Raw genomic sequence first — 57,671 nt, forward strand, 5'->3', positions numbered from 1 at the left:
TGCCGTTTTTTCAGTCTTGCCAAATATTAAGGCTCAGATGAAGCAACCAGATATCAATCTTAAAGTCGAGATACGAGATGAGGCTGCTTATATTTCATATGAGAATATTAGGGGTGCAGGAGGATTACCGGTAGGAACATCTGGAAAAGGGATGCTGATGTTGTCTGGTGGGATTGATTCTCCGGTGGCAGGTTACCTAGCGTTAAAACGTGGTGTAGATATAGAAGCAGTCCATTTTGCAAGTCCTCCTTATACTAGCCCAGGTGCATTGAAAAAAGCACATGATTTAACACGTAAATTGACAAAATTTGGTGGTAATATTCAATTTATTGAAGTTCCATTCACAGAAATTCAAGAGGAAATTAAGGAAAAAGCTCCTGAAGCTTACTTGATGACGTTAACACGTAGGTTTATGATGCGTATTACAGATCGTATTCGTGAGAACCGAAATGGTCTTGTTATTATTAACGGTGAAAGTTTAGGGCAGGTGGCAAGCCAAACGCTAGAAAGTATGCAAGCCATTAATGCTGTCACTGCAACACCGATTATTCGTCCTGTGGTCACGATGGATAAGCTAGAAATTATTGATATTGCTCAAAAAATAGATACTTTTGATATTTCAATTCAACCATTTGAGGATTGCTGTACGATTTTTGCACCAGATCGCCCAAAAACTAACCCTAAAATTAAGAATACAGAACAGTATGAGAAACGTATGGATGTAGAAGGTCTGGTAGAGAGAGCAGTTGCAGGGATTATGGTAACTACTATTCAACCTCAAGCAGATAGTGATGATGTTGATGACTTGATTGACGATTTATTATAATGAATTTTTAAACTACAGATTTATTCTGTAGTTTTTTATTAAAATGATTGCGCTGTCATAAGGTTATAAAAAATGCTATAATACGAATAAAGGAGGCAAGTATGGCAAGAATCCCTTATCAGAAAACACTTATTTTTTGTGTAGCCGTTATTATTGCTATTTTTATTTTGGGATTATCTAGGGATTTAGCACAATCTAAAGGGCAAAAGGTTGCAAATAACAATACTGTAAAAACAGCACGTGTGGTTGCAAACGGAGATATTTTACTACACGATGTACTATATGCCAGTGCGCGCCAACCCGACGGCACTTATAATTTTACTCCTTATTTTAAAGAGGTAAAATCTTGGATTGAGAGCGCTGATTTAGCGATTGGTGATTATGAAGGGACGATTAGTTCAGAATATCCTTTAGCGGGCTATCCTTTATTTAATGCTCCTAATGAGATTGCAACTACTATGAAAGAAACTGGATATGATGTCGTTGACTTAGCACATAATCATATTCTGGATTCACAACTGGCAGGTGCTATCAATACTGTCAAGACTTTTAATCGTCTGGGATTGGATACTATTGGGGTTTATTTAAAGGATAGAAATAAAGAAGATATCTTAATTAAGCATGTAAATGGTATTAAAATTGCTATTTTAGGTTATTCGTATGGCTACAATGGTATGGAAGCTAATGTTTCAAAGAGTGACTATGAAAAACATATGTCTGATTTAGATACTAAAAAGATTAAGCAAGATATTAAAAAGGCTGAAAAAGAAGCAGATATCACCATTGTCATGCCACAGATGGGGATAGAATATCAAAAAAAACCTACTACAGAACAAGTAATGCTTTATCACAGTATGATTAAATGGGGGGCAGACATTATATTCGGAGGACACCCTCACGTTGTTGAACCGTCTGAAGTGATAAAAAAAGATGGCCAGAAAAAATTTATTATTTACTCTATGGGAAATTTTATTTCAAATCAGCGTTTAGAAACAGTTGATGATATCTGGACAGAAAGAGGATTATTAATGGATGTAACAATAGAGAAAAAAGGTCAAAAAACAGTAATTAAAAAAGTTAAGGCGCATCCAACACTAGTAGAAGCAAAAGCAAATGGCCGTTATGTTGAAGAAGGCTTTCCAGCTTATGATTATAGGACGCTAGTTTTAGAGGATTATATTGAAGGTGGTAAGAAACGTTCTACGATTGATCAGACTATGAAAGATAAAGTTGATAAAGCATATAAGGAGATGAATGAGTTAGTTAATTTGAAGTGGTAAAGTTGATAATTTTATTTTGTTTTATCTTGCATAAAAAAAGAGTTTATGATAAAATTTGAATGTTGACTAAATGCACATCCTGTGCAACCGCGCGAAAATCGTTAGATTAAGTAGGGCAAGGCTCTCACGATTTATAGGCGAGTCTTCACAGAGGGAAACCTCACAAGAAATTTTTATAGGAGGTGCATCATGAGCACATACGCAATCATCAAAACTGGTGGTAAACAAGTTAAAGTTGAAGTAGGACAAGCTATCTACGTTGAAAAACTTGACGTTGAAGCAGGAGCAGAAGTTACATTTAACGAAGTTGTTCTTGTTGGTGGTGAAACAACTAAAGTTGGTACTCCAGTTGTTGAAGGAGCTACTGTTGTTGGTACTGTTGAAAAACAAGGCAAACAAAAGAAAGTTGTTTCTTACAAATACAAACCTAAAAAAGGTAGCCACCGTAAACAAGGTCACCGTCAACCTTATACAAAAGTTGTTATCAACGCAATCAACGCTTAATTTTTCATGATTAAAGCAACTTTTACTCGTAATCAATCAGGCTATCTTTATAGTGCTGAAATCAGCGGTCATGCTGGTAGTGGCGAGTACGGCTTTGATGTGATTTGTGCAGCTGTTAGTACTTTATCAATTAATTTTATTAATTCATTAGAGGCTTTAACGACCTGCCAAGCGCAATTGATTATCAATGACGTTGAAGGTGGTTATATGAAGATAGATTTATCTTCTATACCACAACATAAAGAGGATAAGGTTCAATTATTATTTGAGTCTTACCTTCTTGGAATGACTAATCTGTCTAAAGATTCTTCTGAATTTGTTAGTACAATAGTCATGACACACTAATTTAAGAGAGGACACAACATTATGTTAAAAATGAATCTTGCTAACTTGCAACTTTTCGCCCACAAAAAAGGTGGAGGTTCTACATCAAACGGACGTGATTCACAAGCAAAACGTCTTGGAGCTAAAGCAGCTGACGGACAAACAGTATCAGGTGGATCAATTCTTTACCGTCAACGCGGTACACACATCTATCCAGGTGCTAACGTTGGACGTGGTGGGGACGATACACTTTTTGCTAAAGTTGAAGGTGTTGTTCGTTTCGAACGTAAAGGACGCGATAAAAAACAAGTGTCTGTTTACCCAATCGCAAAATAATGCCTAGTTAAGACTTTATGACTATTCATAAGGTCTTTTATTATTGTCAGAGCTTTCATTTTGTAACAAAAGACAATATGTTAAGAGATTTATCATTAATACTCATAAACTTTGTTGTTCTTTTACAGTGAAATAGTCCTAATTCATGAAGAATTTTCCGCAAGGATAGTTATTTTTTGGTATAATGAAGGGTACTAAAATGAGGAAGTGATAAAATGAATATTCAACAACTGCGTTATGTTGTTGCTATCGCAAATAGTGGTACTTTTCGTGAAGCAGCTGCAAAACTATTTGTTAGTCAGCCAAGTTTATCTGTTGCCGTTCGTGATTTGGAAACAGAATTAGGGTTTCAGATTTTTACGCGTACAACTACTGGTGCAGTGTTGACCAATCAAGGCATGACTTTTTATGAGAATGCTTTAGAAGTTGTGAAAAGCTTTGATTCATTCGAAAAACAGTTTTCGCAATCTGAAGCTACAGAGCAAGAATTCTCAATAGCAAGTCAACATTATGATTTTCTACCTCCTTTAATCACAGCGTTTTCAAAATGTAATGATAATTTTAGCTATTTCCGTATTTTCGAATCAACAACAATACGTATCTTAGATGAAGTTGCTCAAGGGAATAGCGAAATAGGTATCATTTATATCAATAGTCAAAATAAAAAAGGTTTACTTCAGCGGTTGGACAAATTGGGGTTAGAGTTTGTAGAGCTTATTCCTTTTAAAACTCATATTTATCTTGGGAAAGACCATCCCTTGGCTAGTAAAACATCTCTGATAATGACAGATTTAGAAGGATTACCAACCGTACGTTTTACACAGGATAGAGATGATTATCGGTATTACTCGGAGAATTTTGTGGAAGTACTTGATAGTTCTGTTACCTATAATGTTACTGATAGAGCAACATTAAATGGTATTTTAGAAAGAACCCAAGCTTATGCGACGGGCTCAGGATTCTTGGATAGCCGCAGTGTGAATGGTATCACTGTTATTCCATTAGAAGATCATCTAGATAACCAAATGATTTATATCAAACGAAAAGATCGTAATTTATCTCAGATGGCTTTAAAATTTGTTGCTGTTATGGAAGAGTATTTTAAGGGATTTAATTCATAGGAGAAGTAATGAGAAAGATTATTATACCAATAATAACTATTTTGTTGATTGCTTTAGATCAACTATCTAAGTTATGGATTGTTAAACATATTGAACTAAACCAAATTAAGGAATTCATTCCAAATATCGTTAGTCTAACTTATCTGAGAAATTATGGTGCTGCATTTTCTATTTTGCAAAATCAACAATGGCTTTTTACCTTAATTACAATCTTTGTTGTTTGTGTTGCTATTATTTATTTGATGAAACATATTAATGGAAGTTATTGGTTATTAATTTCTCTAACCTTAATCATCTCTGGTGGATTAGGAAACTTTATAGATCGCTTAAGATTGGGTTATGTCGTTGATATGGTGCATTTAGATTTTATTAATTTTGCTATCTTTAATGTAGCAGACTCATATCTGACAATTGGTATTATTTGCTTAATGATTGCACTTTGGAAAGAGGAAAGTAATGGAAATCACAATTAAAATAGCAGGAGTTAGGCTAGATAAAGCTTTAGCTGATAATTCTGAACTGTCGCGTAGTCAAGCTAATGAAGAAATTAAAAAAGGGATTGTGTTAGTAAATGGACAAGTAAAAAAAGCGAAATATACTGTTCAAGAAGGAGATCGGATTACTTTTGATATTCCTAAAGAGGAAGTACTAGATTATCAAGCTGAGAATATCCCTTTAGATATTATCTATCAAGATGATGACGTTGCTGTGGTTAATAAGCCGCAAGGAATGGTTGTTCACCCTTCTGCAGGCCACAGTTCGGGCACCTTAGTTAACGCCTTGATGTATCATATTAAGGATTTATCATCAATTAATGGCGTTGTTCGCCCAGGGATCGTTCATCGTATTGATAAAGATACTTCTGGTTTATTGATGGTTGCAAAAAATGATAGAGCTCACCAAGTGTTGGCTGAAGAGTTAAAAGATAAAAAATCGCTTCGTAAATATTTAGCAATTGTGCATGGTAATTTACCAAATGATCGAGGTGTGATTGAGGCTCCGATTGGTAGAAGCGATAAAGATCGTAAGAAGCAAGCAGTGACTGCTAAAGGTAAGCCAGCAATAACTCGTTTTCATGTTTTAGAACGTTTTGGTGATTATACCTTAGTTGAATTGTCATTGGAGACAGGTCGAACACACCAAATTCGGGTTCATATGGCTTATATTGGCCATCCTCTAGCCGGTGATCCTGTCTACGGTCCCCGTAAGACTTTAGGGGGTAAAGGACAGTTTTTGCATGCACAAACACTAGGTTTTACGCACCCAAGTAACGGAGAGAATTTGATTTTTTCAGTAGAGGTTCCGGAAATTTTTCAGACAACCTTAGACAAGTTGAGAAAAAATTAAGTTTTTCTTGAAAAATACTTTTACCATTTGCTATAATATAAGCAAATCATTCCTTTAACCTTATCCAGTGAGATAGTTAAGGAGAAACTTCAGACTAAATCAATGCCTGAGCGGCTTTGTCATTCTAGAGAGTCTCCTTTTGAAGGGGCTCTTTTATCTTAGAGAGGATACTGCAATGAAAAGAAAAGAAATTATTGATGATGTGACCATGAAACGTGCTATTACACGTATTACCTACGAAATTATAGAACGTAACAAAAATTTAGATAATATTGTCTTAGCAGGCATTAAAACAAGAGGTGTTTTTTTAGCCAAACGCATTCAAGAACGCTTGAAGCAATTAGAAAATTTAGATATTCCCGTTGGAGAATTGGATACTAAACCTTTCCGTGATGATATGAAAGTTGAAGTTGACACCACAACTATGCCAGTTGACATCACTGATAAAGATATTATATTAATTGATGATGTTCTCTATACAGGTCGCACTATTCGAGCTGCTATTGATAATCTTGTTAGTTTGGGGCGTCCGAGTCGTGTCAGTTTAGCTGTATTAATTGACCGTGGGCATCGTGAACTACCCATTCGTGCAGATTATGTGGGGAAAAATATTCCAACAAGTCAATTTGAAGAAATTCTAGTTGAAGTGATGGAACATGATGGTTACGATCGTGTGAGTATTATTGATCCGAGTTAAGTAGACGACTATTATTTACGATGATTTTATAGAAGGGGAAGAACCACAATGGCAAAAAAATTGTTAATTCTAGAGGATGGTACGGTTTTTGAAGGACTATCCTTTGGTTCATCTCTTGATGTAACTGGCGAATTAGTTTTTTGTACGGGGAATACCGGCTATCAGGAAATAATAACGAATCCTTCACATAATGGAAAAATTTTAGTTTTTACCTCACCGCTAATAGGAAATTATGGTATTCATCGCAGTTACTCTGAAGCCATTATTCCCACTTGTTTAGGAGTTGTTGTTGCAGAGTATTCCAGATGTGTAAGTAGCGATACTAGCAAGATGAATCTAGATGAATTTTTGAAAATGAAAAAGGTTCCTGCAATGTCGGGGGTCGATACAAGGTATTTGATGCAAGTTATTAAAGAAAAAGGATTTGTAAAAGCTACTTTAGCAGAAGCAGGTGATGTTTTATCACATTTACAAGATCAATTAATAGCGACAGTATTACCGACAAATAATGTGGAACAAGTTTCGACAAAAACAGCTTATCCGTCGCCTGCTAGCGGCCGAAATATTGTTGTACTTGATTTTGGCCTTAAACATTCTATTTTGAGAGAATTGTCTAAACGTCAGTGTGACGTGACTGTCATTCCCTACAATACGTCTTTAGAAGGTATTAAAAATCTATACCCAGAAGGTATCATATTATCTAATGGTCCGGGGAATCCAGAAAAGCTTCAGGAAGTCTTAAACACTATTAAAGAATTACAAAAATCTGTTCCTATGTTAGGCATTGGTTTGGGGCATCAATTAATTGCCATGGCAAATGGTGCAGAAATTATGAGACTCCCAGTTGCTAAGAAGGGGCCAAATTATCCCATGAGAGATATTGCTACGGGTCGTTTAGAAACAGTTAGTCAGTTTAATCATTTTACCGTTAACCGGCTAAATCTTCCGCATGATTTACTGGTAACACACGAAGGTTTGAATGATCAAGAGATTGTTGCTCTAAGGCACCGCTCATTTCCAGTGATGTCTGTGCAATTTTACCCAGAGGCTGCTCCAGGCCCTCATGATGTGACCTATTTTTTTGATGAATTTTTAGAAATGATTGGATCACGCGCTTAAACATAAGATATTATTTAAAGTCAGTCGGTGAGCTGATTAATAAGGAGGTGCGTATATGCTAAATACAAAGGATAAACAGCCTATTTTGCTTATTATTTTCGGACAGAAAATGAAAGAATATGACGATTTAATTAGATCAACTGTTGAGAGGTTATCTAAAAGGGATAGACCTGTTAGTATTCTTATCTCGAAGGAGCTAAACCATGTGATTCACCATTATGATGCACAATTTGAAAATCTTGAGACGCTTGTGGGGTATATAAATACACATGAAGATAGTTTGATTTACCCCCTTTGCTTAGATAAAAATCATGAGCTATTTCAAGAGTTTTTAGTGTGGCAGAGTCATTATTCAAGGCAGTATATCAGTGATAATTTATCAGAAAAAAGTGTTCAGGCAATAGACAATAATCAAGACTTCGTGCAAGTAGATTGTTTAGTAATGAGAGACTCTTTGAATAATTGTTTATATGTTTCTGATTTAGAATATATTGAATCTAATAAAACAACTGGGAAGTCTCTAGCGATTGTACCAAGTCAAACTTTATCCGATGCTGCTAGGCAAACAATTCGAGATGTTGCATTTGATGTGTGTCGAAAAGCAAACATTATTGGAGTATGTTACTTTAGTTTCTTAATAGATTTGAACAGTTTGGATTATCATATAATTAGCTTATCATCTGGTTTGTCTTATCAAAGCATTTTATTTGAGACTATTACGACCTATCCTGTTTTAGAGATAGCAACTAAATTGACAGTGGGATATACTTTTAGTCAACTGAAGCATTCTTATTACCCAAATACCTCTGCCTTTTTAGAGCCACAATTAGACTATGTAGCTGCCGTATCTTTTAGTTTTGAAAAAGTTGATTATATCTTTTTTGCTCGTAATATAGAGCAATTATTTTTAAATTTACTCGAGGCTAGCAGTTATGATCATTTTCCATTTCTGAGTGATATTAGCGAGGAAGATTTGATGTTTGCTTTGATTCAGAAAAAAGAAAATCGTCTAGCTTATCTTTTAGAGGCTTTTAGACGTGGCTTTGATTTGTATGATTTATCCTCAGTTACTAAAATCAACCCTTTTTACTTAGATAAATGTTTACATATTGTAGAGTTGTATGAAAACCTGAATAAAAGCCAATATAATGTAGATATTTACAAGGAAGCTAAAAGGTATGGTTTTTCGGATGACTATATTGCTAATAGTTGGCAAATCTCTTTGATAGACATGTTAGAATATCGAAAAAAACATAGTGTTGCACCTGTTCTAAAGCAAGTCGAACAAAGTTCTGGTGTTCTAACTGGCCATCAAATTCAGTATTTTCGAAGCTATGATTGGCATTCAGACTACATTTCTAGCGGTTGTCAAAAGGCTTTGATAATGGTAGACAAGGGTTATTCCCTAGTAAAATTAAATGAGTTAATTAAGCAAATCAAACAAACTCGTTTAGAATTATTAATTGTTACCAATCAACCTCTCCTCATAGAACAATTAAATGATACATCTATAATTTTTGACACTATAGGTATTGAGACCATATTAACAATTATGGGTATAGAAGAGGTGGAAGAAGTGTATTTATTGGGAGAAAGTCAAGCAGACATGTTTTCAAAAATGAAAAATTTTTCTATCTCTTGTCAGTCTATTTAGCAATTCTTAATAAAAAATAAAAGCTGAGATATAGATCTCAGCTTTTATTTGTGGTAAAAAGTAAAGTACTTTCAATTTTGTAAGTTCTTTCTATGAGCAAAATAGTATACTTAATGAGTAAAAATATTATTTTTAAAGAATTTTCTTGACAATATTATTTAAAAATAATACACTTGTTCTATATTAATAATACAAACAGGAGATGGACATGAGTAAACGACAAAATTTAGGAATTAGTAAAAAAGGAGCAATTATATCAGGGCTCTCAGTGGCACTAATTGTAGCAGTAGGTGGCTTTTTATGGGTACAATCTCAACCTAATAAGAGTGCAGTAAAAACTAACTACAAAGTTTTTAATGTTAGAGAAGGAAGTGTTTCGTCCTCAACTCTTTTGACAGGAAAAGCTAAGGCTAATCAAGAACAGTATGTGTATTTTGATGCTAATAAAGGTAATCGAGCAACTGTTACAGTTAAAGTGGGTGATAAAATCACAGCTGGTCAGCAGTTAGTTCAATATGATACAACAACTGCACAAGCAGCCTACGACACTGCTAATCGTCAATTAAATAAAGTAGCGCGTCAGATTAATAATCTAAAGACAACAGGAAGTCTTCCAGCTATGGAATCAAGTGATCAATCTTCATCATCATCACAAGGACAAGGGGCTCAATCGACTAGTGGTGCGACGAATCGTCTACAGCAAAATTATCAAAGTCAAGCTAATGCTTCATACAACCAACAACTTCAAGATTTGAATGATGCTTATGCAGATGCACAGGCAGAAGTAAATAAAGCACAAAAAGCATTGAATGATACTGTTATTACAAGTGACGTATCAGGGACAGTTGTTGAAGTTAATAGTGATATTGATCCAGCTTCAAAAACTAGTCAAGTACTTGTCCATGTAGCAACTGAGGGTAAACTCCAAGTACAAGGAACGATGAGTGAGTATGATTTGGCTAATGTTAAAAAAGACCAGTCTGTTAAAATAAAATCTAAGGTCTATCCTGACAAGGAATGGGAAGGTAAAATTTCATATATCTCAAATTATCCAGAAGCAGAAGCAAACAACAATGACTCTAATAACGGCTCTAGTGCTGTAAATTATAAATATAAAGTAGATATTACTAGCCCTCTCGATGCATTAAAACAAGGTTTTACTGTATCAGTTGAAGTAGTTAATGGAGATAAGCACCTTATTGTTCCTACAAGTTCTGTGACAAACAAAGATAATAAACACTTTGTTTGGGTATACAATGATTCTAATCGTAAAATTTCCAAAGTTGAAGTCAAAATTGGTAAAGCTGATGCTAAGACACAAGAAATTTTATCAGGTTTGAAAGCAGGACAAATCGTGGTTACTAATCCAAGCAAAACTTTCAAGGATGGGCAAAAAATTGATAATATTGAATCAATAGATCTTAAGTCTAATAAGAAATCAGAGGTGAAATAATCGTGACAACTAATCGAAAAGAACTGATTAGATTGCATCAGATTGTTAAAAGTTATCAAAATGGGGATCAAAAACTTCAAGTCTTAAAGAACATTGATTTGACGGTTTATGAAGGTGAATTTCTTGCAATCATGGGGCCATCTGGTTCGGGGAAATCCACACTAATGAATATTATTGGCTTGTTGGATTCCCCAACTTCAGGAGATTATAGTTTAAATGGTAAACGTGTCGAAGAACTAAGTCAAACAAAATTAGCTCAAGTTCGAAATAAGGAAATCGGTTTTGTCTTTCAACAATTTTTCTTGTTATCTAAACTAACGGCTTTGCAAAATGTTGAATTACCCTTAATTTATGCGGGTGTAGCTCCTAAAAAGCGTAAAAATTTAGCAAAACAATTTTTAGATAAAGTTGAATTAAGAGAGCGTATGAACCATCTGCCAACAGAATTATCTGGGGGACAGAAGCAACGTGTAGCAATCGCGCGTGCTTTGGTGAATAGCCCATCTATTATTCTAGCAGATGAGCCGACTGGTGCCTTGGATACAAAGACGGGTGAGCAAATTATGCAGTTCCTAACGGAATTAAATCAAGAAGGTAAAACCATTATCATGGTAACTCATGAACCAGAAATCGCCGATTATGCGACACGTAAAATTGTTATTCGTGATGGCGAAATTACAGCAGATACTACTGATAGTATTAGAATTGATTAAGGGGAGATTCGATTATGGAAAATTGGAAATTTGCCCTATCATCGATTCTAGGGCACAAGATGCGTGCTTTTCTGACCATGTTAGGGATTATCATTGGGGTTGCATCAGTTGTGTTAATTATGGCCTTAGGTAAGGGCATGAAAGATTCGGTTACAAATGAGATTACAAAGTCTCAGAAGAACCTTCAGATTTATTATAAAACAAAAGAAGACCAAAAAAATGAGGATAACTTTGGAGCTCAAGGGGCTTTCATGCAAAGTAGTGATACCAACCGTAAGGAACCAATTATTCAAGAATCATGGTTAAAAAAGATTGCTAAGGAAGTAGATGGTGTTAGTGGCTACTATGTAACTAATCAAACAAATGCTCCAGTAGCTTACCTTGAAAAAAAGGCAAAGACGGTTAATATAACAGGAATTAACCGCACTTACCTTGGTATCAAAAAGTTCAAAATTAAAAGTGGTCGTCAATTCCAAGAGGAGGATTATAACCAATTCTCGAGAGTTATTTTACTAGAAGAAAAATTAGCTCAGAGATTATTTCAGACAAATGAAGCAGCGTTAAATAAAGTGGTGACTGTAAAAAATAAATCTTACTTAGTAGTGGGGGTTTATTCGGATCCAGAAGCTGGTTCAGGTTTATATGGAAGTAATTCTGATGGGAATGCTATTTTAACCAATACACAGTTAGCTTCGGAGTTTGGTGCTAAAGAAGCAGAAAACATATATTTTCATCTTAATGATGTATCGCAATCCAATCGCATTGGTAAAGAAATAGGCAAACGTTTAACAGACATTAGTCATGCTAAGGATGGGTACTATGATAATTTTGACATGACATCTATAGTTAAATCTATCAATACCCAAGTTGGTATTATGACAGGTGTTATTGGAGCGATTGCAGCAATTTCTCTCCTAGTTGGTGGTATCGGAGTGATGAATATTATGTTAGTCTCTGTAACTGAGCGCACGAGAGAAATTGGCCTTCGTAAAGCCCTTGGGGCAACTCGACGTAAAATTTTAGCTCAATTTTTAATTGAATCAATGGTCTTAACGATTTTGGGTGGGTTAATTGGGTTATTACTAGCCTATGGAGGTACGATGTTAATTGCTAATGCGCAAGATAAGATTACTCCTTCTGTGTCACTTAACGTGGCTATAGGCAGTTTAATTTTCTCAGCATTTATTGGAATTATATTTGGTTTATTACCTGCTAATAAAGCTAGCAAATTAAACCCAATTGATGCTTTACGATATGAATAAAAAAACATATGCTCTGTCAAGATTTTTTCTTGACAGAGTTTGTATTTATGTTATACTTAGTAAGGTAAAGTTGTTAGTTAAGCTATCAACGACCAAATATAAAGAAAAAGAAAAGAGACTATTTAAAAATGGCAGTAAAAATCCGTTTAACTCGTATGGGTTCTAAGAAGAAACCTTTCTACCGTATCAATGTTGCAGATTCACGTGCACCACGTGACGGACGTTTTATTGAAACTGTTGGAACATACAACCCATTAGTTGCAGAAAACCAAGTTACAATCAAAGAAGAACGTGTTCTTGAATGGTTATCAAAAGGTGCACAACCTTCAGATACAGTTCGTAACCTTCTTTCAAAAGCTGGAGTTATGACTAAATTCCACGATCAAAAATTCTCAAAATAATAAAAGCCTATGGATACCATTGAAAATCTCATTATTGCTATTGTGAAACCTTTGATTTCACAACCAGATCAGTTAACCATAAAAATTCAGGATGGCCCAGAATTTTTAGAGTACCATCTTGATTTAGATACCCAAGACATCGGTCGTGTTATCGGCAAAAAGGGTCGTACAATTACAGCGATAAGGTCGATTGTCTATTCGGTACCAACACAAGGGAAAAAAGTAAGACTCATCATTGATGAGAAAGAATAATTTATTCTAAAAGATAGGAACTTCCTGTCTTTTTTGTTATATCTACACAAAAATTGTGAGTTTTTTAGTCTTTTAGAATATAATGGATGTGAAAGGGAATTTTCTGATTTTTTATTAAGGAGGATAAGATATTGCTATTTGATTTTCTCGAAGAAAAAATAAAACTGAAAGCATACCTGATGACCGCCTTACTTGATGATGGAGAAATTAACCTTGATCACTTTAAAACAGAATATGCTTTGAGTGAAAAGATTTTACAAGGTCTTATTTCGGAACTACAAATACTTTATTCTGATTTCTACCTTGTTGTCAAAAGTAGAACAATGGTATTGTTCCATTACGAAACACTTTCTAAGCTAGAGACTTTGCATACCATTTATCGAGAGTCTAATATGTTACAGTTTTTGGCATATTTTATTGCTCCTCAAAATGTCAGTTTTTCTGAATTCACGGCTAAGAAATTCATATCCGTCGCAAGTGCCTACCGAATAAAGAAAAACTGTAAACTTTATTTGGAGAGTGTTAAGTTATCAATACAAAAAAATAAAGTGACAGGTCCAGAATATCAGATTAGACTGCTGATTGCTTTGTTACAGTATCATTTTGGTTTTATTATTTATCCTTTTGATGCTACAAGTGAGGTAATGATAAGGGATTTTATTGAATACTCGAATTTTAAAGGGTGTGACTACGACCTTAAAGACTTATCTGAAGAATATTACTATTTTTATATTTTGGTGAATTTAGTTTGGAAAAGAAAAGAATATAAAGTAGAAATTCCTCAAACAGAATCCTTTAATCAACTAAAAAAATCTATTCTCTACATGGAGTTATCCAAAGCAGCTCAAAAGAGTATTGCTATACATCTTGATATAGAGTTGAATGAAGGTTTACTTGATTATCTATATTTAGTGTTTTGTATTAGTGATGGTCCTCTATTTAGCAATCGAGATGATATCAATGTCAACGAAGAATTTATTTTTGCTTCTTATAAGATATCAAAGTCAAAAGCCTTTAAGAATTTTTGTGGTCGATTATTGGGTAGAGAATTTATTGACTCGCAGCATTTTAAAGATATTAATGCCTATTTTTTGAGACATTTTATTTGTTATTGTTATTATTTTATTCCTGATTTTTATTTTTTAAATACATCAAGGCTGAGCTATTCTAAGGATTTATATCACCTATTAGATAAAGGTCTGGCTGATATTTTTAACCTGAAGGGAGGGAATTTAACTTTTTCCAAACATGAGACAGTGCTACTAACAATGCAATTATCTAACTTAATAGAGACTTTCTTAGCTCCTCTTTCTGTATATGTAATTTCATCTAGTAATATTAGATTACAAACCTATCAAGTAATGTTAAACCAATATTTTACATCTAAGATAGCGGAATTCTTTTTTGTAAACTATCAAACGACTCAGATAGATGAAAAATTACTAAAAAAAGCAGATATCATTATTGCTGAGAGACGCTATATATCTTCTTTAAAAAATGACTCAGGTGTGGCTATACAAGATATATTAGAAATTGGGATGAATAATAAGCAGTACCATGAACTACTTTTACAAGCTATTATCGAAAAAAGGGACCAAAAAGTTTTTGAATATATTTCCAAAATGAAACATAAAATACTTTGATAGACTCTATATGAGCTTTATTAAAAGGGATAAAATCGAAATTTAAAATTTAATTCGAAAAGATATTGACAGTAATCTAGAATTTCGATATACTAGATTTTGTCTTTTGGGGTATAGCCAAGCGGTAAGGCAAGGGACTTTGACTCCCTCATGCGTTGGTTCGAATCCAGCTACCCCAGTTTCACATGGTCCGTTGGTCAAGGGGTTAAGACACCGCCTTTTCACGGCGGTAACACGGGTTCGAATCCCGTACGGACTATCGTGGCCAGTTGCATTTTAGCGGCTGGTTTTTCTTTTATTTTCAAAAATATCGGAGTTACTATGGAATACTTTAACGTTGGAAAAATTGTCAATACACAAGGATTACAAGGCGAAATGCGTGTATTAAGCGTGACTGACTTTGTAGAAGAACGCTTTAAAAAAGGTCAAGTGTTAGCTTTATTCGATGAAAAGAATCAGTTTGTTATGGATATTGAAATTGCTAGTCATTGTAAGCAGAAGAATTTTGACATTATAAAATTCAAAGGAATGTATCATATTAATGATATTGAAAAATATAAAGGTTTCACACTGAAGGTGGCAGAGGATCAACTGAGCGACCTTAAAGATGGTGAATTTTATTATCATGAAATTATTGGCTTAGATGTCTATGAAGGGGAAGAGCTGATTGGAAAAATCAAAGAAATTTTACAACCAGGAGCAAATGACGTTTGGGTTGTGGAACGTCATGGAAAACGTGATCTTTTATTACCCTATATCCCGCCAGTAGTATTAGAAGTGGACCTTTCTAATCAGCGTGTTCAAGTTGAATTGATGGAAGGTTTAGATGATGAAGATTGATATTTTAACTTTATTTCCTGAAATGTTTGCCCCTCTGGAACATTCTATAGTTGGTAAGGCAAAAGAAAGAGGACTTCTTGAAATTAATTATCACAATTTCAGAGAAAATGCTGAGAAGTCTCGACATGTTGATGATGAGCCTTACGGTGGGGGGCAAGGGATGCTTTTACGTGCTCAACCTATTTTTGATACAATTGATAAAATAGATGCTCAAAAAGCACGTGTTATTTTGCTAGACCCAGCGGGCAGAACATTTGATCAGGATTTTGCAGAAGAACTATCCAAAGAAGATGAATTAATTTTTATTTGTGGTCACTATGAAGGTTATGATGAACGTATAAAATCATTAGTAACAGACGAAGTATCTTTGGGAGATTTTGTTCTTACGGGAGGAGAATTGGCGGCTATGACAATGGTCGATGCTACCGTTCGTCTGATTCCAGAAGTTATAGGTAAAGAAACAAGTCATCAGGATGATTCATTTTCATCGGGCCTATTAGAATATCCTCAGTATACGCGCCCATATGATTATTTAGGCATGACAGTTCCTGATGTTCTCATGAGTGGTCATCATGAAAATATCCGAAAATGGCGTTTAGAACAAAGTTTGCGAAAAACACTAGAACGTCGACCAGATTTGTTAGAAAATTATGCAATGACGGATGAAGAGAGACTTATCTTAGAGAAAATTAAAACAGAAATAGAAAGAACAGATACAGTAAATGAACAAAACAATTTATGATATCACTATTGTAGGAGGCGGACCAGTAGGTCTCTTTGCTGCTTTTTATGCTGGACTACGCGGAGTATCCGTTAAAATTATTGAAAGCCTTTCGGAATTAGGAGGCCAGCCAGCTATCCTTTATCCTGAGAAAAAAATCTATGATATTCCTGGTTATCCGGTGATTACTGGACGTGAATTAATTGATAAACATATTGAACAATTAGAGAGATTTAAAGATTCTATTAAAATCTGTTTAAAAGAAGAAGTTTTATCATTTGAAAAAGTAGATGATGTTTTCACAATTCAAACAGATAAAGATCAACATTTGTCACGTGCTATTGTTTTTGCTTGTGGCAACGGTGCTTTTGCTCCGCGTTTACTAGGTTTGGAAAATGAAGAAAATTATGCAGATAATAATTTATTCTATAACGTTACAAAGTTAGAACAGTTTGCAGGTAAACATGTTGTTATTTGTGGTGGAGGCGACTCAGCTGTTGATTGGGCCAATGAATTAGATAAGATTGCAGCTAGTGTAGCGATTGTTCATCGTAGAGATGCTTTTAGAGCGCATGAGCATAGTGTGGATATACTAAAGGCATCAGGTGTTAGAATTTTAACCCCTTATGTCCCAATTTGTTTAAATGGAGATAGTCAGAGAGTTAGCAGCTTGGTCGTTCAAAAAGTTAAAGGTGATGAAGTAATTGAATTACCTTTAGACAACTTGATTGTTAGTTTTGGCTTTTCTACTTCTAATAAAAATTTACGTTATTGGAATTTGGATTATAAACGGTCTAGTATCAATGTTTCTTCACTTTTTGAGACGACTCAAGAAGGCGTGTATGCTATTGGAGATGCTGCTAATTATCCAGGAAAGGTAGAATTGATTGCAACAGGATATGGGGAAGCACCAGTCGCTATAAACCAAGCTATCAATTATATTTATCCTGATCGAGATAACCGTGTAGTCCATTCAACATCATTGATAAAATAACTATAAATAAAACTGATAAGTTTATAAAAAAGGATTATATATATTGTTAAAAAAATAACAAAGCTTCCTATTTATTTTGTGATATAATTAACTTTGTCGTTATGAATGATATTAAATAAATGAAGCGAGGTATTTTATGACAAATACGGTAACACCAAAAGAGACGGCTGGTTCTTTTATCAATAAAGTGTTAGGTGGGACAGCAACTGCAATCGTTGTAGCACTCATCCCAAATGCTATCCTAGCCACTTTTTTGAAACCATTTTTATCTTACGGACTTGCTGCAGAGTTCTTACACATCGTGCAGGTATTCCAATTTTTCACACCAATTATGGCAGGATTTTTGATTGGTCAACAGTTTAAATTCACCCCAATGCAACAGCTTGCTGTTGGAGGTGCTGCATATATTGGTTCTGGTGCGTGGGCTTACACAGAAGTTATTCAAAAAGGAGTTGCTACTGGTAGTTTCCAATTGCGTGGGATTGGTGATCTCATCAATATGATGCTAACAGCAGCTTTAGCAGTTTTAGCAGTTAAGTGGTTTGGTAATAAATTTGGTTCCCTAACCATTATCTTGTTACCTATTATCATAGGTACAGGCGTAGGCTATTTAGGATGGAAATTACTCCCTTACGTTTCATATGTGACAACACTTATTGGTCAAGGAATTAATTCTTTTACTACTTTACAACCAATTGCGATGTCAATTCTAATTGCGATGGCTTTTTCAATGCTTATTGTAAGTCCTATTTCAACAGTAGCGATTGGTCTAGCGATTGGTCTTAATGGTATGTCAGCAAGTGCAGCTTCAATGGGAGTTGCTTCAACAACAGCAGTGCTAGTTTGGGCAACGATGAAGGCTAATAAGTCTGGAGTTCCAATTGCTATTGCTTTAGGTGCAATGAAGATGATGATGCCAAATTTCCTAAAGCATCCAGTAATGGCGATTCCAATGCTTATGACTGCTACAGTAAGTTCTCTAACAGTCCCATTGTTTAAATTGGTGGGGACACCAGCTTCGTCTGGTTTTGGGCTTGTTGGTGCAGTAGGTCCGATTGCTTCATTTGAAGCAGGAGCAAGTATGTTGATTGTTATCTTATCTTGGCTCGTTATTCCTTTTGCAGTAGGTTTTGTATCACACAAAATTTGTAAAGACATTCTGAAACTTTATAAAGACGATATTTTCGTTTTTGAAGGTCAAAATTAATTTGGAGGTTGTATGTTAGTTTATATTGCTGGTTCAGGCGCTATGGGATGTCGTTTTGGATATCAAATTTCTAAAACAAATCATGATGTTATTTTACTTGATAATTGGGCAGACCATATTATGGCTATTAAAGAAAATGGCTTGAAGGTAACAGGTGATACAGAGGACCTTGTTAAACTTCCTATCATGAAGCCAACTGATGCGACAGAAGAAGCAGATTTAATTATTTTGTTTACTAAAGCAATGCAGTTGCCAAATATGCTTCAAGATATTAAAAAAATTATTGGTAAGAAAACAAAGGTCTTATGTCTTTTAAATGGATTAGGACATGAAGATGTCATTCGTCAATATATCCCTGAACACAATATTTTGATGGGAGTAACAGTTTGGACTGCAGGGTTGAAAGGACCAGGGCATGCTCATCTGGAAGGAGTTGGTTCTGTAAATCTTCAAAGTATCGATCCTAACAATCAAGAAGCAGGTCATCGCGTTACTGAATTGCTTAATGAAGCAAAATTACAGGCTACTTATGACGAAAATGTTTTGCCAAATATTTGGAGAAAAGCTTGTGTTAACGGAACGATGAATTCAACTTGCGCCTTGCTAGATTGTACAATTGGTCAACTCTTTGCTAGTGAAGACGGCGTAAATATGGTACATGAAATTATCCATGAATTTGTTACTGTTGGAAAAGCAGAAGGTGTAGAGCTTGATGAAGAAGAAATAACAAAGTACGTTATGGATACATCTGTTAAAGCAGCCCATCATTACCCTTCAATGCATCAAGACTTAGTTCAAAATCAGCGCTTAACTGAAATTGATTTCTTAAATGGCGCAGTGAATAAAAAAGGTGAAAACCTAGGCATTGATACACCTTACTGTCGATTAATCACACAATTAATTCACACTAAAGAAAATGTACTTAGCATAAAATAATAATCAACCGGGAGAATAGTGCCCGGTTTTTTGATATGCTTAATGATAATGATTTTGTTATACTAAGAATAATAAGAGTTGGGTATTTTTTTCGAGAAGTATTTACAGCATAAAATATTACATTTGTATTACAAATATTTCTAAAATATGTTGACATGTTACAAAAAGGATATTATAATAGTAGTGTAAATAAATAAGGAAGTAGGTGTTTATGATGAAAAAAGGACAAGTAAATGATACTAAGCAATCTTACTCTCTACGTAAATATAAATTTGGTTTAGCATCAGTAATTTTAGGGTCATTCATAATGGTCACAAGTCCTGTTTTTGCGGATCAAACTACATCGGTTCAAGTTAATAATCAGACAGGCACTAGTGTGGATGCTAATAATTCTTCCAATGAGACAAGTGCGTCAAGTGTGATTACTTCCAATAATGATAGTGTTCAAGCGTCTGATAAAGTTGTAAATAGTCAAAATACGGCAACAAAGGACATTACTACTCCTTTAGTAGAGACAAAGCCAATGGTGGAAAAAACATTACCTGAACAAGGGAATTATGTTTATAGCAAAGAAACCGAGGTGAAAAATACACCTTCAAAATCAGCCCCAGTAGCTTTCTATGCAAAGAAAGGTGATAAAGTTTTCTATGACCAAGTATTTAATAAAGATAATGTGAAATGGATTTCATATAAGTCTTTTTGTGGCGTACGTCGATACGCAGCTATTGAGTCACTAGATCCATCAGGAGGTTCAGAGACTAAAGCACCTACTCCTGTAACAAATTCAGGAAGCAATAATCAAGAGAAAATAGCAACGCAAGGAAATTATACATTTTCACATAAAGTAGAAGTAAAAAATGAAGCTAAGGTAGCGAGTCCAACTCAATTTACATTGGACAAAGGAGACAGAATTTTTTACGACCAAATACTAACTATTGAAGGAAATCAGTGGTTATCTTATAAATCATTCAATGGTGTTCGTCGTTTTGTTTTGCTAGGTAAAGCATCTTCAGTAGAAAAAACTGAAGATAAAGAAAAAGTGTCTCCTCAACCACAAGCCCGTATTACTAAAACTGGTAGACTGACTATTTCTAACGAAACAACTACAGGTTTTGATATTTTAATTACGAATATTAAAGATGATAACGGTATCGCTGCTGTTAAGGTACCGGTTTGGACTGAACAAGGAGGGCAAGATGATATTAAATGGTATACAGCTGTAACTACTGGGGATGGCAACTACAAAGTAGCTGTATCATTTGCTGACCATAAGAATGAGAAGGGTCTTTATAATATTCATTTATACTACCAAGAAGCTAGTGGGACACTTGTAGGTGTAACAGGAACTAAAGTGACAGTAGCTGGAACTAATTCTTCTCAAGAACCTATTGAAAATGGTTTAGCAAAGACTGGTGTTTATAATATTATCGGAAGTACTGAAGTAAAAAATGAAGCTAAAATATCAAGTCAGACCCAATTTACTTTAGAAAAAGGTGACAAAATAAATTATGATCAAGTATTGACAGCAGATGGTTACCAGTGGATTTCTTACAAATCTTATAGTGGTGTTCGTCGCTATATTCCTGTGAAAAAGCTAACTACAAGTAGTGAAAAAGCGAAAGATGAGGCGACTAAACCGACTAGTTATCCCAACTTACCTAAAACAGGTACCTATACATTTACTAAAACTGTAGATGTGAAAAGTCAACCTAAAGTATCAAGTCCAGTGGAATTTAATTTTCAAAAGGGTGAAAAAATACATTATGATCAAGTGTTAGTAGTAGATGGTCATCAGTGGATTTCATACAAGAGTTATTCCGGTATTCGTCGCTATATTGAAATTTAAAGCTAAATCTTTTTAGATTTAGCTTTACTAATATTATGTGTGTTGGAAAAAACAGTGGAGATTTACGTCAAAATTATATTATTTGGATAGTATCGAATAGATAGAATGTGGAGAAAAGTAGGAAATAGTTAAGAAAGGTATTTATGACGCTTCGAGAATTAACAATAGAAGAATTTAAAGAACATTCAGGAAATTATGATTCACAATCATTTTTACAAACACCTGAGATGGCTAAACTTTTAGAAAAACGCGGCTATGATGTTAGGTATTTGGGATATCAAGTAGAAAATAAACTAGAGATAATCAGTTTATCTTATATTATGCCAGTCACTGGTGGTTTTCAAATGAAAATTGATTCAGGACCAGTTCATTCAAATTCTAAGTATCTAAAACAATTTTATAAAGCATTGCAAGGCTATGCCAAATCCAACGGTGTTCTAGAATTAATAGTTGAGCCTTATGATGATTACCAATTATTCACTAGTTCGGGAGTTCCTAGTAATCAGGGAAATGATAATCTGATTGAAGATTTTACCAGTTCAGGTTATCACCATGATGGTTTAACAACTGGTTTTACTGGTAAATATTTATCTTGGCACTATGTTAAAAATTTAGAAGGTGTCACTTCTGAAACGTTACTATCTTCATTCTCTAAGACAGGACGAGCTTTGGTTAAGAAAGCAATGTCTTTTGGAATCAAGGTTCGCGTTCTTAAACGTGATGAGCTACATTTATTTAAAGAGATAACAACTTCTACGTCAAATAGACGTGATTATATGGATAAGTCCTTAGATTATTATCAAGATTTTTACGATAGCTTTGAAGGCAAGGCTGAATTTGTGATTGCCACTTTAAATTTTAGAGAATACGACCATAACTTGCAAATAAAAGCTGAAGCATTGGAAAATAAGCTTAAATTGCTTGATGAACGTTTTAGGGAAAATGCAGACTCTCCTAAGTATCATAGGCAACGCTCTGAAATAATTAATCAACTGGCTAGTTTTGAAACACGACGACAAGAAGTTCAGTCATTTATTCAAAAGTATGATAACCAAGACGTTGTTTTAGCTGGTAGTCTATTTGTTTATAGTCTTAAGGAGACAGTTTATTTCTTTTCAGGATCCTACACAGAATTTAATAAATTTTATGCACCAGCAGTTCTTCAGGAATATGTTATGCAAGAGGCTCTCAAAAGAGGTTCTACTTTCTATAACCTCCTAGGTATTCAGGGAACTTTTGATGGTTCAGATAGTATTCTTCGCTTTAAACAGAATTTTAATGGTTATATCATTCGTAAAATGGGAACTTTTAACTATTATCCAAGTCCTTTTAAATACAAAGGAATTCAGCTTCTTAAAAAGGTTTTGAAGAGAAATTAAAGTATTTGTAAAAGCTAATCTTTAGATTAGGCTTTTTTAGTTTATTGATAGTTTTTGGAAGAAAATGCTTGACATTGAAAGAAAAAGAGATATAATTAAATTGCAAACGATTTCAATTCAAGGAGGGACTATGCTAAAGTCAAAGAGAAAAGAAATTATCTTATCACGACTTGAGCAAAATAAGAGTGTTACTTTAGATGAATTAACGTCTATCTTAGAGACTTCTGAATCTACAGTTCGCAGGGATTTAGATGAACTTGAATCTGAAGGTTTTTTAAAAAGGGTGCATGGTGGTGCTGAATTACCATACTCACTTGGCCAGGAATTAAGTAATCAAGAAAAAGCTATCAAAAACGTTCAAAAAAAATTGGATATTGCTAGACAAACTGCAAAGCTGATAGCAAAGCAAGATGTTATATTTATTGATGCCGGAACTACGACAGAATTATTAATTGATTTTCTCCCTCACGAGCAATTAACGGTGGTGACGAATTCTATTCATCATGCTGCAAAGTTAGTTGATAGAGGGATAAAAACAATCATTATCGGAGGAGCGGTTAAACATTCAACAGATGCTAGTATTGGCCAGGTAGCCATTAATCAGATTAGGCAGATAACGGTTGACAAAGCTTTTCTGGGGATGAATGGTATAGATGAAGTTTATTTAACTACACCAGATTTAGAAGAAGCTGCTATTAAAGAAGCTATTATTAATAATAGTCAACAAACCTTTATTCTAATGGATTCATCTAAAATTGGACAAGTTACATTTGCTAAAGTGAAAGAGATAAATGACATTAATTTAGTAACTAATAAGACTGATTCAGAACTTATGACAATAATAAAAGAGAAAATGAAGGTGATTCAAGTATGATTTATACAGTAACATTAAATCCATCGATTGATTTTATTGTTCGTCTAGATACACTATTGTTGGGTAGTGTTAACCGTATGACTAGCGATGATAAATATGTAGGTGGTAAAGGAATTAATGTTAGTCGCATATTAAAACGCTTAAAAATTGACAATACTGCTACAGGTTTTATCGGTGGATTTACAGGACATTTTGTTGAAGATGGACTTGTATCAGAAGGTATCAAAACTGACTTTGTTTCTGTTAATGAAGATACACGTATCAACGTTAAAGTAAAAGCAAAAATTGAAACTGAAATCAATGGCGGGGGTCCTAGGATAACAAATGAACAACTTCATCGTCTAGAGAAACTTCTTTCGAGACTAACACCTGAGGACACAGTAGTTTTCGCAGGTTCAGCACCAGCTAGCCTTGGAAATAAGGTCTATAATACATTGATTCCAATTGCTAAAAAGACAGGAGCGGAAGTTGTTTGCGATTTTGAAGGTCAGACACTTTTAGACGCTCTTGCTTATCAGCCTCTTTTAGTAAAACCGAATAACCATGAATTAGCAGATATTTTTGGCGTAGAGCTAGAAGGTCTGCCTGATATCGAAAAATATGCACATAAGATTCTAGATAAAGGAGCTAAGAATGTTATCGTTTCTATGGCAGGGTATGGTGCATTGTTAGTAACTCCAGAAGCTTCATATTTTGCAAAACCGATTAAGGGTGAAGTGAAAAATTCCGTTGGGGCTGGTGATTCAATGGTAGCTGGCTTTACAGGAGAATTTGTTAAGTCAAAAAATCCAGTAGAAGCACTAAAATGGGGCGTAGCTTGTGGTACAGCAACCACTTTCTCAGATGATTTAGCAACAGCTGAGTTTATCCAAGATATTTATAATAAAGTTGAGGTAGAAAAATTATGAAAATCCAAGACCTACTAAAAAAAGAAGTTATGATTATGGATTTAAAAGCAACCAGTAAAGAGGCTGCAATTGATGAAATGATTACAAAATTAGTTGACACAGGTGTTGTGACAAACTTTGCTATTTTTAAAGATGGTATCATGAAGCGTGAGGCACAAACATCAACTGGATTAGGTGATGGTATCGCTATGCCACATAGTAAAAATGCTGCCGTTAAAGAAGCTACTGTCCTTTTTGCAAAATCTGCATCAGGTGTTGATTACGAAGCACTTGATGGACAGCCAACTGATTTATTCTTTATGATTGCTGCGCCAGATGGTGCTAATGATACGCATTTAGCTGCCTTGGCAGAACTATCTAAATATCTTTTAAAAGAAGGGTTCGCTGATCAATTACGTCAAGCAAAAACGCCAGATGACATTATTGCTACTTTTGATAGTAATAGCATTTCTCAAGAAACAGTAGCTCCACAAACAGTACAATCAACAAGTAAAGGTTCAGATTATATTGTTGCAGTAACAGCTTGCACTACGGGAATTGCCCACACGTATATGGCAGAAGAAGCTTTAAAGAAAAAAGCAGCTGAAATGGGTGTAGGTATTAAAGTTGAAACAAATGGCGCTTCTGGTGTAGGAAATAAGTTGACTTCAAGTGATATTGCAAGGGCTAAGGGTGTTATTATTGCAGCAGATAAGGCTGTAGAGATGGATCGTTTTGATGGCAAACCTTTGGTATCACGTCCGGTAGCTGATGGTATTAAAAAAAGTGAAGACTTAATTAACATTATTCTCGATAATAAGGCACAAACCTATCATGCAAAAAATCAAAATGATAAACAATCAGGTGAATCTGATGGAAAATCAGGCTTAGGCTCTGCTTTTTATAAACACCTTATGGGTGGTGTATCACAAATGTTACCATTCGTTATTGGTGGTGGTATTATGATTGCGATTGCTTTCCTTTTTGATAACATACTTGGTGTACCAAAAGACCAATTAAGTAATTTAGGTTCATACCATGAAATTGCAGCCTTATTCAAAAATATCGGTGGCGCAGCATTTGCATTTATGTTACCAGTATTGGCAGGTTATATCGCTTATTCAATAGCTGAAAAACCAGGACTAGTAGCTGGCTTCGTAGCTGGTTCAATTGCATCAAGTGGACTGGCATTCGGTAAAGTACCTTTTGCAGAAGGTGGGAAAGCAACCTTAGCATTAGCAGGTGTGCCATCAGGTTTCTTAGGGGCTTTAGTAGGTGGTTTCTTAGCTGGTGGAGTTATCCTACTACTTAGAAAATTACTTTCAGGTCTCCCAAAATCGCTTGAAGGTATTAAATCAATTCTTCTATACCCATTGTTAGGTGTTTTGATTACAGGTTTCTTGATGTTGCTCGTAAACATTCCAATGGCAGCTATCAACACAGCTCTTAACACTTTCTTACAAGGTTTATCTGGTAGTTCAGCAGTCTTGATGGGCTTACTAGTTGGTGGTATGATGGCTGTAGATATGGGTGGGCCTGTTAATAAAGCAGCTTATGTTTTTGGTACAGGTACTCTTGCAGCAACTGTTGCAAATGGCGGCTCTGTTGTTATGGCAGCTGTAATGGCTGGAGGAATGGTTCCACCGTTAGCAGTATTTGTGGCAACTTTATTATTTAAAGATAAATTTAATAATGAAGAACGTCAATCTGGTCTAACAAATATCGTTATGGGGTTATCTTTTATCACTGAAGGTGCTATTCCGTTTGGTGCTGCTGACCCAGCTCGTGCAATCCCTAGCTTTATTGTAGGTTCAGCCTTAACTGGAGCACTTGTTGGTTTAGCTGGTATCAAGTTGATGGCTCCTCATGGAGGGATTTTTGTCATCGCATTAACAAGTAATCCTTTACTTTATATTCTATTTATTCTAATTGGAGCGGTAGTCTCAGGTGTACTCTTTGGCTTGTTCCGTAAAACAAAATAGTTAATCTCAACTTATCCAAATTTACATTGAATAAAAGGTGAATAAACTATCGTTATTGGGTCTATTCGCCTTTTTATGTTGTAAAAGAATGGTAGATTAATCATTAATAATTGCTAATCTTTTTTCAATAGGATATGATTTATTTAAGCAAAAAAATGGATAATATGATTGAGGAAAGGAGGTAAGCAATGATTAAATGGAATGAAAAAGAAACAAAACTAGTTGATACAAGTTTTTCAATTATGTTGTATCTAAAAACGCTATTTGCAGTCGGACAAGTAGTAGCTGGCGTTTTATTATATTATTTTAAACCTACACAAATAAAACATCTCCTATTTCTTTTAACTGAAGGTGAAGTTCACGGTGGGATTCATGGTTTTATTTCTGCTCATTTCTTGAAAATAAGCAGTTATATTAATGATTCGGCTAGTCATTTAGCCGCTATCTATCTATTAATTCATGGCGGTATCAAATTAGTAGCACTTATTTTATTACATAAAGAGAAATTATTTGCTTACCCTTTATCAATTTTAGTTTTCGTTGGGTTTATCATTTTCCAACTAAGGGAATATTTTTCTAGTCATAGCATTTTAATGATTTTTCTATGTGTATTTGATGTTATCATGATAATTTTAACATGGTTAGAATATCAGAAAATGAAATTGAATTTTTCAAAAAGGTGACTTCCCCCATGCCTTAGCGCTTGTTTTTATAAGCGCTTTTTTGCTACAATATGACTATGAAAACTATTGAAGAAATTTACAAAAATTATCCTAATATCCCCTATATCTCACCTGAAAGAGACTTGGCTGAAATTAATTTTAGTAAAGTTGTTCCTAGGAAAAATATGGAAGAAACTAGTGAAGGACTCTTGCCTGGAGATATTATCTTATTATGGCGTATACAGTTTGGAACTTTCACAACTGAAACAAGTTTTTCAAAATATTTTGAATACATTTATGGTATAAATGGAAAAGAACACCTAGAATTTTTAATAAAAAATGGATTTGTAAGAATGGAGTCACCGCTTGATTCTTTAGATCACTTATCTGCTCCACTTTTAAAACTATTCTTAAAAGAAAAAAACGTAAAAGGCTTGTCAAAGATGAAACGCTCTGATTTAGATCAGGCAATAGCTATTGCTTTTACAGAAGAGGAATTAGGGAAGTTGTTTGTTGTCAGAGGGTTGGCACTTACAGAAAAAGGTTTAGCAGCCTTGAGTAACAATCAAGAAGTGATTGATAGACATCCTAAGAAGAAGTTCTAGATTCCCACCTGCTTTAAGAATCTACAAATTTATGCTATAATAATACATATTGTCTATCAAGGAGAAAATACATGGAAGTCATTCGTGAACAAGAATTTGTCAATCAATACCACTATGATGCGCGCAATTTAGAATGGGAAGAGGAAAATGGTACCCCAAAAACCAATTTTGAAGTTACTTTCCAATTAGCTAATAGAGATGAAGCAGCAAAAGTAACGAGCATTGTAGCAGTGTTACAATTTGTTATTGTACGTGATGAGTTTGTTATTTCTGGTGTCATTTCACAAATGGCTCATATCCAAGGGCGCCTTATCAATGAGCCTAGTGAGTTTAGTCAAGATGAAGTTGAGAATCTAGCAGCTCCTCTTTTAGAAATCGTTAAACGTCTGACTTATGAAGTTACAGAAATTGCTTTAGATAGACCAGGAGTAACATTGGAGTTTAATAGTTAATGAAATTAGCACTTATTACGGATACCTCAGCTTACTTGCCTGAGGCTATCGAAAATCATGAAGATGTCTATGTTTTAGATATTCCAATTATCATTGATGGTAAAACTTATATTGAGGGACAAAATCTGACATTAGACCAATATTATGATAAGCTAGCGGCATCAAAAGAATTACCTAAAACAAGTCAGCCTAGCTTAGCTGAACTAGATGATCTCTTATGTCAATTGGAGAAAGAAGGGTATACACACGTCCTTGGTTTATTCATTGCAGCGGGGATATCAGGTTTCTGGCAGAATATTCAGTTTCTTATTGAAGAACATCCAAATTTGACAATTGCTTTTCCGGATACTAAAATAACTTCAGCACCACAGGGCAATTTAGTTAGAAATGCTTTGATGTGTTCACGTGAAGGGATGGATTTTGATGTCATAGTTAACAAGATACAATCACAAATTGAAAAAATTGAAGGATTTATTGTTGTTAATGATTTGAATCATCTAGTAAAAGGTGGTAGATTGTCAAACGGTTCAGCTATCATTGGTAACCTTTTAAGTATCAAGCCGGTCTTACATTTTAATGAAGAAGGTAAAATCGTTGTCTATGAGAAAGTGCGTACAGAGAAAAAAGCCTTAAAACGCTTGGCTGAGATTGTCAAAGAAATGACAGCAGATGGTGAATATGATATTGCTATTATTCACTCTAGAGCACAAGATAAGGCAGAACAATTATATAATTTGTTAGCTAAAGCTGGTCTTAAAGACGATTTAGAAATTGTATCATTTGGTGGCGTTATTGCAACTCATCTTGGTGAAGGTGCGGTTGCCTTTGGTATTACCCCAAAAAATTGATGTGTGATAAAAAGAGTTGCTTGGAGGTTGATCCTTATTGCAGATATCAAAGAAGAAGTTAGGAGATTCTTTTTTGATAATTTGAGTAGGTAGGGAGTGTCCCTTAGGCAGTTCTTTTTGTTTCTGAATCCATTTATAAGAAATAATAATGCGACTTTAGTTCGTTTAGATTTGGAATAGTATGATGAGATTAAATTATTTGCCTTCTGAGTTTCAGAAGGCTTTACCAATATTAAAAAAGATAAAAAAAGCCGGTTATGAAGCATACTTTGTAGGTGGTAGTGTTCGGGATGTTTTACTTGACCGTCCAATTCATGATGTTGATATAGCAACGTCATCTTATCCAGAAGAAACAAAGCAGATTTTTAAAAGGACAGTTGATGTTGGTATTGAACATGGAACAGTCTTAGTATTGGAAAAAGGTGGTGAATATGAGATTACCACTTTTAGGACTGAGGAGGTTTATGTTGATTATAGGCGTCCGAGTCAGGTCAATTTTGTTAGGTCGCTAGAAGAAGATCTAAAACGTCGAGATTTCACAGTTAATGCCTTTGCTTTAAATGAAGATGGAGAAGTTATTGATCTCTTTCATGGATTGGATGATTTAGATAATCACCTTCTTAGAGCAGTAGGACTCGCCAGTGAGCGTTTTAATGAAGATGCTCTTCGAATTATGCGAGGTTTGCGTTTTTCTGCTAGTCTAAATTTTGATATCGAAACAACAACTTTTGAGGCAATGAAAAAGCACGCGTCATTATTGGAGAAAATATCTGTTGAGCGTTCTTTTATTGAATTTGATAAACTTCTATTAGCACCTTATTGGCGTAAAGGAATGCTGGCACTAATAGATAGTCATGCTTTTAATTATCTACCATGCTTAAAAAATAGGGAATTACAATTAAGCGCCTTTTTGTCCCAGTTAGATAAAGATTTTTTATTTGAGACATCAGAACAAGCTTGGGCATCACTCATCTTGAGTATGGAAGTTGAACACACAAAGACTTTTTTAAAAAAATGGAAGACATCAACTCACTTTCAAAAAGATGTTGAGCATATAGTGGATGTTTATCGTATTCGTGAACAAATGGGATTGACTAAAGAACATCTTTATCGTTATGGAAAAACTATAATAAAACAAGCGGAAGGTATTCGCAAAGCAAGAGGCTTGATGGTTGATTTCGAAAAAATAGAACAACTAGATAGTGAGTTAGCAATCCATGATAGGCATGAGATAGTTGTCAATGGTGGCACCTTAATCAAGAAATTAGGAATAAAACCTGGTCCACAGATGGGAGATATTATCTCTCAAATTGAATTAGCCATTGTTTTAGGACAACTGATTAATGAAGAAGAGGCTATTTTACATTTTGTTAAGCAGTACTTGATGGATTAGAGAGGATTATATGAGCGATTTTTTAGTAGATGGATTGACTAAGTCGGTTGGTGATAAGACGGTCTTTAGTAATGTTTCATTTATCATCCATAGTTTAGACCGTATTGGGATTATTGGTGTCAATGGAACTGGAAAGACAACACTATTAGATGTTATTTCGGGTGAATTAGGTTTTGATGGTGATCGTTCCCCTTTTTCATCAGCTAATGATTATAAGATTGCTTATTTAAAACAAGAACCAGACTTTGATGATTCTCAGACAATTTTGGACACCGTACTTTCTTCTGACTTAAGAGAGATGGCTTTAATTAAAGAATATGAATTATTGCTTAATCACTACGAAGAAAGTAAGCAATCACGTCTAGAGAAAGTAATGGCAGAAATGGATTCTTTAGATGCTTGGTCTATTGAGAGCGAAGTCAAAACAGTATTATCCAAATTAGGTATTACTGATTTGCAGTTGTCGGTTGGTGAATTATCAGGAGGATTACGAAGACGTGTTCAATTAGCGCAAGTATTATTAAATGATGCAGATTTATTGCTCTTAGACGAACCTACTAACCACTTAGATATTGACACTATTGCATGGTTAACGAATTTTTTGAAAAATAGTAAAAAGACAGTGCTTTTTATAACTCATGATCGTTATTTTCTAGACAATGTTGCAACACGTATTTTTGAATTAGATAAGGCACAGATTACAGAATATCAAGGCAATTATCAGGATTATGTCCGACTTCGTGCAGAACAAGACGAGCGTGATGCTGCTAGTTTACATAAAAAGAAACAGCTTTATAAACAGGAACTAGCTTGGATGCGTACTCAGCCACAAGCTCGTGCAACGAAACAACAGGCTCGTATTAATCGTTTTCAAAATCTAAAAAACGATTTACACCAAACAAGCGATACAAGCGATTTGGAAATGACATTTGAAACAAGTCGAATTGGGAAAAAGGTTATTAATTTTGAAAATGTCTCTTTTTCTTACCCAGATAAATCTATCTTGAAAGACTTTAATTTGTTAATTCAAAATAAAGACCGTATTGGCATCGTTGGAGATAATGGTGTTGGAAAGTCAACCTTACTTAATTTAATTGTTCAAGATTTACAGCCGGATTCGGGTAATGTCTCTATTGGTGAAACGATACGTGTAGGTTACTTTTCACAACAACTTCATAATATGGATGGCTCAAAACGTGTTATTAATTATTTGCAAGAGGTTGCAGATGAGGTTAAAACTAGTGTCGGTACAACAAGTGTGACAGAACTATTGGAACAATTTCTCTTTCCACGTTCGACACATGGAACACAAATTGCAAAATTATCAGGTGGTGAGAAAAAACGACTTTACCTTTTAAAAATCCTGATTGAAAAGCCTAACGTGTTACTACTTGATGAGCCGACAAATGACTTAGATATTGCTACATTAACTGTTCTTGAAAATTTTTTACAAGGCTTTGGTGGTCCTGTGATTACAGTTAGTCACGATCGTTACTTTTTAGATAAAGTGGCTAATAAAATTATTGCGTTTGAAGATAACGATATCCGTGAATTTTTTGGTAATTATACTGATTATTTAGATGAAAAAGCATTTAATGAGCAAAATAATGAAGTTATCAGTAAAAAAGAGAGTACCAAGACAAGTCGTGAAAAGCAAAGTCGTAAAAGAATGTCTTACTTTGAAAAACAAGAATGGGCGACAATTGAAGACGATATTATGATATTGGAAAATACTATCACTCGTATAGAAAATGATATGCAAACATGTGGTAGTGATTTTACAAGGTTATCTGATTTACAAAAGGAATTAGATGCAAAAAATGAAGCACTTCTAGAAAAGTATGACCGTTATGAGTACCTTAGTGAGTTAGACACATGATTATCCGTCCGATTATTAAAAATGATGACCAAGCAGTTGCACAATTAATTCGACAAAGTTTACGCGCCTATGATTTAGATAAACCTGATACAGCATATTCAGACCCTCACTTAGATCATTTGACCTCATACTACGAAAAAATAGAGAAGTCAGGATTCTTTGTCATTGAGGAGAGAGATGAGATTATTGGCTGTGGCGGCTTTGGTCCGCTGAAAAATCTAATTGCAGAGATGCAGAAGGTGTACATTGCAGAACGTTTCCGTGGTAAGGGGCTTGCTACTGATTTAGTGAAAATGATTGAAGTAGAAGCTCGAAAAATTGGGTATAGACAACTTTATTTAGAGACAGCCAGTACTTTGAGTAGGGCAACTGCGGTTTATAAGCATATGGGATATTGTGCCTTATCGCAACCAATAGCAAATGATCAAGGTCATACAGCTATGGATATTTGGATGATTAAAGATTTATAAGTTGAAAGTGGATTAGTGAACATGGATTAATTATTTTGAGATAAGAGGAAAGAAAAGGAGACATATATGGCATATATTTGGTCTTATTTGAAAAGGTACCCCAATTGGTTATGGCTTGATTTACTAGGAGCTATGCTTTTTGTGACGGTTATCCTAGGAATGCCCACAGCCTTAGCGGGTATGATTGATAATGGCGTTACAAAAGGTGATCGGACTGGAGTTTATCTGTGGACGTTCATCATGTTTATATTTGTTGTACTAGGTATTATTGGGCGTATTACGATGGCTTACGCATCTAGTCGCTTAACGACAACAATGATTAGAGATATGCGTAATGATATGTATGCTAAGCTTCAAGAATACTCCCATCATGAATATGAACAGATAGGTGTATCTTCACTAGTGACACGTATGACAAGCGATACTTTTGTTTTGATGCAATTTGCTGAAATGTCTTTACGTTTAGGCCTAGTAACTCCTATGGTAATGATTTTTAGCGTGGTTATGATACTAATTACGAGTCCATCTTTGGCTTGGCTTGTAGCGGTTGCGATGCCTCTTTTGGTAGGAGTCGTTTTATATGTAGCTATAAAAACAAAACCTTTATCTGAAAGACAACAGACTATGCTTGATAAAATCAATCAATATGTTCGTGAAAATTTAACAGGGTTACGCGTTGTTAGAGCCTTTGCAAGAGAGAATTTTCAATCACAAAAATTTCAAGTCGCTAACCAACGTTACACAGATACTTCAACTGGTCTTTTTAAATTAACAGGGCTAACAGAACCACTTTTCGTTCAAATTATTATTGCAATGATTGTGGCTATCGTTTGGTTTGCTTTGGATCCCTTACAAAGAGGTGCTATTAAAATAGGGGATTTAGTTGCTTTTATCGAATATAGCTTCCATGCTCTCTTTTCATTTTTGCTATTTGCCAATCTTTTTACTATGTATCCTCGTATGGTGGTATCAAGCCATCGTATTAGAGAGGTGATGGATATGCCAATCTCTATCAATCCTAATGCCGAAGGTGTTACGGATACGAAACTTAAAGGGCATTTAGAATTTGATAATGTAACATTCGCTTATCCAGGAGAAACAGAGAGTCCCGTTTTGCATGATATTTCTTTTAAAGCTAAGCCTGGAGAAACAATTGCTTTTATTGGTTCAACAGGTTCAGGAAAATCTTCTCTTGTTAATTTGATTCCACGTTTTTATGATGTGACACTTGGAAAAATCTTAGTAGATGGAGTTGATGTAAGAGATTATAACCTTAAATCACTTCGCCAAAAGATTGGATTTATCCCCCAAAAAGCTCTTTTATTTACAGGGACAATAGGAGAGAATTTAAAATATGGAAAAGCTGATGCTACTATTGATGATCTTAGACAAGCGGTTGATATTTCTCAAGCTAAAGAGTTTATTGAGAGTCACCAAGAAGCCTTTGAAACGCATTTAGCTGAAGGTGGGAGCAATCTTTCTGGGGGTCAAAAACAACGGTTATCTATTGCTAGGGCTGTTGTTAAAGATCCAGATTTATATATTTTTGATGATTCATTTTCTGCTCTCGATTATAAGACAGACGCTACTTTAAGAGCGCGTCTAAAAGAAGTAACCGGTGATTCTACAGTTTTGATAGTTGCTCAAAGGGTGGGTACGATTATGGATGCTGATCAGATTATTGTCCTTGATGAAGGCGAAATTGTCGGTCGTGGTACCCACGCTCAATTAATAGAAAATAATGCTATTTATCGTGAAATCGCTGAGTCACAACTGAAGAACCAAAACTTATCAGAAGGAGAGTGATTGTATGAGAAAAAAATCTGTTTTTTTGAGATTATGGTCTTACCTAACTCGCTACAAAGCTACTCTTTTCTTAGCGATTTTTTTGAAAGTTTTATCTAGTTTTATGAGCGTTCTGGAGCCTTTTATTTTAGGGTTAGCGATAACAGAGTTGACTGCTAACCTTGTTGATATGGCTAAGGGAGTTTCTGGGGCAGAATTGAACGTTCCTTATATTGCTGGTATTTTGATTATTTATTTTTTCAGAGGTGTTTTCTATGAATTAGGTTCTTATGGCTCAAATTATTTTATGACTACTGTCGTTCAAAAAAGTATCCGTGATATCCGTCATGATTTGAATCATAAAATCAATAAAGTTCCTGTATCGTATTTTGATAAGCACCAATTTGGAGATATGTTGGGACGTTTTACAAGTGATGTTGAAACGGTCTCAAATGCTTTACAACAGAGCTTTTTACAGATTATCAATGCTTTTTTAAGTATTATTTTAGTAGTCGTTATGGTACTTTATCTAAATGTACCATTAGCCATGATTATCATTGCTTGTATTCCTGTAACTTATTTTAGTGCACAAGCGATACTAAAAAGATCCCAACCTTACTTTAAAGAACAGGCAAAGATTCTGGGAGAACTGAATGGTTTTGTACAAGAGAAATTAACTGGTTTCAATATCATAAAATTATATGGTAGAGAAGAGGCGTCTAGTCAAGAATTTCGTGATATAACGGATAATCTACGTCATGTAGGTTTCAAAGCTAGCTTCATTTCAGGAATTATGATGCCAGTATTGAATGGTATCTCTGATTTTATTTACCTTATCATTGCATTTGTTGGCGGTTTACAAGTTATTGCTGGTACCTTAACAATTGGTAACATGCAGGCATTTGTGCAGTATGTTTGGCAAATTAGTCAACCCGTTCAAACCATTACACAATTAGCAGGTGTTTTGCAAAGTGCAAAATCTTCCTTAGAACGTATTTTTGAAGTCTTAGATGAAGAAGAGGAAGCCAATCAAGTCACTGAAAAATTGAGCCATGACTTAACCGGTCAAGTCAGCTTTCATGGTGTCGATTTTCACTATTCTCCGGATAAGCCACTTATCCGCGACTTTAACTTAAACGTAGAACCAGGGCAAATGATTGCAATTGTAGGGCCAACAGGTGCAGGTAAGACAACACTTATAAACTTACTCATGAGATTCTACGATGTTAGTGAAGGTGCTATCACCGTAGATGGTCACGATATTAGACACCTATCACGCCAAGATTTCCGGCAACAATTTGGCATGGTGTTGCAAGATGCTTGGTTATATGAAGGTACAATAAAAGAAAATCTTAGATTCGGTAATCTTGAAGCCAGTGATGAGGATATAGTTGCTGCTGCCAAAGCTGCGAATGTTGACCACTTTATTCGAACGTTACCTGGTGGCTACAATATGGTGATGAATCAAGAATCAAGCAATATCTCCTTAGGACAAAAGCAACTGTTGACTATTGCACGTGCTTTATTAGCAGATCCTAAAATTTTAATTTTAGATGAAGCGACTTCATCTGTTGATACAAGGTTGGAATTGCTTATTCAAAAAGCTATGAAAAAATTGATGGAAGGAAGAACTAGTTTTGTCATTGCACACCGTCTATCAACGATTCAAGAGGCAGACAACATTTTAGTTCTAAAGGATGGTCAAATCATCGAACAAGGTAATCACCAGCACCTCCTAGCAGATAAAGGATTTTATTACGAATTATATAATAGCCAATTTTCAAATAGTAAATGACGTCATCAATAGATAAAAAAAGGACATGAAACATGTCCTTTTAATAATTAATACGAGTAAAAGTGTAAATAGCCGAAGCTCCAATTGCTATTAATATAAAGGCTACAAATCTTCCAATGATGGCTGCTGATAAGGTAGGTTGAATCAGTAAAATAATACCTAAAATGAGTGCAATATAAGCCGAACGTTTATAGGATTTGGCACCTGGGAAATTAATTTTTTGCATTTGGAAACCACCCAAAAGTCGTAAAATACCAGATACCAGTAGCCAGTATGCTAAAATAGTCATGACAGTATTTGAAAGTGACATTGCTGAGCTGGATAGTAAAATGATACCAAAAATAATAGCAAGGATACTCTGAACCAGATACCAAGGGCTACGGTGATAAGAATCAGCTTGCAAGTAGCGTACTAAATTTGAAATGCCATAAATAAAGATAAATAAAGCAATGAACCAACCCAGAGTTGCTACAACCGTTACAGGATTTATAAAGAGATAGAAGCCAGCTAATAAGGCAATTATACCTCCAACAAGTGGGAACCATTTCATATAGATACTCCAATCAAATATTTGTCTCATTATAGAACGAAAGTCAGTAAAAGTCAAAGAATTACCTTTAAAATTGCTCCTAAGAATGATACCATAGCAAATAGTTGACAAGAAAATTCTGACAATTTATAATGCTAACTATATTAAAACAATACGGAGGAAAATAAATGACAAGCGGAAAGACATATGTAGCAAGTGTTTTAGAGAAAGTGAAGAAGCAAAATGAGCATGAGGAAGAATTTCTACAAGCGGTTGAAGAGGTTTTTGAGTCACTAGTACCAGTTTTTGATAGATACCCTCAGTACATTGAAGAAAATCTTTTAGAACGTTTGGTTGAGCCTGAGCGCGTGATTTCTTTTAGAGTTCCATGGGTAGATGATAAAGGTCAGGTTCAAGTTAACCGAGGATATCGTGTACAATTTTCATCAGCTATTGGTCCTTATAAAGGTGGTTTACGTTTTCACCCTACAGTAACACAATCTATTGTCAAATTTTTAGGATTTGAACAAATTTTTAAGAATTCACTGACAGGTCTACCAATTGGTGGTGGCAAAGGAGGGTCGAACTTTGATCCAAAAGGGAAATCAGATAATGAAGTGATGCGTTTCACACAAAGTTTTATGACCGAACTTCAAAAATACATTGGACCAGATTTAGATGTGCCGGCTGGCGATATTGGAGTAGGTGGACGTGAAATTGGTTACCTTTATGGTCAATATAAGCGTTTAAATGGTTATCAAAATGGTGTTTTAACCGGAAAAGGTCTGACTTATGGTGGCTCTTTGGTTCGTACAGAAGCAACTGGTTATGGGGCAGTCTATTTTGCTAAAGAAATGCTAGCAGCGCGTGGTCAAGATTTAACTGGCAAAGTTGCACTGGTTTCGGGATCTGGTAACGTGGCTATTTATGCTACTGAAAAATTACAAGAGTTGGGTGCAACTGTTGTAGCTGTGTCAGATTCTTCAGGTTATGTTTATGATCCAGATGGTATTGACCTTGAAACTTTGAAACAGATAAAAGAGGTTGAAAGAGCACGTATTGTCAAATATACAGAGAAACATCCAAAAGCTAATTTCACACCAGCAGATCAAGGTAGTATCTGGTCTATTAAAGCAGATTTAGCTTTCCCGTGTGCTACTCAAAACGAATTAGACGAAGAAGACGCTAAGTTATTAGTTGAAAATGGTGTCTTGGCAGTAACAGAAGGAGCAAATATGCCATCTACCTTGGGTGCTATTAAAGTTTTCCAAAAGGCAGGGGTTGCTTTTGGTCCTGCTAAAGCTGCCAATGCAGGAGGAGTAGCTGTTTCAGCGCTTGAAATGGCACAAAATTCTAGTCGTAGGGCATGGACTTTTGAAGAAGTTGATCAAGAATTGCAACGTATTATGAAAACTATTTTTGTGAATGCTTCCGAAGCGACTGATGAATTTGGCGATAGTGGTAACCTGGTTCTAGGTGCTAACATTGCAGGCTTTTTAAAAGTTGCTCAAGCTATGTCTGCACAAGGTATTGTTTAATCTCTTATCATAGTCCTTAGCTAACCTATGGTATACTAGTATTATCATAATAGAGTTAGGTTAAAATAAATGATAAAACCAATTGTTAGAGATACTTTCTTTTTACAACAAAAATCACAAATGGCTAGTAGAGCAGATGTGAGCTTAGCAAAAGATTTACAGGATACTTTGCATGCTAATCAAAATTATTGTGTAGGTATGGCAGCAAATATGATTGGTAGTCTGAAGCGTGTCATTATCATCAATGTGGGTATTACAAATTTAGTAATGTTTAACCCTGTATTAGTTGCAAAATCGGATCCATATGAGACAGAAGAATCCTGCCTTTCTCTCGTAGGTTGCAGAAGTACACAACGATATCGTCACATTACGATTTCTTATCGTGATATCAATTGGAAAGAACAGCAAATCAAGTTGACAGATTTTCCAGCTCAAATTTGTCAACACGAGTTAGATCATTTGGAAGGCATATTGATATAAAAATAGGTTTGGATAAAATATCCAAACCTATTTTTATTATTTCATATGTTTTTTCTTTGTATTTAAAGCAATTCCTATAAGTCCAACACCAAAGACAGACATAAGGAATGATTGTCCATATTCAGAGTTTGTTTTTGGTAATTGTTTTGATTTTACAGTAGTGGAGTTTGATGGTTTGCCATAATTTCTCATAGGGTTAATAGCTGTAAATTGGTGTAATTGTTTTTTGTGAATTGTAGTTACAGGGTTGATTTTTGTAGATTTTGATTTTGTTTGGTTTAAAGTGTCTGATACAATCTCTTGTGCTACAATATTTCCTTGTCGATCTAAATAAAGTTTCTTAATAATGCTATGTGTACCATCATTTTGTGTAATAGTTTCATTAACCATCTTCATAGTGACATAGATTTTAGGTTTATTATTTGGAACGCTCACTTTTTTACCAGCTTTTTCTAAATCAGTGATATAGGCCATAAATACCTCTGTATCGGGATTAATGGCTCCTAGAAGTTTGGCATTTCTGAAGCTTGCAAAGCCATCACCACCACCGAATAAAAAGTCATTGATAACTAATTTGTATTTTGCATCAGGATTGATTTCTTCACCATTTGATTTATAAGCTTTTACAACTTTAAATGGTGTTTCTTCTCCGCCCTCTTTATTATCTGTGTAAGTGTATCGCAGACCAGCTATTTGAAGGAAGAAATTTTGTTTTTGGTCGTATTGTTCGTTGAGTGCTTTATAAAGATCTCTACCAGTAATTTCGACGACTTGTAAGATATTACCAAAAGGTTGAACTGCTTGTGCAGCTCCCCAGGTGATTGTTCCATCTGGTTTGATGAGTAAGTCAGCACGAATGCCACCATTATTTGTCATGGCAAAATCGATATCTGGCCAGCTTTTTCGAGCAATTGCTAGTTGAGCCTCTGTGATGAGGCTGCCTACTGGACTAACATTATCTTGATCAACAGAACGCGTAATCATGCCACTTACCTCGGCAGTACCAATTTTAGCTTCTGTTACTTGTTTAACGATAGTATTAGCTTGGTCAACAATGGCTTGAATATCGGCACTACCTGTTTTTTTACCAGGAGCAACTGCAACTACTTTAGCTGAAGGGGTTTCAATGAAATCTTGTGTATCAGTATCTAGGACACCACGTACGTCAGCATAGGCTTTTCCTTGAGAGAGCGCTTGTACAATGCGAGTTTTACCAACAAGACCATTTGTATATTGATGATTGTGTCCAGCAAAGACAATATCTACGCTATTTTCAGGGAAGAGTTGATTGACTTTTTTCATCATTTCTGCTGCTTCACCTTCAGCAATATCATCCTTGCTTGTTGCAGGTACATGAGCAAGGACTACAATAGCCTTGACATTTTTAGCTTGTAATTCTTTGGCGTATTTAACGATTGTTTCAGCTTCATCTAAAAATTCATATTGTTCATAATTTTTACGTAAGACAAGGTTTGGGATGTCTTTGGTAACGATTCCGATAAAGCCAACGTTCACACTTTTGTTATTTACAGGAATATTTTTAATAGCGTAAGGTTTCCAATTGTAAGGGATTTGTTTGTTAACTTTATCAATAACGTTTGCCACTACAATTTCTTGTTTTGCAGCTTCGTGTGGGTATGATTTCGTAATATTATTTATATTAGAATCTGGAGCAGGGGCCTTTCCAGTAACGATACGATTGTATTCTGCCAAACCTTCATCAAATTCATGGTTACCTAATGTGCCATACTCAACATTCATTGCATTAAATGTTTTAACGGTTGGTTCATCTTGAAGAAGCCCTGAGTTAGCTGGACTTGCTCCAACCATATCACCAGCTTGAACTCTAATGCTTTCACCATTAGGGTTAGTTTGTTTGAAATCTTTTTGAGCATCATCCATATAAGCATCTAATTGAGCAGCAGTGCCAGCATTAGTAACTTTTCCGTCAGGCATATTTGCTGTTCCAGTATTGTCAAGTGCACCATGAAAGTCATTGACGCCTATAACTTGGACGCCGACTTGGTCAGCGAATGCGCTTGAGAACATAATAGAAGTCCCAGCGACTAAACCAAGGACACTACTTTTCAAAATAATTTTCTTTTTCATTTAAATCTCCTGTAAATTAAATAAATATTACATTTGTATTTTACTATCATTTACATTAAAAATCAATATAAATTTATAATTAAAAATATAAAAAGCGAACATATATTTTTAATATTAAAAAGTAAGCGAAATCATTTTTTATTTGACGAATGATAGGTTTTTTTTAGAAATATTAATGTAAAAATAGTTCTCACGGTAACTTTTAATTGACAATTAATAAAGGTTGTTTTAAAATAGTTCTCACGATAACTATTAAAGGAGTATTATTATGGAGAATCCTCTTCAAAAAGCACGAATACTTGTTAATCAACTTGAAAAGTATTTAGATCGTTATGCAAAAGAGTATGATGTTGAACATTTAGCGGGTCCACAAGGACACTTAGTGATGCATCTCTATAAACATCCTGACAAGGATATGTCTATAAAAGATGCTGAAGAAATTTTACACATCTCTAAGTCTGTAGCTTCTAATTTGGTAAAACGGATGGAAAAAAATGGATTTATTGCGATTGTTCCATCTAAGACAGATAAGCGTGTGAAATACCTTTATTTGACTCATCTAGGTAAACAAAAGGCTACACAATTTGAAATTTTCTTAGAAAAATTGCACAGTACCATGTTAGCAGGTATTACTAAAGAAGAGATACGTACTACCAAAAAGGTTATTAGAACATTAGCTAAAAATATGGCGATGGAAGATTTTGATTAACTATTTTAGGATAATAGGATAAATATGAAAGTAAAAGGAGTTTGCGATGTTTAATATTTTCAAGCGACTCAATGGTAAAGAATGGTTGATGATTGTGGCGAGTACTATATTAGTGTGTCTAGCGGTTTGGATGGACCTAAAGACTCCAGAATATATGTCTGATATCACACGTATGTTGCAAACTAAAGGTACAAAGTTAGAGGCTCTTTGGGATCCTGGACTAAAAATGCTTGCCTTTTCATTTGGTAGTTTTTTAGTAGCAGTAATGGTAGGTTTTTTAGGTGCTAGGACAGCAGCTAGTTTTACTAGTCGATTACGTTCAGATATTTTTAACCATGTGATGGATTATTCTGATGCAGAAATTAAGCGATTTTCTATCCCCTCTCTATTAACGCGCACAACTAACGACTTGACTCAGCTACAGATCCTTATTGTAATGGGAATGCAGGTTGTTACCCGTGGACCAATTATGGCAATATGGGCTTTGACTAAAATTTGGGGTAAAAGCGATCAATGGACTGGGGCAGTTGGAGTAGCGGTTATTATCGTTATGATATTACTTAGCGTTCTACTCTTACTCGCTTTTCCGAGACAACGTCAAATCCAAGGTTTTACAGATGCGCTTAATGCAACTACTAGAGAGGCACTCTCTGGTGTTAGAGTTATTCGTGCCTACAATGCTGAAAAGTATCAAACAGATAAGTTCAAACGTGAAAATGACGATTTAACAAAATTGAACCTTTTTGTTTATAGATTGATGTCGCTTATGAATCCTGTGATGACAGTGGTTTCATCTGGATTGACTTTAGCTATTTATTGGATTGGCTCTTATTTGATTAATGATATCTCTGTGCCTAAAGTTACAGGAACAAGTGTATCTGTATTGGCTGCTAAATCAGCTATCACTGATCGAGTGGATCTTTTTTCAAACATGGTTGTTTTTTCATCTTATGCTATGCAAGTTGTTATGGGATTTATGATGATGGTAGCTATTTTTATCATCATGCCTCGTGCTTTAGTATCGGTTAGACGTATTAATGAGGTACTAACTTTAGCCCCAACAGTAACTTTTAAAGAAAATAGTCATATTCAAAGTGCACAAAAAGGTCAAATTGAGTTTCAAGATGTGTCATTTCATTATAGTAAAGATTCTGAAGCGGTTATTGAACATGTATCTTTCAAAGCAGATACTGGTCAGACAGTGGCATTTATTGGGTCTACAGGTTCTGGAAAATCCACTTTAGTCAATTTAGTTCCACGTTTTTATGACGCCACAGAGGGGGCAATTAAACTTGATGGCATTGATATAAAGGAATACTCTCACAATGATTTGAATAATAAAATTGGCTATATTCCACAGAAAGCTGTTCTCTTTAGTGGGACAGTACGTTCTAATATGATTTTGGGAGAGAGTGGCAGGGAGGAACTTAGTGATGAAGAAATTTGGCAAGCACTCGAATTAGCGCAAGCTAAAGAATTTATCGAGGCTAAAGAAAAAGGATTAGATACAGAAGTCGCTCAAGGTGGTAGTAACTTTTCAGGAGGACAAAAACAACGCTTGGCAATTGCACGTGCTTTAGCACGTCACCCTGAAATTCTCATTTTTGATGACTCATTTTCAGCGTTAGATTATAAAACAGATCATATTTTACGCCATGAGCTGAAAGAAAAAACAGCTGCTATGACGAAATTAATTGTCGCTCAACGCATTTCAACTATCATGGATGCTGATCTCATTTTAGTGCTAGATCAAGGTAAAGTTGTTGGGCAAGGAACACATAAGGAATTGTTATCAAATAATGAAGTGTATCAAGAGATAGCCTATTCTCAATTGTCTAAGGAGGAATTGGAAAATGAAAACTAAATCACAAAAAACGTCTTTTTTCTCTAATTTGTCTCCGTACCTCAAAGGTTACAAACTTCTTTTTGCGTTAGCAATTGTGTTAGCAACTTTATCAAGCTTGACAACAGTTATAGGACCAGACCGTCTTAAAGAGATGACGGATCTTATGGTAAAAGGCTTGGCTGGTAATATTGACTTAGCCAAAATCGGTCATATTGCAGGGCAATTGGCAGTATTATATGTTTTAGGTGCATTAGTATCCTATCTAGCAAGTTTTATTGTAACGACTATTATTCAAAAATTTGCTCAAGGCATGCGCAATGCTATTGCTGATAAAATCAATAAAATACCTTTGAGTTATTTTGATAGCCATACTCAAGGTGATACTTTATCTCGTGTTACAAATGATGTGGATTTGATGACACAGTCTTTTAACCAAAGTTTAGTTACTATGGTTGCATCTACAGTATTATTGATTGGTTCATTAATTATGATGTTCAAAACAGATTGGCATTTAGCAACAACGGCGATTATATCGGTATTTTCAGGATTCGCTCTTTCTTCAATCATTATGGTGAAGAGTCAGCCTTTATTTAAAAAGCAACAGATGAATTTGGCTAATATATCTGGATATGTAGAAGAAATTTACTCAGGACATAACATTGTTACTAGTCATAACGCAAGACAGCAGGCTAAGTCAGATTTTCAACTATTAAATGATAAAATTCACAGTTCCATGTGGAAATCACAATTTTTCTCTGGAATTATGATGCCTCTGATGCAGTTTATTGGTAATTTTGGTTATGTGATGGTGTGTGTGGTTGGTGCCATGTTAGCTATCAAAGGAACAATTACTATGGGTACAATTGTTGCTTTTATGACCTATGTTCGTATTTTTACACAGCCTATTGGTCAGATTGCTCAAGGAATTACACAATTACAGTCTGCTAGTGCAGCCATGGGACGTGTTTTTGAATTTTTAAATGAAACAAATATGCAAGAGGATAAGCACAAAGTGTTAAATCTTCCTAAGTTTAAGGGGTATGTGTCCTTTGAACATGTCAAGTTTGGTTATAGTGATAACAAGACTATTATTCATGACTTTACTTCGGAGGCACAGCCTGGTCAGAAAGTTGCTATTGTAGGACCAACTGGCGCAGGTAAAACGACAATTGTTAATTTATTGATGCGTTTTTATGATGTTAATTCAGGTAGTATTTCCATAGATGACATCAATATCCAAGACATGAAACGTAGTCAAGTTCATGATGCTTTCTCGATGGTTCTTCAAGATATATGGTTGTTTGAGGGAACTATTAAAGAAAATTTGATTTTTAATCAGACGACAATCAGTGACGATGAGGTTCAAGAAGCTGCTAAGGCAGTCGGTGTACATCATTTTATAATGACACTACCTAAAGGGTATGATACTGTCCTTGATGACGCTGTGACATTGTCAGTTGGACAAAAGCAATTATTAACCATTGCTCGAGCTCTTTTGGAAAATTCTCCCTTACTTATCTTAGATGAAGCAACTTCATCTGTTGATACACGTACAGAAGAGTTAATTCAAAAAGCTATGGACAAACTTATGGAAGGAAGAACATCATTTGTTATCGCACATCGTTTATCAACGATTAAAAACGCAGATTTGATTTTGGTCATGAAAGATGGGAATATCATTGAGCAAGGCAGTCATGATGTTTTGATGTCTCAAAGTGGTTTTTATGCTGATCTGTATAATTCTCAATTCGAATCAGCTTAACATGAACATTTTAGAAGGAAATGGGAAGAAAAAATTCTCATTCCTTTTTAGTTTGCCTTAAGTTTCTATGATATAATGGAGCTTAAGAGAGAATAGGAAGGTTTCTTATGGAAACAAATATTTATGGAGATTATGGTCGATATCTACCATTAATTTTAGAAGATTTCAGCCAGCGTATACAATTAGAAAATGATAAAGCTAAGGTTGAAACAGGCTATAAATTGTACGAACATATCATTGGTCGTATTAAGACATCAGATAGTATGATAGAGAAATGTCGTCGTAAACAGTTACCTGTAACAGTAGATTCTGCACTAAAAGCTATTAGAGATAGTATTGGAGTCCGTATTATTTGTGGTTTTGTTAACGATATTTATCAAATTGTAGAACGTATTAAGTCATTTGATGATTGTCGTATTGTAGTTGAAAAAGACTATATCCAGCATGTTAAGCCAAATGGGTATCGCTCTTACCATGTGATTTTAGAAATTGATACTCCCTATCCAGACTGTTTGGGTAATTCAGAAGGTAAATATTACATTGAGATTCAGTTGCGTACAATTGCGCAAGATTCTTGGGCTAGTTTAGAACATCAGATGAAATACAAGCATGATATTGAAAATCCCGAACGAATTGTAAGAGAATTAAAACGTTGTGCTGATGAAATGGCATCTGTTGATTTAACGATGCAAACGATTCGTCAATTGATAGAGAGTGGAACAAAGAAGGAATAAAATGAGAGTATTAATTGCAGAAGATGAAGAACAGATGTCACGTGTCCTTAGTACGGCAATTAGTCACCAAGGTTATGTTGTTGATGTCGCCTACGATGGTCAGACTGCTATTGATTTAGCTAATCAAAATGCATATGATGTCATGGTTATGGATGTCATGATGCCTGTTAAAACAGGTGTTGAGGCTGTCAAAGAAATTAGACAATCAGGAAATAAATCTCACATTATTATGCTAACAGCCATGGCAGAAATTGATGATAGAGTAACAGGTCTAGATGCTGGTGCAGATGATTATTTAACAAAACCCTTCTCTCTAAAAGAATTATTAGCAAGGCTTCGCTCTATGTCCCGAAGATTGGAAGATTTCACACCTAATGTATTGTCATTGGGAAGAGTAACCTTATCAGTCGGTGAACAAGAGTTGCAATGTGAAAACACTATTCGTCTAGCGGGTAAAGAAGCTAAAATGTTAGCATTTTTCATGTTGAACCATGATAAAGAATTATCTACACAACAACTTTTCGAACATGTCTGGGGAGCAGATAAGGACCAAGAAGATGTAGATGAGGGATACGTCTTTATCTATGTTTCTTATTTGAGACAAAAATTGCAGGCAATTAGTGCTAACTTGGAGATTATTGGTCAAGAAGGTAGTAGCTATAAATTAAGTGAAATAAATGGTGGCTAATGTTTAGAAATTTACGACTTCGTTTTATCGGAATAGCTGCGCTAGCTATTCTTGTTGTTTTATTTTCAGTAGTCGGTGTCCTCAACTCTGCTAATCACTATCAAACGAAGAATGAAATTTATCGTGTGTTAACTATCCTTGCAGACAACAATGGACGTATACCGAATAAACTTGAATTTAGTAAAGAATTAGGTGATGACCTATCAACGGACGCTATTTTCCAATTCCGTTATTTCAGTGCGCGAACAGATGCAAAAGGTAACGTGACTAGTTTTGATTCTAGAAATATCTTTGAAGTAAGCGATAGGCAAATAAAAAATTATGCCAAGCGTATCGTATCACAAAATAGTGATTCAGGTCATATTACCTATAATTTTAGTACTTATTCTTATCTACTAAAAAAGGTTGGTAAAAATGATTATTTAGTGGTATTTTTAGATACAACCAACCAATATCTTGATAATCAAAGATTATTGCAACTTTCAATATGGATGTCCTTGGCAAGTTTTATCGTCTTCATGGTAATTGTTTCAGTTTTATCAGGGAGAGTTATCTTACCATTTGTTGCTAACTATGAAAAGCAAAGGCGTTTTATTACCAATGCAGGACATGAACTAAAAACTCCACTTGCTATCATCTCCGCTAATAATGAATTGGTGGAAATGATGAGTGGTGAATCAGAGTGGACTAAATCTACAAATGATCAAATCCAACGTTTAACGGGTCTAATTAATGGCATGGTCAGTCTTGCCCGCTTTGAAGAACAGCCTGATATAAGTATGGTTGACTTAGACTTTTCACATATTACAAAAGATGCTGCAGAAGATTTTAAAGGTCCAATCATTAAAGATGGTAAAGATTTTATAATGAGTATCCAACCAGGTATTCATGTCAAAGCTGAAGAAAAATCATTATTTGAATTGGTTACATTATTGGTTGATAATGCTAATAAGTATTGTGATCCGATGGGGACTGTGACAGTTAAGTTATCACGTTCAAGTCGTTTGAGACGAGCTAAGCTTGAAGTTTCAAATACTTATAAGAATGGTAAAGACATAGACTATAGCAAGTTTTTTGAACGATTTTATCGAGAGGATGAGTCACATAATAACAAAAAATCGGGATATGGTATTGGTCTTTCTATCGTAACTAGTTTGGTGCATCTATTTAAAGGAAGTATCGATGTGAATTATAAACATGATACCATTACCTTTGTCATTTACATTTAAGATTAAAGGGACTGCAATTGTAGTTCCTTTAATTTATGTTATTATCACGTTAAAGTCGCTTTTTTTAAGGATTTATATTAAAATAGTAAGGTAATAGAATTGTAAAGAGAAAAAGATGAAAGAAAAGTTTGGTATAGGAAAGGCTCATAGCAAGATTATCTTGATGGGTGAGCACTCAGTAGTATATGGTTATCCAGCCATTGCTATTCCTTTAAAAAATATTGAAGTAACTTGCCTTATTGAAGAGGCTCCTCAATTAATAGCATTAGATATGACTGATCCTTTGTCGACAGCCATTTTTGCTGCCTTGGACTATTTAGGTAAAACTTCTTCTAAAATTGCATATCATATTGAGTCACAAGTCCCAGAAAGACGTGGTATGGGATCATCAGCTGCAGTTGCTATTGCAGCTATTCGTGCAGTTTTTGATTATTTTGATGAAGATTTGGAGGCAGATTTGTTAGAATGCCTTGTTAATCGAGCAGAAATGATAGCACATTCAAATCCGAGTGGATTAGATGCAAAAACTTGTCTTAGTGAAAATACTATTAAATTTATCCGCAATATTGGTTTTTCAACAGTACCCATGCATTTGAATGCTTATTTAGTTATTGCTGATACAGGAATTCATGGGCATACTAAAGAAGCAGTGGATAAGGTGAAATCATCTGGCGAGGCAGTACTACCCTTTTTAAAAGAATTAGGTTATTTAGCAGAGGCATCAGAGGATGCTATTCATAAAAGTGATTCCAAACAACTTGGTAGCTTGATGACTAAAGCGCATCAAAGTTTAAAACAATTGGGTGTCTCAAGTTTAGAAGCTGATCATCTGGTAGAGGTAGCTATTAGTTGTGGTGCTCTAGGCGCTAAAATGAGTGGCGGCGGATTAGGTGGTTGTATTATCGCACTTGTAAAAGAAAAAAGAGAAGCTGAGCGCTTAAGTCAGCAATTAGAAAGAGAAGGAGCTGTCAACACATGGACGGAAAAAGTATAAGTGTTAAGTCTTATGCTAACATTGCTATTATCAAATATTGGGGAAAAGCAGATGCTGAAAAAATGATTCCAGCTACCAGTAGTATTTCTCTAACACTTGAAAACATGTACACTGAAACACGTTTGACTACCCTTGGGAAGGATGCTAAGAAAGATGAATTTTACATCTCTGGTGTTCTTCAAAATGATCATGAACATGACAAAATGTCAGCTATCTTGGATCGCTTTCGACAAAATAAGTCCGGCTTTGTAAAGATTGAAACAACTAATAATATGCCAACAGCTGCAGGCTTATCATCGTCATCAAGTGGTTTATCAGCCTTAGTAAAGGCTTGCAATGATTTTTTTGGTACTAACCTTAGCCAATCACAGTTAGCTCAAGAAGCCAAGTTTGCTTCAGGCTCTTCTTCACGCTCTTTTTTTGGACCTGTTGCTGCTTGGGATAAAGATAGTGGTGATATCTATAAAGTTCACACTGATTTAGATTTAGCTATGATTATGCTGGTCTTAAATGACAAAAGAAAGCCGATTTCAAGCCGTGAAGGTATGAAAATCTGCACCGAAACCTCAACGACTTTTAATGAATGGGTAAGGCAATCTGAACAAGACTATCAAGATATGTTAGTATACCTAAAAAATAATGATTTTCAAAAGGTAGGTCAACTGACAGAGCGTAATGCACTTGCAATGCACTCAACAACTAAAACAGCAACTCCAGCCTTTTCATATTTGACAGAAGAGACATATAAAGCTATGGATGTTGTGAAGAAACTTCGCGAAAAAGGTCATGAATGTTATTATACGATGGATGCGGGTCCAAATGTTAAAGTACTTTGCTTACGTCAAGACCTTGAGGCATTAGCTGCTATCTTGGAGAAAGATTATCGTATTATTGTTTCAACGACAAAGGAATTAGCAGATGGTTAAGGTGCAAACAGGTGGCAAATTATATATTGCAGGTGAATACGCGATACTGTATCCTGGACAAGTAGCTATTTTAAAGAACATTCCTATTTATATGACTGCATTAGCTACTTTTGCAGATAACTACAGCCTTTATTCTGATATGTTTAACTATACGGCAAGCTTGCAGCCTGATAAGCAATATAGTCTCATTCAGGAAACGATATTGCTTATGGAAGAATGGTTGATTAATTTTGGCAAAAACATAAAACCGATTCACCTCGAAATTACGGGAAAATTAGAGCGCTATGGACTTAAATTTGGTATAGGCTCTAGCGGAAGTGTTGTCGTTTTGACTATTAAAGCTATGGCTGCGCTTTATGAGATAGAGATGCCAAGCGACTTGCTTTTTAAATTATCTGCCTACGTTCTCTTAAAAAGAGGTGATAATGGCTCAATGGGAGATATTGCTTGTATTGCTTATGAGCATTTAATTTCTTATTCAGCTTTTGATCGTAGGGCTGTTTCAAAAATGATTGAAACAAAACCCTTGGAACAAGTATTGGAAGCTGAATGGGGTTATCGTATTACCAAAATACAAGCTTCATTGGAGATGGATTTTTTAGTGGGATGGACAATGCAACCGTCCATTTCAAAAGAAATGATAAATATAGTTAAATCAACTATTACGCAGCGTTTTTTAGATGATACAAATTATCAAGTTGTCCAGTTACTTTCAGCCTTTAAAGAAGGAGATAAAGAAGCGATTAAGAGATGTTTAGAAGAAATTAGCTTGTTATTATTTAATCTTCATCCATCTATTTACACCGATAAACTTCAAAAGCTTAAAGAGGCAAGCAAAGGCCTAGATATAGTCACAAAATCTTCAGGATCTGGAGGAGGCGATTGTGGTATAGCCATATCCTTTAATAAAAATGATAATCAAACTCTAATCAAGCGTTGGGAGAGTGCTGGTATTGAACTACTTAGTAAGGAGACATTGTCATGACAAATCGAAAAGATGATCACATAAAATATGCTCTTAAATATCAGTCGCCTTATAATAGTTTTGACGATATTGAGTTAATACATTCATCCTTACCAAAATATAATGTCAACGATATCGATTTATCAACACATTTTGCTGGTCAAAGCTTTGAATTTCCTTTTTATATCAATGCTATGACAGGAGGTAGTGAAAAAGGGAAAGCAGTCAATCATAAATTGGCACAGGTTGCTCAAGCTACAGGGATTGTTATGGCGACAGGTTCATATTCGGCAGCTCTCAAAAACGATGAAGATGATTCCTACCCAACAACAGACTTGTATCCTGATTTAAAACTGGCGACAAATATAGGGTTAGACAAGCCTTTACCAGCAGCAGAGTCAACCGTTAAGGCTATGAACCCCATTTTTTTACAAGTTCATGTTAATGTGATGCAAGAACTTTTGATGCCTGAAGGAGAGCGTGAATTTCACATGTGGCGTTCTCACTTAAAAGAATACGTCGACAATATCCAATGCCCACTTATCTTAAAAGAGGTTGGTTTTGGGATGGATTTACAATCAATAAAGGATGCTTACGATATAGGTATCACAACTGTAGATATTTCGGGGCGTGGGGGGACTAGTTTTGCTTACATCGAAAATCAACGTGGACGCGACCGTTCGTATCTCAATACCTGGGGGCAAACAACAGCTCAATCTTTAATAAACGCTCAATCTATGATGGACAAAATGGATATCCTAGCATCTGGTGGCATTCGTCATCCTTTAGATATGGTAAAATGTTTAGTGTTGGGTGCTAAAGCTGTTGGACTTTCTAGAACAGTTTTAGAATTAGTTGAGCGTTATCCTGTAGATGATGTTATTGCAATTCTCAATTCTTGGAAAGAAGATTTAAGAATGATAATGTGTGCACTGAATTGTAAAAAAATAACTGATTTACGACAAGTCAATTATATATTGTATGGTCAATTGAAGGAAGCCAATGCTAAATGATATTATTTTTGTGAAGTAGATATAGCTTCCTGTCAAAGTTTCCTTGTAAAACGTCAGAGGTAATAAGATGATTAAACTGTATTATGAAGATGCTTACGACACTGAGCGATGCCAAGTTTTTGAAAATCCAAATGATTTTATTCGAGTTTTAATGGGATGTGTTACTGTTCCTGATAATTATCCTATTACGAAAATGACTTATAAAGATAAAAATATTGCTTATAGTGGTACTTATGGAGATCTCTTCAAGACTTTTATTGAATTTGATTGGTCCACTTTGGACTAGTATAGCTAAAAAGCTAAGGCTGTGAATTGCCTTAGCTTTTTAGCTTTATTTTTCCCATTTTACCATATTTGGACCTGTTGGTACGATGGTATGATGACGAACAGCTCTTCCAAATTTGCCTAAGTAATAGTTATTTTTTATGGATTGTGGATTGGTTAATGTTTTTAAATTAAAGTCATTGTATAAAGTTTTAGCCCAAGAAAAAATATTTGGGTAGTCTTCTAGCGCTTTCTGATTAAGTAGTAGAAGATCACGCCCAGCAATATCCCAGCGGACTAATGGTGTAAAGAAATGAATATCAACCTCACTTAGATTATCTCCGAGCAAGAAAGGACGTTGTCCTAGTAAGTGTTCTTTTTGATCTAGAAAAGTGAAGAATTCCTTACTATAAGTATCATAATCTGCTTGTTTATCAAGAAAAGCTAACTTATACATTAAGCTTTGGAAGTTATTATTAATGTCTTTAATATCATTATCAATAAGTGAAGCAGTTTCTTGGCTGAAAAGGACAGGAGCATCCTCTTGATGCAAATCAGAGAAATCTGTAGTAAAAAGTCGAAGCATATCTGCAGATTCCTTACAGACAATACGATTATCAGTCTTGTCAATTAAAATTGGGATAGTATAAGGACCTTTGTAGGTCGGGTCAGTCAAATGATAAATATCACGAAGCGACTTAGCACCAGTAACCTGTTCTGGTTGGCTAAAAATAAGTCCTATATCACTTGGAACATCATCCACAAAACTGATAGAAATATGTTTATCCAAACCAAGCAGTTGGCGTGCAATCTGCGGACGTTGTGCATAAGGACAAAATTCCCCAACAATCATATGGTAGCGACCTGATTCTACTGGGACTTCCCACTCTTGGTCAATAAATTTAGCAGTAAATGTTGTCATCGTATACTTCCTTTCAATGATATTTATTGCTTTAAGTATAACAAAAAAGAACCTAGACAGATAGTATTTACTCTAATACTTATGTCTAGGTCCTTTTATATTATGGTAATGAGTTAGGAATGATAAACTTTAAGGCTTTAGGGATGACTTCAACTTTTACAGGCAATTGGTCACCTGGATCGCCATCAATACGAACTTTAGGGATAGCTGATTTTTTACGTTTAAAAGTTGAAATAGTCAGATTATTGGTATGAAAATGTTTTATCTCCTTTGCTTGACTAAAATCTCCCTTACGAAATTGTCTTAGATGCAACAATAATTTGAAGAAGTGAATATGTTCCATAGTGTAGACTCTAAAAAGTCCATCATCAATTGTTGCTTCTGGAGAGAAGGCTGGCATACCGGCAATCGAATTGGTCATGGTAATAAGTAGTAACCGCGTGCGTAAAGACCGTACATTATTATCGTAAGCAAGAGTAATAGAATATGATCGATTACGCTTTAATATACGGTAGGCATCACCTACGAAAGCAAAAGGTCCTAATTTACGCTTCATTTCAGAAGTGACATTAGCAGCAATATCAGCAAGGAGCCCAAGTGTTAAACTGCTAATCATGTAATCGTCGTTAACTTTACAGATATCTACGGACTTTACATGACCGTTTAGAAGGTTTTCAAGAGCGAGATTCCTCTCTTGTGGGATGTTCAAAGCTTTTGAAAAGTTATTGACGGTCCCGGCAGGTACTAGTCCGATAGTAGGATAAGCACCACCAGCGTAGACACCACCACAGATTTTATTAATAGTGCCATCTCCCCCTAAAGGAATAACCAAGTCGATATGGTCTTCTGATGCTTTTTTTGCTAAGGCGACAGCTTCCTCAACAGATGAAGGTGTAATGATACGAACATAATCGTCTTGAAAATCATGTTCTATTAAATAAGATTTTACTTCTTGTGCCAATGCTTGTTCATCTTTACCAGATTTTGGATTAAAAAAGATATAAGCACTTTTCATATGTCCACGCCTTCTCTCTAAGATTTAGATGATTATTATTATATCATGTTTTAGCAAAAAAATAATCAATAAAATGTAGTTAAATTTTATAGCATGAAGTAGACAATTCCAATGTATTGTAAAATAGAAGCTAATAGAATGAAAAGGTGCCAAATCATGTGATCATAAGGACGTTTGCGAGCATAAAAGAGTGCACCGATAGTATAGCAAATACCACCAGCCAAGAGTAATCCCCAAAAAGCTGGTCCAGTTTTTGTGATAATAGCAGGGAAAATAAAGATAACCAGCCATCCCATAATGAGGTAAAGTACAAGGCTAAATTTATCATTGATTTTGGGAGCGAAGATTTTATAAAGGATACCAAATAATGTAATCCCCCATTGTAAAAAAATGATGAGATATCCTAACCAGCCGCCAATAAGTGACAATGCGACAGGAGTATAACTACCTGCAATAGCAATATAAATCATAGAGTGATCAATCATGCGTAGAACATATTTTTGGAGACTGCTATAAGTCATGGAGTGGTAAATACTTGATGATAAAAACATCAAAAATAATGAAGTGACAAATATTGAGGTACCAAGTGCTGCTTGTAATCCGAAGTGGTTGTGACTATAGACAGCGGTGATTGGTAATAGGATTAGCATAAGCAAAGCTCCTACAGCGTGAGTGATACTATTTGCAAGCTCTTCGCCAAAGGAAAGTTGAGGACTTAATTTGATAGACATTTCTTTAAGCATTTTTATTTTTTCCTCCTAGTTCTAAAACTAATTTTTGTGTTTCTTGATAAAGGTTCAACGTCTGACAGGCACTAATGACAACTGGTGGTAAATCGTGAACCTCTTCTTTGTTCATACAAGCAGCAAATCCGTTATATGCTTCCTCAGAATGATTGTCAGCTGTCAGAATTTCTAATGTTTGACTGATTTCTTGAATAGCAAAAACTTGTTTAAAAGCTGTAATAACAATCAATCGTGCTACTTGACGGCGATTGTATTTTTTTTTAATAGGTTTGGATATATAATTATGTTTGACATAATTGTTGATCATAGAAGCGGTGAGTAGTTTATCGTTAGTTATTGTTTTAGGATTAATTAATTGATTCACATAGAGAAGTACTTGGTCAAGATACAGATCTAGTTCAGGTAATTCTTCCCATTTTGGGTATTGATTTTTATTCATTTTAAAACTCCATATAATCTAGTTTTTATAACTAGATTATACACTTATGGAAATTCAAGTCAAGTAAAAAAAGAATTTGAGATGATTTTTCTCAAATTCTTTTTTTACTTTTAGTAAGTTTATTGACAATTTTCTGTGCTGTCTCTAGATTCATGTGTTTAGAGTCTAGAAGCTGTTTAACGACTTCTGAAATTTGTTCTTCTTTAGCTCCAGCAAGTAGTGCCAACGACTTTGCTTGAAGTTTCATGTGACCAGCTTGAATTCCTGTGCTAACCAATGCCTTAAGAGCCGCAAAATTTTGAGCTAGTCCAATCGAAAGAACAATACTTGCCAACTCTTTAGCATTAGGACGACCTAGTAGATCGTGAGCTAGTTGGACACTAGGGTTAATACCGATGGATCCACCTTTTGTTGCAACAGGCATCGGTAGCGTCAGAGTACCTTCTAGAAAATTATCATCAACCTTATAAGACCATTTAGATAATCCTCGATATTGTCCATCTTTGACAGCATAGGTATGCGCTCCAGCTTCAATAGCTCGCCAATCATTTCCAGTAGCTAAGACGATAGCATCAATGCCATTAAAAATACCTTTATTATGTGTGCTAGCACGATAAGGGTCTACTTGAGCTAATTGACTTGCCATCGTCATTTTTTGAGCTAACTTGATGGCCTCCTCTTTTTGGCGACTTAGAAATCTTAAATCAACTCGGCATGTAGCAGTCACTAAAGATTCAGTAGCATAGTTAGATAAAATTGACATTAAGCTTTTGCCTTTTGAAATGTCTTCTAATGGCGAAGATAATGCTTCCATCATGGTGTTAACCATATTAGCACCCATGGCTTCTTTTGTATCGACCATAAGATAAACAATCAAAAAGCCTTCTTTAATCTCAATAGTTAGATCGCAAGCACCGCCTCCACGCTTGACTATTGATGGATGAGCAGCGTTGGCTATTTCTAATAATTGCTGTTTTTGATTTAATATAGATTCTTTAGCGTGTTGACTATCTTGTACATCATAAAGGGCTACTTGTCCAATCATTTTACGATTATGGACGGTTGTCAGAAAACCACCAGATCGTTTTATAATTTTAGCAGCAAAACTTGCAGCAGCAACAACTGACGGTTCTTCAGTGACATATGGGACTTGATAGACTTTACCGTTAACCAAAACATCTGGGACAAGTGAAAACGGTAAGGCTATTCTACCGATGACATTTTCAGCCATTTGATTGGCTAGTGATAAAGAGAGTAAGTCCTGATTCGTCACTATTTCTAGGGAAGAATCAGCTAAAAAATCTTGTTCTTCAAGGTAATGAATGCGTTCTTCAGGGGAATTTTTTGAAAATCCTGTCCAGGAAATTTTTGTCATATTAATTATTAATTTTCTTGTAGATACGTTGATGTTCGCAAATAGAGTCTAGAGAAAAAGTGCCAGTACGGTAGGTGTTGAAGTTGGCATTTCCATTTTCGTCTAGGATTGTTTTTTCAAAGAAGAGTTTCTCATACTCAGTTACTGTAATTTTTTGACGTTTATTGAGTTGATCCATACGATCGCTCTGAAGTTTATTTTGGTAGCCGTCTACTAACTGACCGGTAAAAATTTCAGCAACAGCTCCGCTACCGTATGAAAAGAAGGCAATTTGATCACCTGCTTTTAAATTTTGACTATTTTCTAGTAACGATAGAAGTCCTAGATACAATGAGCCAGTATAGCAATTTCCAATTTTCTTACTATAAGTAATAGAGTGCTCAAAATTTTCTTGTAGTTCAGCTTTCTTTTGTTCATCTAGGTTATTATCTAGAATTTTATTAAAGCCCTTTAAAGCTAATTTTGGAAAAGGGATATGGAAACAAAAAGCAGCATAGTCACTTAGACTAGTATTAAAACGTTTTTGATATTCTTTCCAAGTAGTTTTTAGCATATCTAGATATTGTTTTGTTGAAAACATGCCATTAACATAAGGAACATCAGAATAATTTGGTCGCCAAAAGTCCATAATATCACGGGTTTGCGCTAGACGGTCCTCTTTTAGCTCTAGAATGGATGGGTTTTGACTAATAAGCATAGCGATACTGCCTGCACCTTGAGTGGATTCTCCAGTAGATTTAATGCCATATTTAGCAATATCTGAAGCTATCACTAATACTTTAGAATCTGGATGTTTTTCTACATGTAATTTAGCGTAATCAAGAGCAGCAGTTGCGCTATAGCATGCTTCTTTCATCTCGAATGACCTTGCGAAAGGTTGAATCTCTAAAAGTTGATGTACA

57 protein-coding genes, 2 tRNA genes and 1 other annotated feature (2 of these 60 only partly in view) are annotated in these 57,671 nt (G+C 35.1%); of the genes, 51 read left to right on the forward strand and 8 right to left on the reverse strand.

What is annotated here, in order from left to right; genetic code table 11:
* The 38 genes from thiI to EGX70_RS01060 all read left to right on the forward strand — a co-directional run.
* On the forward strand, positions 1-826 hold the 3' portion of the coding sequence (gene thiI / locus EGX70_RS00875; RefSeq protein ID WP_001200110.1) for a tRNA uracil 4-sulfurtransferase ThiI. It extends 389 nt beyond the left edge of the window; only the last 826 of its 1,215 coding nucleotides appear in the window; the start codon falls outside the window, past its left edge; the stop codon is at positions 824-826.
* A gap of 101 nt (positions 827-927) precedes the next feature.
* Complete coding sequence (locus EGX70_RS00880; protein WP_000101240.1) at positions 928-2,106, forward strand: CapA family protein; 1,179 nt, start codon at positions 928-930, stop codon at positions 2,104-2,106.
* A gap of 75 nt (positions 2,107-2,181) precedes the next feature.
* Positions 2,182-2,261, forward strand: a sequence feature (ribosomal protein L21 leader region).
* Between the two features lie 34 nt (positions 2,262-2,295).
* The gene (rplU, locus tag EGX70_RS00885) at positions 2,296-2,610 is read left to right on the forward strand and encodes a 50S ribosomal protein L21 (protein ID WP_000109135.1); all 315 of its coding nucleotides are present in this window, start codon (positions 2,296-2,298) and stop codon (positions 2,608-2,610) included.
* A gap of 6 nt (positions 2,611-2,616) precedes the next feature.
* Positions 2,617-2,955 (forward strand): ribosomal-processing cysteine protease Prp, encoded by a 339-nt coding sequence (locus EGX70_RS00890; protein WP_000588480.1) that lies wholly within the window; start codon positions 2,617-2,619, stop codon positions 2,953-2,955.
* 21 nt (positions 2,956-2,976) lie between these two features.
* A complete protein-coding gene (rpmA, locus tag EGX70_RS00895) occupies positions 2,977-3,270 on the forward strand; it encodes a 50S ribosomal protein L27 (protein ID WP_000916503.1) in 294 nt (97 codons plus the stop codon).
* Positions 3,271-3,485: 215 nt separating this feature from the next.
* Complete coding sequence (locus EGX70_RS00900; RefSeq protein ID WP_001025683.1) at positions 3,486-4,391, forward strand: LysR family transcriptional regulator; 906 nt, start codon at positions 3,486-3,488, stop codon at positions 4,389-4,391.
* An 8-nt stretch (positions 4,392-4,399) separates the two neighbouring features.
* The gene (gene lspA / locus EGX70_RS00905; RefSeq protein ID WP_001226250.1) at positions 4,400-4,864 is read left to right on the forward strand and encodes a signal peptidase II; all 465 of its coding nucleotides are present in this window, start codon (positions 4,400-4,402) and stop codon (positions 4,862-4,864) included.
* Positions 4,848-5,738, forward strand: a complete 891-nt coding sequence (locus EGX70_RS00910; RefSeq protein WP_000406594.1) for an RluA family pseudouridine synthase — start codon at positions 4,848-4,850, stop codon at positions 5,736-5,738. Before lspA ends, EGX70_RS00910 begins: the two co-directional genes overlap by 17 nt.
* Positions 5,739-5,913: 175 nt before the next feature.
* Positions 5,914-6,435, forward strand: a complete 522-nt coding sequence (gene pyrR / locus EGX70_RS00915) for a bifunctional pyr operon transcriptional regulator/uracil phosphoribosyltransferase PyrR (protein WP_000823056.1) — start codon at positions 5,914-5,916, stop codon at positions 6,433-6,435.
* A 48-nt stretch (positions 6,436-6,483) separates the two neighbouring features.
* Positions 6,484-7,554, forward strand: coding sequence for a carbamoyl phosphate synthase small subunit (locus EGX70_RS00920; RefSeq protein ID WP_001085245.1), 1,071 nt, complete (start codon positions 6,484-6,486; stop codon positions 7,552-7,554).
* 55 nt (positions 7,555-7,609) lie between these two features.
* On the forward strand, positions 7,610-9,208 hold the full coding sequence (locus EGX70_RS00925; protein ID WP_001868561.1) for a carbamoyl phosphate synthase large subunit: 1,599 nt from the start codon (positions 7,610-7,612) through the stop codon (positions 9,206-9,208).
* 208 nt (positions 9,209-9,416) lie between these two features.
* Complete coding sequence (locus EGX70_RS00930; RefSeq protein WP_000044616.1) at positions 9,417-10,661, forward strand: efflux RND transporter periplasmic adaptor subunit; 1,245 nt, start codon at positions 9,417-9,419, stop codon at positions 10,659-10,661.
* Between the two features lie 2 nt (positions 10,662-10,663).
* Positions 10,664-11,374, forward strand: a complete 711-nt coding sequence (locus EGX70_RS00935; protein ID WP_000210672.1) for an ABC transporter ATP-binding protein — start codon at positions 10,664-10,666, stop codon at positions 11,372-11,374.
* A 14-nt stretch (positions 11,375-11,388) separates the two neighbouring features.
* The gene (locus EGX70_RS00940) at positions 11,389-12,636 is read left to right on the forward strand and encodes an ABC transporter permease (protein ID WP_000432860.1); all 1,248 of its coding nucleotides are present in this window, start codon (positions 11,389-11,391) and stop codon (positions 12,634-12,636) included.
* A gap of 128 nt (positions 12,637-12,764) precedes the next feature.
* A complete protein-coding gene (rpsP, locus tag EGX70_RS00945) occupies positions 12,765-13,037 on the forward strand; it encodes a 30S ribosomal protein S16 (protein ID WP_000268757.1) in 273 nt (90 codons plus the stop codon).
* A gap of 9 nt (positions 13,038-13,046) precedes the next feature.
* Positions 13,047-13,289: a KH domain-containing protein gene (locus EGX70_RS00950; RefSeq protein ID WP_000379626.1), complete on the forward strand. Its 243-nt coding sequence runs from the start codon at positions 13,047-13,049 to the stop codon at positions 13,287-13,289.
* Positions 13,290-13,420: 131 nt separating this feature from the next.
* Positions 13,421-14,932, forward strand: coding sequence for a M protein trans-acting positive regulator PRD domain-containing protein (locus EGX70_RS00955; RefSeq protein ID WP_000895673.1), 1,512 nt, complete (start codon positions 13,421-13,423; stop codon positions 14,930-14,932).
* A 107-nt stretch (positions 14,933-15,039) separates the two neighbouring features.
* A tRNA-Gln gene (locus EGX70_RS00960) sits at positions 15,040-15,111 on the forward strand.
* An 8-nt stretch (positions 15,112-15,119) separates the two neighbouring features.
* Positions 15,120-15,191: transfer RNA gene (locus tag EGX70_RS00965), tRNA-Glu, on the forward strand.
* Positions 15,192-15,253: 62 nt separating this feature from the next.
* On the forward strand, positions 15,254-15,772 hold the full coding sequence (gene rimM, locus EGX70_RS00970; protein WP_000455619.1) for a ribosome maturation factor RimM: 519 nt from the start codon (positions 15,254-15,256) through the stop codon (positions 15,770-15,772).
* Entirely contained in the window at positions 15,759-16,514 is a 756-nt protein-coding gene (gene trmD / locus EGX70_RS00975) for a tRNA (guanosine(37)-N1)-methyltransferase TrmD (protein WP_000975542.1), read from the forward strand. Before rimM ends, trmD begins: the two co-directional genes overlap by 14 nt.
* Positions 16,495-17,487 (forward strand): NAD(P)/FAD-dependent oxidoreductase, encoded by a 993-nt coding sequence (locus EGX70_RS00980; protein ID WP_001044167.1) that lies wholly within the window; start codon positions 16,495-16,497, stop codon positions 17,485-17,487. The genes trmD and EGX70_RS00980 overlap by 20 nt, the downstream gene beginning before the upstream one ends.
* A gap of 136 nt (positions 17,488-17,623) precedes the next feature.
* On the forward strand, positions 17,624-18,694 hold the full coding sequence (locus tag EGX70_RS00985; protein WP_000185920.1) for a PTS sugar transporter subunit IIC: 1,071 nt from the start codon (positions 17,624-17,626) through the stop codon (positions 18,692-18,694).
* Positions 18,695-18,706: 12 nt separating this feature from the next.
* Positions 18,707-19,630 (forward strand): 2-dehydropantoate 2-reductase, encoded by a 924-nt coding sequence (locus tag EGX70_RS00990; protein ID WP_000964162.1) that lies wholly within the window; start codon positions 18,707-18,709, stop codon positions 19,628-19,630.
* Between the two features lie 211 nt (positions 19,631-19,841).
* Positions 19,842-21,476 (forward strand): SH3 domain-containing protein, encoded by a 1,635-nt coding sequence (locus tag EGX70_RS00995; RefSeq protein WP_000976031.1) that lies wholly within the window; start codon positions 19,842-19,844, stop codon positions 21,474-21,476.
* A gap of 143 nt (positions 21,477-21,619) precedes the next feature.
* Entirely contained in the window at positions 21,620-22,855 is a 1,236-nt protein-coding gene (locus tag EGX70_RS01000; RefSeq protein ID WP_000175198.1) for an aminoacyltransferase, read from the forward strand.
* Positions 22,856-22,985: 130 nt separating this feature from the next.
* Entirely contained in the window at positions 22,986-23,729 is a 744-nt protein-coding gene (locus EGX70_RS01005; protein ID WP_000920253.1) for a DeoR/GlpR family DNA-binding transcription regulator, read from the forward strand.
* Entirely contained in the window at positions 23,726-24,637 is a 912-nt protein-coding gene (pfkB, locus tag EGX70_RS01010; RefSeq protein WP_029140711.1) for a 1-phosphofructokinase, read from the forward strand. Before EGX70_RS01005 ends, pfkB begins: the two co-directional genes overlap by 4 nt.
* The gene (locus EGX70_RS01015; protein ID WP_000701403.1) at positions 24,634-26,598 is read left to right on the forward strand and encodes a fructose-specific PTS transporter subunit EIIC; all 1,965 of its coding nucleotides are present in this window, start codon (positions 24,634-24,636) and stop codon (positions 26,596-26,598) included. Before pfkB ends, EGX70_RS01015 begins: the two co-directional genes overlap by 4 nt.
* 188 nt (positions 26,599-26,786) lie before the next feature.
* Positions 26,787-27,281 carry a DUF2127 domain-containing protein gene (locus tag EGX70_RS01020; RefSeq protein WP_000598909.1) on the forward strand — a complete coding sequence of 165 codons (495 nt, stop codon included), beginning with the start codon at positions 26,787-26,789 and terminating at the stop codon, positions 27,279-27,281.
* A 50-nt stretch (positions 27,282-27,331) separates the two neighbouring features.
* A complete protein-coding gene (locus EGX70_RS01025; protein WP_000178080.1) occupies positions 27,332-27,865 on the forward strand; it encodes a hypothetical protein in 534 nt (177 codons plus the stop codon).
* Between the two features lie 71 nt (positions 27,866-27,936).
* Positions 27,937-28,317 (forward strand): DUF1149 family protein, encoded by a 381-nt coding sequence (locus EGX70_RS01030; protein ID WP_000452063.1) that lies wholly within the window; start codon positions 27,937-27,939, stop codon positions 28,315-28,317.
* Positions 28,317-29,165, forward strand: a complete 849-nt coding sequence (locus EGX70_RS01035) for a DegV family protein (RefSeq protein WP_000761620.1) — start codon at positions 28,317-28,319, stop codon at positions 29,163-29,165. Before EGX70_RS01030 ends, EGX70_RS01035 begins: the two co-directional genes overlap by 1 nt.
* A 184-nt stretch (positions 29,166-29,349) precedes the next feature.
* Complete coding sequence (locus EGX70_RS01040; protein ID WP_001238960.1) at positions 29,350-30,558, forward strand: CCA tRNA nucleotidyltransferase; 1,209 nt, start codon at positions 29,350-29,352, stop codon at positions 30,556-30,558.
* A 10-nt stretch (positions 30,559-30,568) separates the two neighbouring features.
* Positions 30,569-32,437, forward strand: coding sequence for an ABC-F family ATP-binding cassette domain-containing protein (locus EGX70_RS01045; protein ID WP_001279326.1), 1,869 nt, complete (start codon positions 30,569-30,571; stop codon positions 32,435-32,437).
* Positions 32,434-32,907 (forward strand): GNAT family N-acetyltransferase, encoded by a 474-nt coding sequence (locus EGX70_RS01050; protein ID WP_000586885.1) that lies wholly within the window; start codon positions 32,434-32,436, stop codon positions 32,905-32,907. Before EGX70_RS01045 ends, EGX70_RS01050 begins: the two co-directional genes overlap by 4 nt.
* A gap of 66 nt (positions 32,908-32,973) precedes the next feature.
* Positions 32,974-34,713 carry an ABC transporter ATP-binding protein gene (locus tag EGX70_RS01055; protein WP_000323506.1) on the forward strand — a complete coding sequence of 580 codons (1,740 nt, stop codon included), beginning with the start codon at positions 32,974-32,976 and terminating at the stop codon, positions 34,711-34,713.
* A 4-nt stretch (positions 34,714-34,717) separates the two neighbouring features.
* A complete protein-coding gene (locus EGX70_RS01060) occupies positions 34,718-36,487 on the forward strand; it encodes an ABC transporter ATP-binding protein (protein ID WP_001227932.1) in 1,770 nt (589 codons plus the stop codon).
* A 40-nt stretch (positions 36,488-36,527) separates the two neighbouring features.
* On the opposite strand, the gene EGX70_RS01065 is transcribed toward EGX70_RS01060, so the two are convergent.
* On the reverse strand, positions 36,528-37,037 hold the full coding sequence (locus tag EGX70_RS01065) for an HdeD family acid-resistance protein (protein WP_000870955.1): 510 nt from the start codon (positions 37,035-37,037) through the stop codon (positions 36,528-36,530).
* 167 nt (positions 37,038-37,204) lie between these two features.
* Between EGX70_RS01065 and gdhA the strand changes: the two genes are divergently transcribed.
* Together gdhA and EGX70_RS01075 are read left to right on the forward strand one after the other, a co-directional pair.
* Positions 37,205-38,554 carry an NADP-specific glutamate dehydrogenase gene (gene gdhA, locus EGX70_RS01070; protein ID WP_000200448.1) on the forward strand — a complete coding sequence of 450 codons (1,350 nt, stop codon included), beginning with the start codon at positions 37,205-37,207 and terminating at the stop codon, positions 38,552-38,554.
* 69 nt (positions 38,555-38,623) lie between these two features.
* A complete protein-coding gene (locus EGX70_RS01075; RefSeq protein ID WP_000594936.1) occupies positions 38,624-39,034 on the forward strand; it encodes a peptide deformylase in 411 nt (136 codons plus the stop codon).
* A 36-nt stretch (positions 39,035-39,070) separates the two neighbouring features.
* Here EGX70_RS01075 and EGX70_RS01080 read toward each other — a convergent pair whose 3' ends face one another.
* Entirely contained in the window at positions 39,071-41,143 is a 2,073-nt protein-coding gene (locus EGX70_RS01080) for a bifunctional metallophosphatase/5'-nucleotidase (RefSeq protein WP_000726914.1), read from the reverse strand.
* Positions 41,144-41,411: 268 nt separating this feature from the next.
* On the opposite strand from EGX70_RS01080, the gene EGX70_RS01085 reads away from it, so the two are divergent.
* The 11 genes from EGX70_RS01085 (at position 41,412) to EGX70_RS01135 (ending at position 52,294) form a co-directional block, all read left to right on the forward strand.
* Positions 41,412-41,852, forward strand: a complete 441-nt coding sequence (locus EGX70_RS01085; protein ID WP_000431168.1) for a MarR family winged helix-turn-helix transcriptional regulator — start codon at positions 41,412-41,414, stop codon at positions 41,850-41,852.
* A gap of 46 nt (positions 41,853-41,898) precedes the next feature.
* The gene (locus EGX70_RS01090; RefSeq protein WP_000481821.1) at positions 41,899-43,716 is read left to right on the forward strand and encodes an ABC transporter ATP-binding protein; all 1,818 of its coding nucleotides are present in this window, start codon (positions 41,899-41,901) and stop codon (positions 43,714-43,716) included.
* Entirely contained in the window at positions 43,706-45,460 is a 1,755-nt protein-coding gene (locus EGX70_RS01095; protein ID WP_123947837.1) for an ABC transporter ATP-binding protein, read from the forward strand. Before EGX70_RS01090 ends, EGX70_RS01095 begins: the two co-directional genes overlap by 11 nt.
* 107 nt (positions 45,461-45,567) lie before the next feature.
* The gene (locus EGX70_RS01100; protein WP_000449636.1) at positions 45,568-46,194 is read left to right on the forward strand and encodes a GTP pyrophosphokinase family protein; all 627 of its coding nucleotides are present in this window, start codon (positions 45,568-45,570) and stop codon (positions 46,192-46,194) included.
* A gap of 1 nt (position 46,195) precedes the next feature.
* Positions 46,196-46,882: a response regulator transcription factor gene (locus tag EGX70_RS01105; protein WP_001264422.1), complete on the forward strand. Its 687-nt coding sequence runs from the start codon at positions 46,196-46,198 to the stop codon at positions 46,880-46,882.
* Complete coding sequence (locus tag EGX70_RS01110) at positions 46,882-48,111, forward strand: HAMP domain-containing sensor histidine kinase (protein WP_000489520.1); 1,230 nt, start codon at positions 46,882-46,884, stop codon at positions 48,109-48,111. Before EGX70_RS01105 ends, EGX70_RS01110 begins: the two co-directional genes overlap by 1 nt.
* A gap of 115 nt (positions 48,112-48,226) precedes the next feature.
* A complete protein-coding gene (gene mvk, locus EGX70_RS01115; protein ID WP_000659719.1) occupies positions 48,227-49,105 on the forward strand; it encodes a mevalonate kinase in 879 nt (292 codons plus the stop codon).
* Positions 49,087-50,031, forward strand: a complete 945-nt coding sequence (mvaD, locus tag EGX70_RS01120) for a diphosphomevalonate decarboxylase (protein WP_000348826.1) — start codon at positions 49,087-49,089, stop codon at positions 50,029-50,031. Before mvk ends, mvaD begins: the two co-directional genes overlap by 19 nt.
* Positions 50,024-51,016 (forward strand): phosphomevalonate kinase, encoded by a 993-nt coding sequence (locus tag EGX70_RS01125; RefSeq protein ID WP_000241520.1) that lies wholly within the window; start codon positions 50,024-50,026, stop codon positions 51,014-51,016. Before mvaD ends, EGX70_RS01125 begins: the two co-directional genes overlap by 8 nt.
* On the forward strand, positions 51,013-52,008 hold the full coding sequence (gene fni, locus EGX70_RS01130; protein ID WP_000184895.1) for a type 2 isopentenyl-diphosphate Delta-isomerase: 996 nt from the start codon (positions 51,013-51,015) through the stop codon (positions 52,006-52,008). Before EGX70_RS01125 ends, fni begins: the two co-directional genes overlap by 4 nt.
* A 67-nt stretch (positions 52,009-52,075) precedes the next feature.
* Complete coding sequence (locus EGX70_RS01135; RefSeq protein WP_000594205.1) at positions 52,076-52,294, forward strand: DUF4649 family protein; 219 nt, start codon at positions 52,076-52,078, stop codon at positions 52,292-52,294.
* 45 nt (positions 52,295-52,339) lie between these two features.
* Here the strand turns inward: EGX70_RS01135 and EGX70_RS01140 are convergent, their stop codons facing one another.
* The 6 genes from EGX70_RS01140 to EGX70_RS01165 all read right to left on the reverse strand — a co-directional run.
* The gene (locus tag EGX70_RS01140) at positions 52,340-53,194 is read right to left on the reverse strand and encodes a glutathione S-transferase C-terminal domain-containing protein (protein ID WP_000206683.1); all 855 of its coding nucleotides are present in this window, start codon (positions 53,192-53,194) and stop codon (positions 52,340-52,342) included.
* 100 nt (positions 53,195-53,294) lie between these two features.
* On the reverse strand, positions 53,295-54,209 hold the full coding sequence (locus EGX70_RS01145) for a diacylglycerol kinase family protein (protein WP_000833762.1): 915 nt from the start codon (positions 54,207-54,209) through the stop codon (positions 53,295-53,297).
* 86 nt (positions 54,210-54,295) lie between these two features.
* Positions 54,296-54,952, reverse strand: a complete 657-nt coding sequence (locus tag EGX70_RS01150; protein ID WP_000910679.1) for a hemolysin III family protein — start codon at positions 54,950-54,952, stop codon at positions 54,296-54,298.
* The gene (locus tag EGX70_RS01155; protein WP_001039193.1) at positions 54,945-55,394 is read right to left on the reverse strand and encodes a DUF1836 domain-containing protein; all 450 of its coding nucleotides are present in this window, start codon (positions 55,392-55,394) and stop codon (positions 54,945-54,947) included. Before EGX70_RS01155 ends, EGX70_RS01150 begins: the two co-directional genes overlap by 8 nt.
* 91 nt (positions 55,395-55,485) lie before the next feature.
* Positions 55,486-56,769: a hydroxymethylglutaryl-CoA reductase, degradative gene (locus EGX70_RS01160; RefSeq protein ID WP_123947839.1), complete on the reverse strand. Its 1,284-nt coding sequence runs from the start codon at positions 56,767-56,769 to the stop codon at positions 55,486-55,488.
* A gap of 1 nt (position 56,770) precedes the next feature.
* Positions 56,771-57,671 carry the 3' portion of a hydroxymethylglutaryl-CoA synthase gene (locus EGX70_RS01165; protein ID WP_001873466.1) on the reverse strand. It continues 272 nt past the right edge of the window, so only the last 901 of its 1,173 coding nucleotides appear in the window; its start codon lies beyond the right edge, outside the window — the gene reads right to left on this strand; it ends in the stop codon at positions 56,771-56,773.

It is taken from the genome of Streptococcus sp. FDAARGOS_522 (genome assembly GCF_003812445.1).
Classification (GTDB): domain Bacteria; phylum Bacillota; class Bacilli; order Lactobacillales; family Streptococcaceae; genus Streptococcus; species Streptococcus agalactiae.

What these genes read in the sequence shown, in the direction of transcription:
- EGX70_RS01055 (WP_000323506.1), top strand. Translation starts at nt 32,974, where the DNA reads ATGGCATATATTTGGTCTTATTTGAAAAGGTACCCCAATTGGTTATGG.
- EGX70_RS01035 (WP_000761620.1), top strand. Translation starts at nt 28,317, where the DNA reads ATGAAATTAGCACTTATTACGGATACCTCAGCTTACTTGCCTGAGGCT.
- EGX70_RS01090 (WP_000481821.1), top strand. Translation starts at nt 41,899, where the DNA reads ATGTTTAATATTTTCAAGCGACTCAATGGTAAAGAATGGTTGATGATT.
- EGX70_RS01145 (WP_000833762.1), bottom strand. Translation starts at nt 54,209, where the DNA reads ATGAAAAGTGCTTATATCTTTTTTAATCCAAAATCTGGTAAAGATGAA.
- EGX70_RS00950 (WP_000379626.1), top strand. Translation starts at nt 13,047, where the DNA reads ATGGATACCATTGAAAATCTCATTATTGCTATTGTGAAACCTTTGATT.
- rpsP (WP_000268757.1), top strand. Translation starts at nt 12,765, where the DNA reads ATGGCAGTAAAAATCCGTTTAACTCGTATGGGTTCTAAGAAGAAACCT.
- EGX70_RS01015 (WP_000701403.1), top strand. Translation starts at nt 24,634, where the DNA reads ATGAAAATCCAAGACCTACTAAAAAAAGAAGTTATGATTATGGATTTA.
- EGX70_RS01080 (WP_000726914.1), bottom strand. Translation starts at nt 41,143, where the DNA reads ATGAAAAAGAAAATTATTTTGAAAAGTAGTGTCCTTGGTTTAGTCGCT.
- trmD (WP_000975542.1), top strand. Translation starts at nt 15,759, where the DNA reads ATGATGAAGATTGATATTTTAACTTTATTTCCTGAAATGTTTGCCCCT.
- EGX70_RS01030 (WP_000452063.1), top strand. Translation starts at nt 27,937, where the DNA reads ATGGAAGTCATTCGTGAACAAGAATTTGTCAATCAATACCACTATGAT.
- EGX70_RS01050 (WP_000586885.1), top strand. Translation starts at nt 32,434, where the DNA reads ATGATTATCCGTCCGATTATTAAAAATGATGACCAAGCAGTTGCACAA.
- EGX70_RS00900 (WP_001025683.1), top strand. Translation starts at nt 3,486, where the DNA reads ATGAATATTCAACAACTGCGTTATGTTGTTGCTATCGCAAATAGTGGT.
- EGX70_RS00940 (WP_000432860.1), top strand. Translation starts at nt 11,389, where the DNA reads ATGGAAAATTGGAAATTTGCCCTATCATCGATTCTAGGGCACAAGATG.
- EGX70_RS01150 (WP_000910679.1), bottom strand. Translation starts at nt 54,952, where the DNA reads ATGCTTAAAGAAATGTCTATCAAATTAAGTCCTCAACTTTCCTTTGGC.
- EGX70_RS01125 (WP_000241520.1), top strand. Translation starts at nt 50,024, where the DNA reads ATGGTTAAGGTGCAAACAGGTGGCAAATTATATATTGCAGGTGAATAC.
- EGX70_RS00890 (WP_000588480.1), top strand. Translation starts at nt 2,617, where the DNA reads ATGATTAAAGCAACTTTTACTCGTAATCAATCAGGCTATCTTTATAGT.
- EGX70_RS00990 (WP_000964162.1), top strand. Translation starts at nt 18,707, where the DNA reads ATGTTAGTTTATATTGCTGGTTCAGGCGCTATGGGATGTCGTTTTGGA.
- EGX70_RS00930 (WP_000044616.1), top strand. Translation starts at nt 9,417, where the DNA reads ATGAGTAAACGACAAAATTTAGGAATTAGTAAAAAAGGAGCAATTATA.
- mvaD (WP_000348826.1), top strand. Translation starts at nt 49,087, where the DNA reads ATGGACGGAAAAAGTATAAGTGTTAAGTCTTATGCTAACATTGCTATT.
- EGX70_RS01135 (WP_000594205.1), top strand. Translation starts at nt 52,076, where the DNA reads ATGATTAAACTGTATTATGAAGATGCTTACGACACTGAGCGATGCCAA.
- EGX70_RS00985 (WP_000185920.1), top strand. Translation starts at nt 17,624, where the DNA reads ATGACAAATACGGTAACACCAAAAGAGACGGCTGGTTCTTTTATCAAT.
- EGX70_RS00980 (WP_001044167.1), top strand. Translation starts at nt 16,495, where the DNA reads ATGAACAAAACAATTTATGATATCACTATTGTAGGAGGCGGACCAGTA.
- EGX70_RS01025 (WP_000178080.1), top strand. Translation starts at nt 27,332, where the DNA reads ATGACTATGAAAACTATTGAAGAAATTTACAAAAATTATCCTAATATC.
- EGX70_RS01000 (WP_000175198.1), top strand. Translation starts at nt 21,620, where the DNA reads ATGACGCTTCGAGAATTAACAATAGAAGAATTTAAAGAACATTCAGGA.
- EGX70_RS00880 (WP_000101240.1), top strand. Translation starts at nt 928, where the DNA reads ATGGCAAGAATCCCTTATCAGAAAACACTTATTTTTTGTGTAGCCGTT.
- EGX70_RS01060 (WP_001227932.1), top strand. Translation starts at nt 34,718, where the DNA reads ATGAGAAAAAAATCTGTTTTTTTGAGATTATGGTCTTACCTAACTCGC.
- mvk (WP_000659719.1), top strand. Translation starts at nt 48,227, where the DNA reads ATGAAAGAAAAGTTTGGTATAGGAAAGGCTCATAGCAAGATTATCTTG.
- EGX70_RS00995 (WP_000976031.1), top strand. Translation starts at nt 19,842, where the DNA reads ATGATGAAAAAAGGACAAGTAAATGATACTAAGCAATCTTACTCTCTA.
- EGX70_RS00910 (WP_000406594.1), top strand. Translation starts at nt 4,848, where the DNA reads ATGGAAATCACAATTAAAATAGCAGGAGTTAGGCTAGATAAAGCTTTA.
- rimM (WP_000455619.1), top strand. Translation starts at nt 15,254, where the DNA reads ATGGAATACTTTAACGTTGGAAAAATTGTCAATACACAAGGATTACAA.
- EGX70_RS01005 (WP_000920253.1), top strand. Translation starts at nt 22,986, where the DNA reads ATGCTAAAGTCAAAGAGAAAAGAAATTATCTTATCACGACTTGAGCAA.
- EGX70_RS01155 (WP_001039193.1), bottom strand. Translation starts at nt 55,394, where the DNA reads ATGAATAAAAATCAATACCCAAAATGGGAAGAATTACCTGAACTAGAT.
- EGX70_RS01085 (WP_000431168.1), top strand. Translation starts at nt 41,412, where the DNA reads ATGGAGAATCCTCTTCAAAAAGCACGAATACTTGTTAATCAACTTGAA.
- EGX70_RS01100 (WP_000449636.1), top strand. Translation starts at nt 45,568, where the DNA reads ATGGAAACAAATATTTATGGAGATTATGGTCGATATCTACCATTAATT.
- EGX70_RS01140 (WP_000206683.1), bottom strand. Translation starts at nt 53,194, where the DNA reads ATGACAACATTTACTGCTAAATTTATTGACCAAGAGTGGGAAGTCCCA.
- pyrR (WP_000823056.1), top strand. Translation starts at nt 5,914, where the DNA reads ATGAAAAGAAAAGAAATTATTGATGATGTGACCATGAAACGTGCTATT.
- fni (WP_000184895.1), top strand. Translation starts at nt 51,013, where the DNA reads ATGACAAATCGAAAAGATGATCACATAAAATATGCTCTTAAATATCAG.
- EGX70_RS00925 (WP_001868561.1), top strand. Translation starts at nt 7,610, where the DNA reads ATGCTAAATACAAAGGATAAACAGCCTATTTTGCTTATTATTTTCGGA.
- EGX70_RS01045 (WP_001279326.1), top strand. Translation starts at nt 30,569, where the DNA reads ATGAGCGATTTTTTAGTAGATGGATTGACTAAGTCGGTTGGTGATAAG.
- rplU (WP_000109135.1), top strand. Translation starts at nt 2,296, where the DNA reads ATGAGCACATACGCAATCATCAAAACTGGTGGTAAACAAGTTAAAGTT.
- EGX70_RS00920 (WP_001085245.1), top strand. Translation starts at nt 6,484, where the DNA reads ATGGCAAAAAAATTGTTAATTCTAGAGGATGGTACGGTTTTTGAAGGA.
- lspA (WP_001226250.1), top strand. Translation starts at nt 4,400, where the DNA reads ATGAGAAAGATTATTATACCAATAATAACTATTTTGTTGATTGCTTTA.
- pfkB (WP_029140711.1), top strand. Translation starts at nt 23,726, where the DNA reads ATGATTTATACAGTAACATTAAATCCATCGATTGATTTTATTGTTCGT.
- EGX70_RS01105 (WP_001264422.1), top strand. Translation starts at nt 46,196, where the DNA reads ATGAGAGTATTAATTGCAGAAGATGAAGAACAGATGTCACGTGTCCTT.
- EGX70_RS01110 (WP_000489520.1), top strand. Translation starts at nt 46,882, where the DNA reads ATGTTTAGAAATTTACGACTTCGTTTTATCGGAATAGCTGCGCTAGCT.
- gdhA (WP_000200448.1), top strand. Translation starts at nt 37,205, where the DNA reads ATGACAAGCGGAAAGACATATGTAGCAAGTGTTTTAGAGAAAGTGAAG.
- EGX70_RS01095 (WP_123947837.1), top strand. Translation starts at nt 43,706, where the DNA reads ATGAAAACTAAATCACAAAAAACGTCTTTTTTCTCTAATTTGTCTCCG.
- EGX70_RS01020 (WP_000598909.1), top strand. Translation starts at nt 26,787, where the DNA reads ATGATTAAATGGAATGAAAAAGAAACAAAACTAGTTGATACAAGTTTT.
- EGX70_RS01160 (WP_123947839.1), bottom strand. Translation starts at nt 56,769, where the DNA reads ATGACAAAAATTTCCTGGACAGGATTTTCAAAAAATTCCCCTGAAGAA.
- EGX70_RS01075 (WP_000594936.1), top strand. Translation starts at nt 38,624, where the DNA reads ATGATAAAACCAATTGTTAGAGATACTTTCTTTTTACAACAAAAATCA.
- EGX70_RS01040 (WP_001238960.1), top strand. Translation starts at nt 29,350, where the DNA reads ATGAGATTAAATTATTTGCCTTCTGAGTTTCAGAAGGCTTTACCAATA.
- rpmA (WP_000916503.1), top strand. Translation starts at nt 2,977, where the DNA reads ATGTTAAAAATGAATCTTGCTAACTTGCAACTTTTCGCCCACAAAAAA.
- EGX70_RS01065 (WP_000870955.1), bottom strand. Translation starts at nt 37,037, where the DNA reads ATGAAATGGTTCCCACTTGTTGGAGGTATAATTGCCTTATTAGCTGGC.